At 74.7% G+C, this 54,844-nt stretch carries 50 protein-coding genes, 2 pseudogenes and 1 riboswitch (1 of these 53 only partly in view); of the genes and pseudogenes, 11 read left to right on the top strand and 41 right to left on the bottom strand.

Going from position 1 to position 54,844, the window contains the following annotated elements:
• Together ACWEPF_RS19545 and ACWEPF_RS19540 are read left to right on the top strand one after the other, a co-directional pair.
• Positions 1–610 (top strand): RICIN domain-containing protein (locus ACWEPF_RS19545; protein ID WP_452173580.1); only part of this gene is annotated, 610 nt, incomplete at its 5' end.
• A 51-nt stretch (positions 611–661) separates the two neighbouring features.
• Positions 662–1,987, top strand: a complete 1,326-nt coding sequence (locus tag ACWEPF_RS19540; protein WP_452173579.1) for a DUF2254 domain-containing protein — start codon at positions 662–664, stop codon at positions 1,985–1,987.
• A 36-nt stretch (positions 1,988–2,023) separates the two neighbouring features.
• Here ACWEPF_RS19540 and ACWEPF_RS19535 read toward each other — a convergent pair whose 3' ends face one another.
• The 18 genes and pseudogenes from ACWEPF_RS19535 to ACWEPF_RS19450 form a co-directional block, all read right to left on the bottom strand.
• Positions 2,024–2,923, bottom strand: coding sequence for a hypothetical protein (locus ACWEPF_RS19535; protein ID WP_452173578.1), 900 nt, complete (start codon positions 2,921–2,923; stop codon positions 2,024–2,026).
• Positions 2,924–3,264: 341 nt separating this feature from the next.
• On the bottom strand, positions 3,265–4,740 hold the full coding sequence (locus ACWEPF_RS19530; protein WP_452173577.1) for a peptide MFS transporter: 1,476 nt from the start codon (positions 4,738–4,740) through the stop codon (positions 3,265–3,267).
• The gene (locus ACWEPF_RS19525) at positions 4,737–5,540 is read right to left on the bottom strand and encodes an SAM-dependent methyltransferase (protein WP_452173576.1); all 804 of its coding nucleotides are present in this window, start codon (positions 5,538–5,540) and stop codon (positions 4,737–4,739) included. The genes ACWEPF_RS19530 and ACWEPF_RS19525 overlap by 4 nt, the downstream gene beginning before the upstream one ends.
• A gap of 44 nt (positions 5,541–5,584) precedes the next feature.
• Positions 5,585–6,838, bottom strand: coding sequence for a cytochrome P450 family protein (locus ACWEPF_RS19520; protein ID WP_452173575.1), 1,254 nt, complete (start codon positions 6,836–6,838; stop codon positions 5,585–5,587).
• Positions 6,835–7,182 carry an antibiotic biosynthesis monooxygenase family protein gene (locus tag ACWEPF_RS19515; RefSeq protein WP_380148450.1) on the bottom strand — a complete coding sequence of 116 codons (348 nt, stop codon included), beginning with the start codon at positions 7,180–7,182 and terminating at the stop codon, positions 6,835–6,837. The genes ACWEPF_RS19520 and ACWEPF_RS19515 overlap by 4 nt, the downstream gene beginning before the upstream one ends.
• On the bottom strand, positions 7,179–7,505 hold the full coding sequence (locus tag ACWEPF_RS19510) for an antibiotic biosynthesis monooxygenase family protein (protein ID WP_380148452.1): 327 nt from the start codon (positions 7,503–7,505) through the stop codon (positions 7,179–7,181). The genes ACWEPF_RS19515 and ACWEPF_RS19510 overlap by 4 nt, the downstream gene beginning before the upstream one ends.
• Complete coding sequence (locus ACWEPF_RS19505) at positions 7,505–8,254, bottom strand: SDR family NAD(P)-dependent oxidoreductase (protein ID WP_452173574.1); 750 nt, start codon at positions 8,252–8,254, stop codon at positions 7,505–7,507. The genes ACWEPF_RS19510 and ACWEPF_RS19505 overlap by 1 nt, the downstream gene beginning before the upstream one ends.
• A gap of 90 nt (positions 8,255–8,344) precedes the next feature.
• Positions 8,345–9,067: pseudogene (locus ACWEPF_RS19500) on the bottom strand (SDR family NAD(P)-dependent oxidoreductase); the annotation flags it as partial.
• Positions 9,068–9,091: 24 nt separating this feature from the next.
• Positions 9,092–9,541: pseudogene (locus ACWEPF_RS19495) on the bottom strand (SRPBCC family protein); the annotation flags it as partial.
• Positions 9,541–9,804 carry an acyl carrier protein gene (locus ACWEPF_RS19490; RefSeq protein WP_345280906.1) on the bottom strand — a complete coding sequence of 88 codons (264 nt, stop codon included), beginning with the start codon at positions 9,802–9,804 and terminating at the stop codon, positions 9,541–9,543. The pseudogene ACWEPF_RS19495 and the gene ACWEPF_RS19490, both read right to left, overlap by 1 nt.
• A gap of 26 nt (positions 9,805–9,830) precedes the next feature.
• Positions 9,831–11,093 (bottom strand): ketosynthase chain-length factor, encoded by a 1,263-nt coding sequence (locus tag ACWEPF_RS19485; protein WP_452173573.1) that lies wholly within the window; start codon positions 11,091–11,093, stop codon positions 9,831–9,833.
• Positions 11,090–12,361 carry a beta-ketoacyl-[acyl-carrier-protein] synthase family protein gene (locus ACWEPF_RS19480; protein WP_452173572.1) on the bottom strand — a complete coding sequence of 424 codons (1,272 nt, stop codon included), beginning with the start codon at positions 12,359–12,361 and terminating at the stop codon, positions 11,090–11,092. Before ACWEPF_RS19480 ends, ACWEPF_RS19485 begins: the two co-directional genes overlap by 4 nt.
• Positions 12,358–12,813, bottom strand: coding sequence for a cupin domain-containing protein (locus ACWEPF_RS19475; protein WP_452173571.1), 456 nt, complete (start codon positions 12,811–12,813; stop codon positions 12,358–12,360). Before ACWEPF_RS19475 ends, ACWEPF_RS19480 begins: the two co-directional genes overlap by 4 nt.
• Positions 12,810–13,181, bottom strand: a complete 372-nt coding sequence (locus tag ACWEPF_RS19470; protein ID WP_449795175.1) for a TcmI family type II polyketide cyclase — start codon at positions 13,179–13,181, stop codon at positions 12,810–12,812. The genes ACWEPF_RS19475 and ACWEPF_RS19470 overlap by 4 nt, the downstream gene beginning before the upstream one ends.
• A gap of 186 nt (positions 13,182–13,367) precedes the next feature.
• A complete protein-coding gene (locus ACWEPF_RS19465) occupies positions 13,368–15,308 on the bottom strand; it encodes a BTAD domain-containing putative transcriptional regulator (RefSeq protein WP_452173570.1) in 1,941 nt (646 codons plus the stop codon).
• A gap of 321 nt (positions 15,309–15,629) precedes the next feature.
• The gene (gene asnB, locus ACWEPF_RS19460) at positions 15,630–17,501 is read right to left on the bottom strand and encodes an asparagine synthase (glutamine-hydrolyzing) (protein WP_452173569.1); all 1,872 of its coding nucleotides are present in this window, start codon (positions 17,499–17,501) and stop codon (positions 15,630–15,632) included.
• Positions 17,502–17,538: 37 nt separating this feature from the next.
• Positions 17,539–18,042, bottom strand: coding sequence for a hypothetical protein (locus tag ACWEPF_RS19455; protein WP_452173568.1), 504 nt, complete (start codon positions 18,040–18,042; stop codon positions 17,539–17,541).
• Entirely contained in the window at positions 18,039–18,488 is a 450-nt protein-coding gene (locus tag ACWEPF_RS19450) for an anthrone oxygenase family protein (RefSeq protein WP_452173567.1), read from the bottom strand. Before ACWEPF_RS19450 ends, ACWEPF_RS19455 begins: the two co-directional genes overlap by 4 nt.
• A 199-nt stretch (positions 18,489–18,687) precedes the next feature.
• On the opposite strand from ACWEPF_RS19450, the gene ACWEPF_RS19445 reads away from it, so the two are divergent.
• Entirely contained in the window at positions 18,688–20,280 is a 1,593-nt protein-coding gene (locus ACWEPF_RS19445; RefSeq protein ID WP_452173566.1) for an FAD-dependent monooxygenase, read from the top strand.
• 178 nt (positions 20,281–20,458) lie between these two features.
• Here ACWEPF_RS19445 and ACWEPF_RS19440 read toward each other — a convergent pair whose 3' ends face one another.
• The 5 genes from ACWEPF_RS19440 to ACWEPF_RS19420 all read right to left on the bottom strand — a co-directional run bounded on the left by ACWEPF_RS19440 (position 20,459) and on the right by ACWEPF_RS19420 (position 27,652).
• The gene (locus ACWEPF_RS19440; RefSeq protein WP_452173565.1) at positions 20,459–22,063 is read right to left on the bottom strand and encodes an FAD-dependent oxidoreductase; all 1,605 of its coding nucleotides are present in this window, start codon (positions 22,061–22,063) and stop codon (positions 20,459–20,461) included.
• Positions 22,060–23,100: a methyltransferase gene (locus ACWEPF_RS19435; protein WP_452173564.1), complete on the bottom strand. Its 1,041-nt coding sequence runs from the start codon at positions 23,098–23,100 to the stop codon at positions 22,060–22,062. The genes ACWEPF_RS19440 and ACWEPF_RS19435 overlap by 4 nt, the downstream gene beginning before the upstream one ends.
• Before the next feature lie 175 nt (positions 23,101–23,275).
• Positions 23,276–24,886: an MDR family MFS transporter gene (locus ACWEPF_RS19430; protein ID WP_452173563.1), complete on the bottom strand. Its 1,611-nt coding sequence runs from the start codon at positions 24,884–24,886 to the stop codon at positions 23,276–23,278.
• A gap of 188 nt (positions 24,887–25,074) precedes the next feature.
• Positions 25,075–26,052, bottom strand: coding sequence for a quinone oxidoreductase family protein (locus ACWEPF_RS19425; RefSeq protein WP_452173562.1), 978 nt, complete (start codon positions 26,050–26,052; stop codon positions 25,075–25,077).
• Positions 26,053–26,146: 94 nt separating this feature from the next.
• Entirely contained in the window at positions 26,147–27,652 is a 1,506-nt protein-coding gene (locus ACWEPF_RS19420) for an FAD-dependent monooxygenase (RefSeq protein ID WP_452173561.1), read from the bottom strand.
• A gap of 127 nt (positions 27,653–27,779) precedes the next feature.
• Between ACWEPF_RS19420 and ACWEPF_RS19415 the strand changes: the two genes are divergently transcribed.
• Positions 27,780–28,256, top strand: coding sequence for a MarR family winged helix-turn-helix transcriptional regulator (locus ACWEPF_RS19415; protein ID WP_345280877.1), 477 nt, complete (start codon positions 27,780–27,782; stop codon positions 28,254–28,256).
• Positions 28,257–28,307: 51 nt separating this feature from the next.
• Here the strand turns inward: ACWEPF_RS19415 and ACWEPF_RS19410 are convergent, their stop codons facing one another.
• From ACWEPF_RS19410 to ACWEPF_RS19330, 17 genes are all read right to left on the bottom strand, one after another.
• A complete protein-coding gene (locus ACWEPF_RS19410; RefSeq protein ID WP_452173560.1) occupies positions 28,308–29,903 on the bottom strand; it encodes an FAD-dependent oxidoreductase in 1,596 nt (531 codons plus the stop codon).
• A gap of 29 nt (positions 29,904–29,932) precedes the next feature.
• Positions 29,933–30,784 carry an ester cyclase gene (locus tag ACWEPF_RS19405; RefSeq protein ID WP_452173559.1) on the bottom strand — a complete coding sequence of 284 codons (852 nt, stop codon included), beginning with the start codon at positions 30,782–30,784 and terminating at the stop codon, positions 29,933–29,935.
• 24 nt (positions 30,785–30,808) lie between these two features.
• Positions 30,809–31,771 (bottom strand): GNAT family N-acetyltransferase, encoded by a 963-nt coding sequence (locus ACWEPF_RS19400; RefSeq protein ID WP_452173558.1) that lies wholly within the window; start codon positions 31,769–31,771, stop codon positions 30,809–30,811.
• Between the two features lie 71 nt (positions 31,772–31,842).
• Complete coding sequence (locus ACWEPF_RS19395) at positions 31,843–32,031, bottom strand: ferredoxin (protein WP_452173557.1); 189 nt, start codon at positions 32,029–32,031, stop codon at positions 31,843–31,845.
• Positions 32,032–32,037: 6 nt separating this feature from the next.
• Positions 32,038–33,261, bottom strand: a complete 1,224-nt coding sequence (locus ACWEPF_RS19390; RefSeq protein WP_452173556.1) for a cytochrome P450 — start codon at positions 33,259–33,261, stop codon at positions 32,038–32,040.
• A gap of 129 nt (positions 33,262–33,390) precedes the next feature.
• On the bottom strand, positions 33,391–34,164 hold the full coding sequence (locus ACWEPF_RS19385; protein WP_452173555.1) for an SDR family NAD(P)-dependent oxidoreductase: 774 nt from the start codon (positions 34,162–34,164) through the stop codon (positions 33,391–33,393).
• A gap of 13 nt (positions 34,165–34,177) precedes the next feature.
• A complete protein-coding gene (locus ACWEPF_RS19380; protein WP_452173554.1) occupies positions 34,178–35,581 on the bottom strand; it encodes an FAD-binding oxidoreductase in 1,404 nt (467 codons plus the stop codon).
• A 95-nt stretch (positions 35,582–35,676) separates the two neighbouring features.
• A complete protein-coding gene (locus tag ACWEPF_RS19375) occupies positions 35,677–36,045 on the bottom strand; it encodes a hypothetical protein (RefSeq protein WP_452173553.1) in 369 nt (122 codons plus the stop codon).
• 56 nt (positions 36,046–36,101) lie between these two features.
• Positions 36,102–36,344 (bottom strand): acyl-CoA carboxylase epsilon subunit, encoded by a 243-nt coding sequence (locus ACWEPF_RS19370; RefSeq protein ID WP_452173552.1) that lies wholly within the window; start codon positions 36,342–36,344, stop codon positions 36,102–36,104.
• Positions 36,344–37,927, bottom strand: a complete 1,584-nt coding sequence (locus ACWEPF_RS19365; RefSeq protein WP_452173551.1) for an acyl-CoA carboxylase subunit beta — start codon at positions 37,925–37,927, stop codon at positions 36,344–36,346. The genes ACWEPF_RS19370 and ACWEPF_RS19365 overlap by 1 nt, the downstream gene beginning before the upstream one ends.
• A complete protein-coding gene (locus ACWEPF_RS19360; protein WP_452173550.1) occupies positions 37,924–38,148 on the bottom strand; it encodes a DUF6059 family protein in 225 nt (74 codons plus the stop codon). The genes ACWEPF_RS19365 and ACWEPF_RS19360 overlap by 4 nt, the downstream gene beginning before the upstream one ends.
• A gap of 193 nt (positions 38,149–38,341) precedes the next feature.
• The gene (locus tag ACWEPF_RS19355; protein ID WP_452173581.1) at positions 38,342–39,319 is read right to left on the bottom strand and encodes a cytochrome c oxidase assembly protein; all 978 of its coding nucleotides are present in this window, start codon (positions 39,317–39,319) and stop codon (positions 38,342–38,344) included.
• 136 nt (positions 39,320–39,455) lie between these two features.
• Positions 39,456–40,367: an amino acid ABC transporter permease gene (locus ACWEPF_RS19350; protein ID WP_452173549.1), complete on the bottom strand. Its 912-nt coding sequence runs from the start codon at positions 40,365–40,367 to the stop codon at positions 39,456–39,458.
• Positions 40,364–41,029: an amino acid ABC transporter permease gene (locus ACWEPF_RS19345; protein ID WP_345280854.1), complete on the bottom strand. Its 666-nt coding sequence runs from the start codon at positions 41,027–41,029 to the stop codon at positions 40,364–40,366. Before ACWEPF_RS19345 ends, ACWEPF_RS19350 begins: the two co-directional genes overlap by 4 nt.
• Positions 41,030–41,042: 13 nt before the next feature.
• A complete protein-coding gene (locus tag ACWEPF_RS19340; RefSeq protein WP_345280851.1) occupies positions 41,043–41,876 on the bottom strand; it encodes a glutamate ABC transporter substrate-binding protein in 834 nt (277 codons plus the stop codon).
• Positions 41,877–41,904: 28 nt separating this feature from the next.
• On the bottom strand, positions 41,905–42,669 hold the full coding sequence (locus tag ACWEPF_RS19335) for an amino acid ABC transporter ATP-binding protein (RefSeq protein WP_452173548.1): 765 nt from the start codon (positions 42,667–42,669) through the stop codon (positions 41,905–41,907).
• A 90-nt stretch (positions 42,670–42,759) separates the two neighbouring features.
• The gene (locus ACWEPF_RS19330) at positions 42,760–43,959 is read right to left on the bottom strand and encodes a cytochrome P450 family protein (protein WP_452173547.1); all 1,200 of its coding nucleotides are present in this window, start codon (positions 43,957–43,959) and stop codon (positions 42,760–42,762) included.
• Between the two features lie 303 nt (positions 43,960–44,262).
• On the opposite strand from ACWEPF_RS19330, the gene ACWEPF_RS19325 reads away from it, so the two are divergent.
• The 7 genes from ACWEPF_RS19325 (at position 44,263) to ACWEPF_RS19295 (ending at position 53,558) form a co-directional block, all read left to right on the top strand.
• The gene (locus ACWEPF_RS19325) at positions 44,263–45,444 is read left to right on the top strand and encodes an AAA family ATPase (RefSeq protein ID WP_452173546.1); all 1,182 of its coding nucleotides are present in this window, start codon (positions 44,263–44,265) and stop codon (positions 45,442–45,444) included.
• Positions 45,441–45,989, top strand: coding sequence for a bpX5 domain-containing protein (locus ACWEPF_RS19320; protein WP_452173545.1), 549 nt, complete (start codon positions 45,441–45,443; stop codon positions 45,987–45,989). The genes ACWEPF_RS19325 and ACWEPF_RS19320 overlap by 4 nt, the downstream gene beginning before the upstream one ends.
• Positions 45,990–46,041: 52 nt before the next feature.
• Positions 46,042–47,727, top strand: a complete 1,686-nt coding sequence (locus tag ACWEPF_RS19315) for a hypothetical protein (protein WP_452173544.1) — start codon at positions 46,042–46,044, stop codon at positions 47,725–47,727.
• Complete coding sequence (locus ACWEPF_RS19310; RefSeq protein ID WP_452173543.1) at positions 47,724–50,720, top strand: bpX6 domain-containing protein; 2,997 nt, start codon at positions 47,724–47,726, stop codon at positions 50,718–50,720. The genes ACWEPF_RS19315 and ACWEPF_RS19310 overlap by 4 nt, the downstream gene beginning before the upstream one ends.
• A gap of 62 nt (positions 50,721–50,782) precedes the next feature.
• Positions 50,783–51,199 (top strand): GNAT family N-acetyltransferase, encoded by a 417-nt coding sequence (locus tag ACWEPF_RS19305; protein WP_452173542.1) that lies wholly within the window; start codon positions 50,783–50,785, stop codon positions 51,197–51,199.
• 191 nt (positions 51,200–51,390) lie between these two features.
• A riboswitch (cyclic di-AMP (ydaO/yuaA leader) is annotated at positions 51,391–51,527 on the top strand.
• 3 nt (positions 51,528–51,530) lie between these two features.
• Positions 51,531–52,916 (top strand): hypothetical protein, encoded by a 1,386-nt coding sequence (locus ACWEPF_RS19300; protein WP_452173541.1) that lies wholly within the window; start codon positions 51,531–51,533, stop codon positions 52,914–52,916.
• Between the two features lie 117 nt (positions 52,917–53,033).
• A complete protein-coding gene (locus ACWEPF_RS19295; RefSeq protein WP_452173540.1) occupies positions 53,034–53,558 on the top strand; it encodes a cupredoxin domain-containing protein in 525 nt (174 codons plus the stop codon).
• Here the strand turns inward: ACWEPF_RS19295 and ACWEPF_RS19290 are convergent, their stop codons facing one another.
• Positions 53,559–54,844 carry the final stretch of a SpoIIE family protein phosphatase gene (locus ACWEPF_RS19290; RefSeq protein ID WP_452173539.1) on the bottom strand. 1,417 nt of this gene lie beyond the right edge of the window, so 1,286 of the gene's 2,703 nt are visible here — the last part of the coding sequence; its start codon lies beyond the right edge, outside the window — the gene reads right to left on this strand; its stop codon occupies positions 53,559–53,561. It abuts the gene before it with no gap.

Here is a 54,844-nt window from a genome sequence, read left to right as displayed (position 1 = left end):
GGCGGGCGGTGCCACCAAGGGCGGTGCGGCCGGGGGCGGCTCGGGCAGCGGCGGCGCCGCGAGCGGTGGGTCGGCCAGTGGCGGTGCGGCGGCCGGCGGCTCCGGCAACGGCGGCAACAACGGCGGCGGCGGCACGACCGCGCAGCCGCCCACCCAGACCACGCCGCCGCCCACACAGCCGGGCGGCCCGCCGCAGGGCTGCGGCGGCACCGGCTGGGGTGCCATCACCAACGGGCAGAGCGGCCGCAAACTCGGCCTGTCCACCGGCACCCCCGAGGGCGGCGCGGCCGTGGTCTCCGGCGGCACCACCTCGTACGGCTGGGTCCGCTCGGGCGCGGACTCGGGCGGCTGGTACGAGATCCACCCGTGCAGCCTGGACAAGCCGATGATGGTGCAGGACTTCAACCCGGGCGGCACGTACACCGTCTCGCTCAGCACGGGCTTCAGCTTCACCTACCGCTGGTCGATCGTCTCGGCCGGCTCCGGGCGGTACACCCTGCGGGACCACGGGGGCCAGACCTGCCTGACGGACAACGGCGCCGGGGTGCAGACCACCATGCTGACCTGCACCCCCGGCAACAAGGCGCAGGAGTGGTCGCTGCCCTGGTAGCCCGGGCGCGTTGAGCGGGGGCGGGGCCGCCGGGCGGGCTAGCGTGGGCGGATGACCGACCGTCAGCCGACCAAGCCGCCCGGCCGCCTGCGGCACCGGCCGCTCTCCCCGCTCCGCGAGCACCTGCGCGAGTCCTTCTGGGTGGTGCCGCTGGTGACCTGCGTCGGGGCGGTGCTGCTCGCGCTGGGCACCAACTGGGTCGACGCCGAGGTGGTGCACGAGGAGATCAGCCAGACCGGCAGCGCGGAGGGGCTGCTGAGCTTCGCCAGCGGGGCCAAGGCGGTGGTCTCCACGGTCAGTTCGGCGATGCTGACCTTCATCGGCGTGGTCTTCTCCATCTCGCTGGTGGCGCTCCAGATGGCGGCCAGTCAGATGAGCCCCCGGGTGCTGCGGCTGTACGTCCGCTCCCGGATCACCAAGGCCACCTTCTCCACCTGCCTGGCCACCTTCCTCTTCACCCTGCTGGTGCAGCTCGGCTACGACGACACCACCGACCCGACCAAGGTCACCACGGTGCCGGTGGTCTCCACCCTGGTCGCGATCCTGCTGGTGCTGCTGAGCCTGGGCCTGTTCGTGCTCTACGTGCAGTCCACCATGCGCCTGCTGCGGGTCCCGCACGTGATCGACCGGGTGACTCGGGAGTCGGTCGGGGTGCTCACCACCTACCGCTGGATGGCCCCCGAGACCGGGCCCCGGCTGGACCCGCCGTCGGACGCCGTCACGCTGCTGCACCAGGGCGACTCGGGGGTGCTGCGGGACGTCAGCCTCGGGCGGCTGGTGCGGATCGCCCGGCGGCACGGCGCGGTGCTCCACTTGGTGCCCCGGATCGGGGACTTCATCGCTCCTGGCACTCCCACGGTGGTGGTCTCCGGCGGCACCGCGCCGCGGCCGCGCCGGATCGCCGGGGCGCTGAACATCGGGGTGGACCGCACCATGCACCAGGACCTCAGCTTCGGGTTCCGGCAGCTGGTGGACATCGCGATCCGGGCGCTCTCCCCGGCGGTCAACGACCCGACCACGGCCGTGCAGGCGGTGGACCGGATCCACCAGCTGCTGGCCCTGCTGGCCGGGTACCCGTTCGGCGAGCTGCGCTACCGGGACAAGGAGGGCGCCGTCCGGCTGGTGCAGCCGATCCCGGACTGGCAGTGCACGGTGGACCTGGCCTTCACCGAGATCCGGATCTGCGGGGCCGGCCAGCCGCAGGTGACCCGCCGGCTGGCCGCCGCCCTGGACGACCTGCTGCGGATCACCCCGGACGGGCGCCGCCCGCCCCTGCTGGCCCAACGGGCGCTGCTGGAGCGGGCGGTGGCACAGCACGTGGCCGACGCGGACGACCGCGGGTTCGCCCTCACCCCGGATCGCCAGGGCATCGGCTGAGGCGGGTGCCGGGGCGGTCCGGGGGCTGACGGGAGGTCAGGACAGCACGACCACCTGGTGCATTCCGAGGAAGGCGTGCGGCAGACCGTTCTCGTGGTCCGGCACGAAGCAGAGCAGCACGTAGGTGCCGGGCGGCAGGCCCTCGGCGTGGTAGAGCGCGCTGCGGCCGGGGGAGATGGCGCCCAGGCCGATGATCGGCTGCTGGGGGCCGGGCGCCGGCGGGTTGCCGGAGAGGACGGCGTCGTAGACCGCCTGGAGCTGCTCGTCGGTGGTGCCGTCCGGCACCTGCTGCAGCGCCATCTCGTGGATCTCGTCGGAGGCGTTGCGGACCAGGTAGTGGCCGTCGGCGCGGGTGACGCCCTCGGTCAGGAAGCGCGGGCCGCCCGGGGTCTCGTGGGTGATGACGATGCCGTCCGGGTAGTGCGCCAGGGTGGCCGACGGTCCGTCACAGAGCTCCAGGGAGCGCAGCACGGGGTGCTGCGGGTCGCTCAGGAAGGAGGTGAAGTCCACCAGGTAGACGGTGCCCGGGGTGATCTCGGTGGTGGCGGTGCCGGGGACGGCCGGGGTGGCGTGGACGCCGCCGAGCGCCTCTCCGCGGTGCTGGGCGAGGGTGATGCCCTGGGCGGCGGCGGCCGGGTCCGCGGAGACCGCCTGGGCGAGGCCCGCCAGCAGCTCGTCGATGCCGGAGCCGTCCTTCGGGCGGAGCACCTGGAGGGAGCGGCCGGCCGGGTCGGCGGTGGTCAGGCGGAAGGCGACCAGGCCGCCCGGGGCGCTGTCCGGCGCCTGGATGCCGTCGGGGCCGATGGTGACCTCGACCGGGACCGGTGCGGTCTCGGGCGCGGCCGTGGACGCGGTGGCACCGGTCAGGGTGGTGGTGAGGGCGAGGGCGGCGACGGCCGCGGCTCTGAGTCCTCGGTGGAGCAGTGCGGTGGGCATGGATCTCCTTCGGGTACGGGTCGGGACGGACCCCCTCCGGCAGGTCACCACCCGCGGTGCGGGGACGTGCTCCGACGCGCGGACGGACTGGCCCGGCCGGACCAGTCCGTCCACCCGTCGGTCGGCGCGTCACGGGTGCTGCTGCTCGGGCCTGGCCCGTCGGGGGAGCAGGAAGGCCAGGGCGAAGGCGGCCGGCAGGGCCAGTGCGCCCAGGCCGAGGGCGCGGCCCGCGCCGGGGGTGGAGCCGTCGGCGGCGGCCCAGGGCCGCGACGGCGGAAGCCCCCGGCACGGGGGCTCCCTGACGGGGGCTCCGGCGGCGGGGGCCCGGGGCCGGCGGGGCGTCAGGTCCCGGCGGGAGGGCCGGAGCTGACGCGCAGGCGGGGCGTGGCGAGGGCGACCGCGGCGCCGACGCCGAGCACGGAGGTGCCGAGCAGGAGGAAGTAGAGCGGGAGCGGCAGCACGGCGGTGAGGCGGAACAGCTGGCCGCCGGCGACCACGCCGACGGCGGCGAACAGGCCGTTGAGGGCGAGGAAGCGGCCCGTGCTGCCGGGCGGGGCGACGGTGGCGGCCAGGGCCAACGCGGCCGGGGCGAGCGAGAGTTCGCCGAGCGAGTAAAGCAGGTAGACCAGCAGCAGCCACTGCGGGCCGACCGGCGCGCGCAGGGCGAGCAGTGCCGCGGCGGCCATCAGGAGGAAGCTGAGCCCGGCGGCCGCCAGGGCGGCGGCGAACTTCACCGGGGCGTCGGCCCGCTCCCCGGCCCGGCGCCACCAGCGCGCGACCAGGGGGGCGGCCAGCAGGACGAAGAGCGGGTGCGCGGACTGGAACCAGCTGGCCGGGACCTCGAAGCCGAGCACCTGACGGTCGGTGTGCCGCTCGGCGAACAGGCCGAGCACCGAGCCGCCCTGGGCGAACAGCATCCAGAACGCGGAGGAGGCGGCCATCAGCGCGGTGAACCCGCCGAGCCGCACCGCCGGGGAACGGCGGCGCAGTGCGCGCAGGTACCAGAACGGGAGCAGCACGGTGCCCAGGCCCAGCACGGCGAGCGCGCCGGGCACCGCCCCGGCCGCGGCGGCGGCCGCCGCCAGGCCGCCGGCGAGGCAGACGGCCGGCACCGTGCGGCGCAGCGTCCGCACCGCCTCGGCGCGGGGGAGCGGGCGCGCCGGGCGCAGCCCGTGCTCCCCCAACCCCGGTGACCCCAGGGCGAACTGGACCAGGCCCGCCAGCATGCCGACCGCGGCCGCGGCGAAGCCCAGGTGCCAGGCGACCTTCTCCGCGAGCAGCCCGGTGACCACCGGAGCGACCAGCGCGCTGGCCTGGATGCAGAGGTAGAACCGGGCGAAGGCGGCCTCCCGGCGGCCCGGGTCGGGGCCGCTGACCGAGGCGACCAGGGCGGCGATCGCGGGCTTGACCAGCCCGGTGCCGGCCACCACCAGCAGCAGGCCGCCGTACAGCGCGGCGCCCCAGGGCGCCGCGAGCACGGCGTGCCCGGCGGCGATCAGCACACCGCCGAGCAGGACGGCGCGGCGGCAGCCGAGCACCCGGTCGGCCAGCCAGCCGCCCGGCAGGCCGGCCAGGAAGCCGAGGGCCATGAACGCCGCGAACACGGCGGTGGCGTTCTGCGCGGTCATCCCGGCCCCGCCCCGGTCCTGACCGTCCGTCAGGTAGAGCACCAGGATCGCGGCCATGCCGAAGAAGCTGAACCGCTCCCAGAGGTCGACCGCGAGCAGGGTGCCGAGCCCGCGCGGCCGGCCGGCCGGGGCACCCGCCCCGGCGGCCGGCCGCGCCGGTCCGTGCAGCGAGGTGTCCACCCCGCTCACCCGGCGGCCTTGACCGCCACCCCCGCCAGCATCGGGAGCTCCGGATCCGGCAGTTCGCCGGGCTCGGGCCGCCAGAGCGGGGCCCGGACGACGCCGGGTTCGAGCAGCTGGTGCCCGGCGAACAGGGCGGCCAGCTCCTCCGTGCTGCGCCAGATCACCTGGCTGACCGCGCTGCGGTAGTTCTCGGCGGCCTGCGGCGCGGTCCGCGGCACCTGGTCCGCGCCGGCGTGCGAGAGCACCAGGTAACTGCCGGGCGCCAGCCGGTCGGTGTACTGCCGGATCAGCTTCAGCGGGTCGTCCCCGTCGGGGACGAAGTGCAGGACGGCGGCGAGCAGCAGCGCGACCGGCCGCTCGAAGTCGATCAGCTCCAGGGTCTCCGGGGCGGTCAGGATCCGCTCGGCCTCGTAGAGGTCGCCCTGGAAGACGGCGGCCCGCGGCTCCTCGGCCAGGATGGCCCGGCCGTGCGCGACCGCGACCGGGTCGATGTCCACGTAGACCACGGTGCTGTCCGGGTGGGCGGCCAGGGCGACGTCGTGGACGTTGCCCTCGGCCGGGATGCCGGAGCCGATGTCCAGGAACTGACGCACGCCCAGGGCGGACAGCTCGCGCACCGAGCGGCGCAGGAAGGCGCGGTTGGCCCGCAGGGTGCGGACCAGGTCGGGGTTGCCCGCAGAGACCCGCTCGGCGAGTTCGCGGTCGACCGGGAAGTTGTGGGTGCCCCCGATCCAGTAGTCGTAGACCCGGGCGATGCTCGGGGTGTCGATGTCCACCTCGGGCGGTGCCCAGCTGGGACGTGCCATGGGAGTCTCCTGGCTGTGAGTGCGGGCGAAGGGTCGGGGCGGGGTCAGGCGAGGTGGACGGGGAGCTCCTCCAGGCCGCGCATCATCAGGCTCTGACGGTGGCGCAGCTCGCCGGGCTCCCCGGCCAGCCGCAGGCCGGGGAAGCGCTCGAAGAGCCGGCCGATCACGATCTGCCCCTCCAGCCGGGCCAGCGGGGCGCCCAGGCAGTGGTGGATGCCGTGGCCGAAGGCCAGGCCGGCGGTGTTCGGCCGGTCGAGGTCGAAGCGGTCCGGGTCCTGGTGACGGGCCGGATCGCGGCCGGCCGCGGCCAGTGAGATGGTGACGAACTCGCCTTCCGGGATGAGCACGTCACCGACCTTCACCGGCTCGGTGGTGAACCGCCAGGTGGCGTGGGAGACCGGCCCGTCGTGGCGCAGGAACTCCTCGACCGCGGCGGGCCAGAGCGAGGCGTCGGCGGCCAGCCGGGCCCGGGCCGCGGGGTGGGTGAGCAGGGTCAGGGTGCCGTTGCCGATCAGGTTGACGGTGGTCTCGTGCCCGGCGACCAGCAGCAGGAAGGCCATCGGGACCAGCTCCTCGGCCGCCAGCCGCTCGCCCTCCTCCTCGGCGTGCACCAGATCGCTCAGCAGGTCGTCGGCGGGCGCCGCGCGCTTGGCCGCGATCAGCGCCCGGAGGTAGCCGATCATCGCCACGTTGGCGTCCCGGACCTCCTCGGTGCCGGCGCCGGAGACCAGCAGGTTGGACCAGCGGCGGAACTCGGCCCGGTCGTCCGGCGGCACCCCGAGCAGCCAGCAGATCACCGTGAACGGCACCGGGAAGGCCAGCGCCTCCATCAGCTCGACCCGCTCCTGCCCGGCGAGGCCGTCCAGCAGCTCGTCCACCAGGGCGGTGATCCGGGGCCGCAGCGACTCGACCCGGCGGGCGGTGAAGGCCCGGCCCACCAGGCGGCGCAGCCGGGTGTGGTCCGGCGGGTCGCTGTCCAGCATGTGCGCGCTCAACTCCTGCGGGAACTGGCTGCGTTCGCCCGCCTCCCGGAGGAACGCCTCCCGCGCGGCCGGGTCCGCGAAGTTCTTCGGGACCAGCTGGAAGCCGACCCGCATGTCCTTGCTCAGCCGCGGGTCGGCGAGCAGCGCCCGGGCGTCCTCGTAGCAGGTGACCAGCCAGGTGCGCAGTCCGTTGGGGGTGAGCACCGGGACGGCCCCCGCCGCCTCGCGCAGCTCGGCCAGCACGGCGTACGGGTCCTGGTGGAAGGCGGGCGTGAAGAGGTCGAGCGGCGCCGCCGGGGTGGCCGGGTGGGTCATGCGCTGGCTCCTGTCGGGTCCGGCTCGCGGCTGGCCGCGCCGTAGCTGGCGAGCTCTCGGTAGATCTCGAACGGCCGCTCGCGGGCGGTGTCGCGGAAGGGGCGCAGCGGGGCGGTCTGGTCACGGTGCCGGGCCCCGCCCTCCCAGCGCTCGAAGGCCTCCCAGTCGGCCCAGCGGCTGACCACCACGAAGCAGTCCGGGCGGCCGGGCGCGCCGAGCAGGCGGTTGCCGAGCAGGCCGGGGGTGCCGGCCATCCGGCGGCTGGACTCGTGGTACGCCGTCAGCACGGCCGCCGGGTCGTCGCTCAGGTGGTACAGCACCACCTCGACGGCGCCGGCCGTCACGGCGCGCCGCCGGCCGCGCCGGCCAGCGCGGCGACCACGTGCATCGTGGTCATCGACCCGGCGCTGCGGTACGGGTGCAGCTTCTGCCGGTGCGTCAGGTGCCGGTCGCTGGTCTCGAACTCGCGGAACCTGGGCTCGTCGGTCCAGTCGCTGACGATCCAGTAGACGCCGCTCTCCTCGGCGCTGCGGGACAGCCACTGGCCGAGGTTGGCCGGGTGGTCGGTGACCGAGTCGCCGACCTCGCGCCAGACCCGCTCGAAGTCGCCCTCCATGCCGGGGTTGATCTGCATCCGCAGCATCACCCGGAACACCTGCTCACCCATCAGATGCCCCCGTCCACGTTGAGGGTCTCACCGGTGACGTACCCGGACAGGTCGCTGAGCAGGAAGAGCACGGGGGCGGCCAGTTCGGCCACCGTGCCGAGCCGGGCCAGCGAGGTCTTCTGCGCGTAGGTGGCCCGCAGCGCCTCGGCGCGGTCGGCGGGCATGGCGTCGAAGGCCTCGGTCTCGATCACGCCGGGTGCCACCACGTTGACCCGGACGCCGCGCGGGCCGAGTTCCTTGGCGAGCGAGCGGGTCAGGCCGGTCATGGCCGCCTTGGCGGCGGTGTAGTGGGCCCGCAGCGGGATGCCGGCGGCGGCGCCGCGGGAGCCGATGTTGACGATCGAGGAGCCGGCCCCGAGCAGCGGCAGGGTCTGCTGGATCACCCGGTAGGCCGCGGTGAGGTTGGTGTCGATGATCCGGGACCACTCGTCGGCGGGCAGCTCGGCGAACGGGACGTGGCTGATCACGCCGGCGTTGTTCACCACCCCGTCCAGCCGGCCGAACCGCTGCTTCGCGAGCACGGCCAACCGGTCCACCTCCTCGATCAGGGCCACGTCGGCCCGGACCACGTGGTGCTCGCCGGGGGTCTCCTTGAGCTCCTGGACCAGGCTGTCCACCGCCTCGCCCTCCTGCCGGTAGCAGGTGAGCACGTCGGCGCCGGCCCGGGCGGCGGCCAGGACGATGCCGCGGCCGATGCCCCGGCTGCCGCCGGTGACCAGGATCTTCTTGCCGTGCAGTGCGAGTTCCATCGGGGTTCCCTCCTGGGGCCTGCCGGACGCTTCGGGCCGGAGCAGGCGGACGTGACGGGTACGGTGGGCGGGCGTGCCCGGGGGCCGGGGTCAGACGCAGCCGTCGGCGTGGATGTTCTGGCCGGTGATGTAGGCGGAGTGCTCGCTGCCGAGGAAGAGCACCAGGTGGGCGATGTCCGCCACGGTGCCGAGCCGGCCGAGCGCGGTGAACGAGGAGAACAGCCGGCGCTGCTGCTCGGCCGCCTCGGCGGGCAGCTCGTCCAGCGCCTCGGTGGCGATCCGGCCGGGGGAGACGGTGTTGACCCGGATGCCCTGCGGGCCGAGCTCCCGGGCCAGCGAGCGGGTCAGCCCGACCAGGCCGGCCTTGACCGCGGTGTAGTGGGCGCCGCCGGCCATGCCGATCCCCGCCACGGTGGAGCCGAGGTTGACGATCGAGGAGCCGGGGCCGAGCAGCGGCAGGGCGCGGTGGGTCACCAGGTGAGTGGCCGTCAGGTTGCCCTGCACGGTGGCCGCCCACTCGGCGGGGCCGAGGTCCCGGTAGGGCACCGGCCGGAAGGTCCCGGCGTTGTTGACCACCACGTCCAGCCCGCCGAGGCCGGCGTCGCACTCGTCCAGCAGCCGCTCCACGTCCCGCTCGTCGGCGGCGTCGGCGCGCAGCACCCGGTGCTTGCCGGGGGTGTCGGCCAGCTCCCGCTGGAGCGAGCCGACCGCCTCGCCCGGGGTGCGGTAGCAGGTCACCACGTCGGCGCCGGCCCGGGCGGCGGCCAGCACGATGCCGCGGCCGATGCCCCGGGTGCCGCCGGTGACCAGGAACCGTCGGCCGGAGAGCTGCCGGTCGGCCCGTGCGGCGGCCTCCACCTTGGCCTTGATCAGCCGCAGTTGGACCAGGGTGTTGCGGTTCAGCCGGTCGGTCATCCCGGCGTCGTCCAGCGGGGCGCCGGGCTTCATCGCGAAGTCCTGCAGCCAGCGCATCCGGACCCCGTCCGCCTGCTGGACGTACGACCAGCGGATGTCCATGTGCTGGAACGGGCCGGTCTCCACCCGGTGGGCCCGGACGGTCCGGGTGGCCGGGTCCGGGGTCCGTTCGGAGACCCAGCTCCACACCTGGCCGTTCTCGTCCGGGTGGAGCGCGAGCCGGAAGCGGACGGTGTCGCCGTCCCGCTCCAGGATCTCGGCGCTCGCGTACTCGCTGAACAGCCGCGGCCAGCCGGCCACGTCGTTGGTCATCTCCCAGACCAGCTCCATCGGGGCGTCGATGGTGATCGCGTTGTCGGTGTGCCCGGCCATCAGCGCACCGCCCCGGCGAGCCGTGCGTTGACGTAGTCGACCACCTGACGGGGCGTCTCCTTCTGCTCCACCTCGCCGTCCGGGATGCGGAAGCCGTACTCCCGCTCCACCCGGCCGGCCAGCTCCAGCAGGGCCAGCGAGTCGTAGCCCAGCTCGCTGAACGGCACGTCCGTCAGGTCCCTCCCGTCCGCAGCGCTCCGCTCGTCCGTGCCGGCACCCTCGCGCAGGATCCGCAGCAGGTCCTCCACCGTGAACTGGGCCATCAGCGGCCGCCTTTCGTCGTCTCGGGTCATGTCGTGGGGTGCGGGCCGTCACCGGCGCCGACCAGCAGCGCGGAGGTGAAGCCGCCGTGGCCGCGGGCCAGCACCAGGGCGGTGCGCGGTGCGGTCGGCCGGGGGCGGTCCAGCACCAGGTCGATCTCGTGGCCGGGGGCCGGGTGGAGCGGGCCCGCGGTGTGCGGGACCAGTCCGTGGCGCAGCGCCAGCAGGGCGGTGGCGGTGTCCAGCGCCGCGCCGCCGGCGTAGAGCCGGCCGGTCAGGGTCTTGGGCGCCGTCACCGGCACCCCGCCGGGGCCGAACACCTCGGTGATCGCCCGGGATTCGGCCAGGTCCTGCTCCGGCCGGCCGGAGGCGTCGGCGAACACCACGTCCACCGCCTCGGCGGCCAGCCCGGCGTCGGCCAGCGCGCGCCGGATCACGGCGGCCAGCACCGGCGGACGGGCGGAGCCCGGCGGCGGGTCGAACCCGGCCGCGTAGCCCAGCAGTTCGCCGTAGTGCGGGGCGCCGCGCCCGGCCGCCCCGGCGGCGCTCTCCACCACCAGGAAGGCGCCGCCCTCGCCGGGGACGAAGCCCGTCGCGGCCCGGTCGAAGGGTAGGTAGGCGCGGGCCGGGTCGTCCTCGGTGGAGAGCCCGCCGGCCGACAGCTGGGCCACCAGTCCGTACGGGCAGAGCGAGGCGTCCGTGCCGCCGCTGAGCACCAGTCGCGAGCCGGAGGAGAGCAGCCGCCGGGCCTGCCCGAGCGCGTCCAGGCCGCCGGCCTGCTCGCAGCAGAGCACCCCGCAGGGGCCGCGCATGCCGTGCCGGATGGAGACCTGGCCGGTGGTCGCCGCGTAGAACCAGGCGATCGACTGATAGGCCGTCACCCAGGACGGGCCGCGCTGGTACAGCCGCTCCATCTCGTGCTGTCCGAACTCGGTGCCGCCGGAGGAGCTCGCGCTCACCACCGCCATCTCGTACTCGGGCAGCGCGGCCGGATCGGCGCCGGCGTCCTCCAGCGCGGCCGCCGCGGCCGCCAGCGCGAAGTGGGTGAAGCGGTCGGTCTGCGGGACCAGCCGGCCAGGCACCTGCTCCGCGGTGGCGAAGCCGGGCACCTCGCCGGCCACGCGGACCGGGTAGCCGGTGGTGTCGAAGCGGGTGATCCGGCCGAGGCCGCTCTTGCCCGCGAGCACCGACTCCCAGTGCTGCCGGGCGCCGATCCCGGTCGGGGCCACCACGCCGATCCCGGTCACCACGGCCCGGCCGGGCCGCCCGGTGCCGAGCCCCGAGGCGCTCATCGGACCGCCCCCGTGCCCGGCCGGCCGAGCACCATCGCGGTCTGGAAGCCGCCGAACCCGCTGCCCACGCTGAGCACCCGGTCCATCCGGTGCTCGCGCGCGGTCACCGGCACGTAGTCCAGGTCGCACTCGGGATCGGCTACCGTGAGGTTGGCGGTCGGCGGCACCACCTGGTGGCGCAGCGCCAGCGCGCAGGCGGCGATCTCCAGGGAGCCGATGGCGCCCAGGGAGTGACCGATCATCGACTTGATCGAGCTCACCGGGACCTCGTGGGCCCGGGGCCCGAGGCTGCGCTTGAAGGCGGCGGTCTCGTGCCGGTCGTTCTGCTTGGTGCCGGAGCCGTGCGCGTTGACGTAGTCGACGGCGGACGGGTCGGTCCCGGCCCGGTCCAGCGCGACCCGGATCGCCTCGGCCATCTCCCGGCCGTCCGGCTTGAGCCCGGTCATGTGGAAGGCGTTGCTGCGCCCGGCGAAGCCGAGCACCTCCGCGTACACCTCGGCGCCGCGGCGGCGGGCCGCCGCCGCCTCCTCGATCACCAGCACCGCCGAGCCCTCGCCCAGCACGAACCCGTCGCGCCGGCCGTCGAAGGGCCGCGAGGCGTGCTCCGGGTCGGCGTTGCTCGGGGTGGTCGCCTTGATGGCGTCGAAGCAGGCGAGGGTGATCGGCGACAGCGGGGCGTCGGTCGCCCCGGCCAGCACCACGTCGGCGCTGCCCTCCTCGATCAGCTGCACGCCGTGGCCGATCGAGTCCAGGCCCGAGGTGCAGCCGGTGGAGACCAGAGCGACCGGGCCCTCGGCGCCGACCTGCCAGGCCACCTCGGCCGCCAGCGTGCTGGGCACCATGTAGCCGTACAGGTGCGGGACGCCGTAGCTGTGGTCCACCAGCCAGTCGCGGCCCTGGTCGGAGAGGACGGTGTACTCCTCCTCCAGGCCCATCGTGCAGCCGACCGCGCTGCCGACCGAGACGGCCAGCCGGGCCGGGTCCGCGCCGGACAGGTCGAGGCCGCTGTCGGCCACCGCCTCGCGGGCCGCCACCACGGCGAACTGGGCGGCCCGGTCCATCCGCCGGACCTCCCGGGCGGTGAGCCCGGCCGCGCGCGGGTCGAAGTCGCACTCGGCGGCCACCTGCGAGCGGAAGCCGGAGGGGTCGAACAGGCTGATCCTGCGGGTGGCCGTGCGCCCCGCCGCGAGCAGGTCCCAGTAGGCCTTGCGGCCGATGCCGCCCGGCGCGACCACCCCGACGCCGGTGATGACGGCCCGTCGGGTCACCGCGCGCCTCCGGCCTGCGCGCCGCCCACGCCCGCGCCGCCCACGTCCGGATTGCCGGCGGCGGCGTCCAGCGGCTGCTCGGTGTCGATGTGGCCGAGCTCGGGCCGGGGGGCCAGCGGCGAGAGGTGGAAGACCGCCTCGGCCGTCTCGGTGCCGGTGTTGACCAGCCGGTGCCGGACCCCGATCGGAACCAACAGCGAGTCGCCGACGGTGAGTTGCACCGGCTGGTCGTCCAGCGTCATCTCCAGCCGGCCCCGCACCACGTGCAGGAACTCCTCGGAGTACGGGTGCAGGTGCTCGGTGACGTACTCGCCGGGGGCCAGCGTGAGCCGCCCGCCGAAGCCCGAACGGCAGCCCACCGTCCGGGGACTGAGGGTGACCCGGATGTCGCCGCCGCGCTTGGTGTTCGCCTCGACGGCGTCGACGGCCACCTTGACCGCGGGGGCGCTCATGCGCCACCGCCCAGGTTGGCGCCGTTCGGCCGGGTGATCTCGGCGCCGCCGTCCGGGGTCCAGGAGTAGAACGGCACGGCCATCGCGTCCCTCGGCTCGCGCCAGTTCGGGTCGAAGGGGGTGATGAACTCGCCGAGCCGGGTGTTGATCTCCTGGTACCGCGGGTGGCTCCGGGCCCGGTAGAGATTGGGAGCGATGTCCTGCTCGGCCTCGACCAGGTGGAAGTACAGGTTGTGGAAGGCGAACAGGGTCCGCCTGGACACGCCCACCAGATGGGGGAGTTCGGTGCCGTCCGAGTCGGCGAAGACCTGCGCCACGCCCTCGGCGTCGGCGAGGTCCATCCTCGCCACGATCAGCGTTCGATGCACGGTGCCTCCTTGCTCGTCGCTACCCGACCCATGCTGGTGGGCGGTGATCGAGGCGCTCTCGAAGGCTCCTGGAAGGCCGCTGGGCGGGGCCGGAGCGGGCCGGGACGCACCGCGGCCCGTCGCGCCGGGGAGGCGTGACGGGCCGGGATCGGTCGGACGGGGAGGGGCGGGCCGGGTGGGCGGGGGTCAGCCGGCGAGGCCGGGGTGGGTCAGCAGGGCGGTGCCGGCGGGCTCGTGCCGCGGTGCCGGGGGCGGGGCCTCCTCGCCGCGGAGCAGCAGCAGGGCGTGCCGGGTGAGCCGCGGCACCGCGTACGCCGGGGCGGCCCCGGACTCCCGGTCCTCGGCGCTGACCGGCAGTTCGTCCACCAGGTGCACGTCCACCAGGTCCTCCAGCAGGGTCTCGGCGTCCTCCGCTCGCCGAGACAGCAGCTTGGCCGCGTCGTCCGCCCGCCAACACCGGCGGTTGCGCTCGGCCAGCAGGTGCAGCAACTTCCGGTGCGGCTCCGGCAGGTGACGGTAGCTCGACTCCACGGTGCCGGCCAGCGACTGGGTGCCGGCCGGCAGGCCGAGCAGCACCGACTGGTTGCTGCGCAGCCGTTCGGCCAGCCGCGCCGCCGACCAGCCGGGCCGGGCCGCGAGCCGGGCCGCGACCGCGCGGAGCACCAGCGGCAGCCCCTCGCACATCCGCAGCAGCTCGTGCGCGGCGGCCGGTTCGTCCTGCCAGTGCCGCCCGCCGGCCACCCGGTTGTACAGCCGCAGCGAGTCGTCGGTGGAGAGCGCCGACAGCACCACCTTGCGGCCCATGCCGAGGCTGTGCGCCCGGTACCGGTTGGTGGCGATCACCGCGCACCCGGAGCCGCCGGGGATCAGGGCGCGCAGCTGGGAGGCGGCCAGCACGTCGTCGACCACCACCAGCACCCTGCGGTCGGCGGTCCAGCTGCGCAGCAGCCGGCTGAGGTCGTCCAGCCCGGTCGGCAGCTCGTCGCGGCGCAGGCCCAGCGAGCCCAGGGCGGCGGCCAGCACCTCGGTGAGCTGGGCCGTGCCGTGGCCCACCGCCGTCAGGTCGACGTAGAGCTGGCCGTCGGGGAAGTACCGGCGCAGCCGGTGCGCGGCGCGGATCGCGAACGCGGTCTTGCCGACGCCGGGGGCGCCGTGCACCTCCACCACCCGGGTGCCCGACTCGGCCCGCCGGGTGTCGCCTAAGTAGCCCTCGAGTTCGGCGAGTTCCTCCTGCCGCCCGACGAAGTCCCCGACGTCGGCCGGGAGTTGGGCCGGGCTGAGCAGGGCGGTCCGCTGCGGGACCGGCCGCCCGGTACCGCTTCTGGGCGGGGCGGCGGGCCGGCCGCGGTCGGCCAGCACCTCCTGGTGCAGCTGCTGCAGCGCCGCCGAGGGCTCCAGTCCGAGGTCGTCCACCAGGCGGGTGCGCAGGGTGCGGAAGACGTCGAGCGCCTCCGGGCGGCGGCCGCCCCGGTGCAGGGCCCGCATCAGCTGGTCGGCGAAGGCCTCGTGGGTCGGATGGGCCCGGAAGGCCGTCGACAGCTCGTCCAGCACCGCGTGGTGGCGGCCGAGCTCCAGCTCGATCGCGAAGCGCCGCTCCATCGCGTTGCGGCGGTGCTCCTCCAGCTGGGTGGACCAGGCGGCCAGCCGCCGGCTGCCGGTCACGTCGACCAGGGCCTGGCCCTGCCAGATCCCCAGCGCCTCGGCCAGGGTGTCGGCCGCCTGCCGGCCCAGGCCGGCCCGGTGCTCGCCGCGGCCGCGCTCCACCAACTGCTCGAAGCGGTAGGCGTCGACGGCCTGTTTGTCCTCCAGCTGGAGCTCGTAGCCGCCGACCCTGGTGAGCAGGGCCGGGCGGCCGCTCGGCGGGCAGGAGGCGAACGGTGCCCCGGTCTGTCCGGTGGCCAGCCGCAGCCGCCGGCGCAGCTGGTAGATGTAGGTCTGAAGGGTGGTCAGGGCGCTCAGCGGGGGGCGGTCCTCCCAGAGCTCCTCGCACAGCTGGTCGACGCTGACCAGGGTGTTGGCGTTGAGCACCAGCAGTGCGAGCACCTGGCGCAGCTTGGGGGCGGAGGGGGTGACGTCCCCGCCGTCACGGTGTACGCGGAGCGAGCCCAGAATTCCGATCTCCAGCATGGCGAATCCTCATTTCGGCCACATTCACACCTGGCAATCCCGGTGGGGCTGAGTACAGCGGCAAAATGACCATTGCCCGTCTTTTGCCTTTTCTTTTCCTGGGCGGCAGTGGCCGCCTCGTCCCAGGCGCTGGGTGGCTACGGGACCGCTGGGGGGAGCGGCGGGCAATGGTGAAGAATTCACCTGCCCTGAACCCAATCTTTCCCAGTTCGCCCGCCACCATATTCGCCCGTGTGCATATATGGCAAGGACGGTCCGAATCAAGTCAGCCGGGGAATGCGATCCGGACGAATGCGGCGGCGGAGGTGTGACGCCGCCACGTCAGAGCCGCAGGTCCACCCGGTACTCGGTCAGCCAGGTGTCGAGCTGGATCATCATCTCCATGCTGGCCCGCTCGACCCAGGCGAACGCCCCGCTGGGCGCGCCGCCCGGAGCCAGCGCGGCCCTGGTCGCGGCGGTGTCCAGCAGCGGCGCGACGGCCGCCCCGCGGTCGGCCGCCAGCTCGGCGAACCGGGCCCGCAGCCGCTCCCCGTACTCGGCGTCCTGGGTGGTCGGGTAGGCGCTCTTGCGCCGGTTCAGCACCGGCTCCGGCAGCAGGTCGGCGACCGCCGCCCGCAGCAGGCTCTTCTCCTGGCCGCCCACCCGCTTGAGCTCGGCGGGCACGTTGTAGACGTACTCCACCAGGGCCCGGTCGCAGAACGGCGGCCGCAGCTGCACGCCGTGCGCCGCGCTCATCCGGTCCGCCCGGTCCAGGTGGGTCGGCGCCCAGCGGGTCAGCGCCAGGTAGCTCACCTCGCGGGCCCGGCGCTCGGCCGCGCTCTCGCCGGCCACGTGCGGGACCTCGGTCAGCGCGTCGCGGTAGTGCTGGTCGGCGTACTCCAGGAAGTCCAGCTCCTTGCGCAGCCCGAGGTCCACCAGCGAGCAGCCGAGCCCGCCGGCCGCCGCGTCGTGGCCGCGCTCGAACGAGACCCAGGGGAAGGTGCGGGAGTTGCTGTGGTCCGGGTCGTACGCCCAGAAGTAGCCGTTGAACACCTCGTCCGCGGTCTCGCCGGAGAGCACCGCCGTCACCCCCGCACGGCGCAGCGCCGCGAAGAACAGCAGCAGCGAGACGTCCATGTCGCCCAGCGGGGACGGCACGTCCTGGCTGCGCAGCGCGGCCGCGTGCACCTCGCGGTCGGCCAGCGCGGCGGTGTCCAACAGGATCTCGGTGTGCTCGGTGCCGATGTGACGGGCCGCCAGCTCGGCGAACGGGGCGTCGGGGGTGGCCCGCATGGTCGGGTGCGGCTGGAAGTTCTCGGTGTAGCCGGTGAAGTTGACCGAGAAGGTGCGCAGCGGCCCGCCCCCGGCCTCCCGCAGGGTCCGCTGCGCCAGCGCCGTCAGCGCGCTGGAGTCGATCCCGCCGGAGAGCATCGCACCGACCGGGACGTCCGCCCGCAGGTGCCGCGCCACCGAACCGGCCAGCAGCTCCCGCACCGTGGCGACGGTGGTCGCGGTGTCGTCGGTGTGCGGCCGGGCCGGCAGCGACCAGTAGCGCTGCTCGGTGACGCCGCCCCGACGGACCGTCAGCCGGTGCCCGGGAAGCACTTCGCGCATCCCCCGGAACACGCCGGTGCCCGGCTTGCGGCTGTGCGCGAACAGCTCGCGCAGCCCGTCCGCGTCCACCACCGGGCTGACCTCCGGATGGGCCAGCAGCGCCTTCGGCTCGGAGCCGAACAGCGCCCCGTCGGCGGTGGTCACGTAGCACAGCGGCTTGACGCCCAGCCGGTCCCTGGCCAGCAGCAGCTCCTGCCGGCGGACGTCCCAGACCGCCAGCGCGAACAGGCCCTCCAGTCGCGGGAGGAACCCCTCGCCCCACTCCAGGTAGGCGTGCAGCGCCGCCTCGGCGTCCGAACGGTCCGTCAACCGGTGTCCCCGGGACGCCAGTTCGGCGGCCAGCTCGTCCCGGTTGGTGAGCGCCCCGTCCAGGGCCAGCACCGCCACCGGACGGCCGCCGTCGGCGAACACCGCGGGCTGCGCGCCCCGTTCGAGCTCCAGCAGCGCCAGCCGCCGGTGCGCCAGCGCGGCCGGCCCCTCGGCCCACTCGCCCGCGCCGTCCGGCCCGCGGTGGGCCAGCGCCGCAGACATCGCCCGCAGGGTGCCGGCCTGCCCGGCCGCGTCCCGCCCGAAGTCCACCCAGCCCGTGATCCCGCTCATCCTGCAGTCCTCTCGTCCGGTCCGATTCGCTTGCGGTTCACGGCAGTTCGCCGTCCGGCCCGCCCCAGGTGCCGGCCTGCGGCGCCACGTCCACCAGCGCCAGGCCCTCGGCCGCCACGGCGGCCCGGAACGCGGCCAGGTCCGGGGCCGCCGTCACCGCGATGCCCAGCCGCCGCCCGGCCGCCTCGCCGTAGCGGTGGTACAGCTCCAGATAGCCGCGGGCGGTCCGCTCGGCGTCCTCCGCCAGCCGGTAGCGGACCGGGCCGCGCAGGCCCCGCCAGGTCAGCTCGCCCGCCGCGCCGCCCGCGAAGTTGTGCCGCCAGCCGCTGCCGGTGGCCACCACCAGAGCACCGCCCAGCCGGTGCACCCCGGCCGGCACGGTGTACGGGCGGCCGCTGCGCCGCCCCGTGAAGTGCAGCAGCGCGAGGTGCAGCGCCACCGGCCCCGGGTCGGCCCGGGAGAGCAGCTCGCGCATCCGCTCGTCCGCCCCCGCCCGGTCCGGGCCCTCGGGCAGCGCCCGCCGGACGGTGCCGCCGGTCACGACAGCACCACCGCGGCCGCCGTCAGCGTGCAGCCGGCCGCCGCGCAGCAGGTGCGCACCAGGTGCCAGTCGCGCCACTGCGGCCGGGGGTCCTGCCAGTCGGGGCCCAGGTCGGCCGGCCCGGTGGCCTTGACCCGCCGGTTGATCGGCACGTTCCTGGTCTGCGACACCACCGCCACCCCCGCCATGCACAGCACCGCCGCACCGAACAGCAGCCGCGTCGGGCCCTCGGCCCGGACCGCCAGCACCAGGTCGGCCAGGGTGGACCCGGCCACCACGAACGGCATGATCCGGTCGTAGTGGCGCCCGAGCAGCTTGTGGGTGGCCACGTAGTGCTCCGGCGTCATCGCGATCAGCGCGGGCACCACGCTGATCGCCACCGCGAACAGCACCCCCGCCACCAGACCGGTGCCCACCAGCACCGCCACGCTCAAGGTCTCCACCACGCTCCCCGCCACCCCTCTCCGTCCGTCGGCCGGTACCTGACGAAGCATCGCCAGACCGGCTGGGACAGCGCTCGAATCCGCCTGGGACGTGGTAGTGCCCCGCGTCCCGCGGCTCGCCCGTCCCACCAGCCTTGCCCCAGCGGCCCGGTGTTCGCTTCGCCCGGCAGGGATCCGACACAGGCAACCGAAGGGAGCGGACATGGCCGTGGAGACGACCGACGTCCTGATCGTGGGCGGCAGCATGGTGGGTCTGGCCCAGGCCCTCTTCCTGGCCCGGCAGGGCATCCGGCCGGTGCTGGTGGAGCGGCACACCGAGGTCTCGGCGCACCCCCGGGCGCAGGCGGCCAGCCCGCGCACCATGGAGCTGCTGCGGGCGCTCGGCCTGGAGCAGCGGGTGCGCGAGCGCGAGACGCCCGGCGCCCAGTACGGCGACATCCTCCAGGTCACCTCGCTGACCGGGACCGAACTCGGCCGCTTCGACGGCCCGTTCCGGCACGACCCGAACGAGGTCGGCACCACCGGCTGGACGCTGATCGGGCAGGACCGCCTGGAGCCGGTGCTGCTGGAGCGGGCCCGCGAGCTGGGCGCCGACCTCCGCTTCGGCACCGAGCTGGTGAGCCACCGTCAGGACGCCGACGGCGTCACCGCGGTGCTGCGCGACCTGCGCGACGGCACCGAACGGACGGTGCGCAGCCGCTACCTGGTGGCCGCCGACGGCTTCCGCGCCGAGATCCGGGAGGGCCTCGGCATCGGCGCGCACGGCCGGGGCGTGCTCGGGCAGCAGATGAGCGTCATCTTCCACGCCGACCTCGACCCGTACGTCGCCGGGCGGAGCTTCTTCCTCTGCTTCGTCAGCAACGAGCGGGTCAAGGGCGTGCTGGGGCGGATCGGCGGGCCGGAGTCGGACCGCTGGGTGCTGGCGCCGAGCCTGCCGCCGGGGGCCAGCCACCGGGAGTACTCCGCCGAGGAGTGCGTCGAGCTGGTGCGGGCCGCCGTCGGGGTGCCGGAGCTGGCGGTCGAGGTGGAGTCGGCGAGCAGCTGGGAGGTGGCGGCCCAGGTCGCCGACCGGTTCCGCGACCGGCGGGTGCTGCTGGCCGGGGACTGCGTGCACGTGATGCCGCCCACCGGCGGCTTCGGCGGCAACATGGGCGTCCAGGACGCGCACAACCTGGCCTGGAAGCTGGCCCTGGTGCTGCGCGGCCAGGCCGGCCCCGAACTGCTGGACAGCTACGAGCAGGAGCGGGCGCCGGTCGCCGAGTTCACCGTGGAGCAGGGCGTCATCCGCTACCTCCAGCGCAGCGGACTGGACGCCGAGGCGGCCGCCCGGCACCGCCCGGAGACCACCGTGCTGTTCGGCCAGGTCTACCGCTCCGGCGCGGTGCTCACCGAGGACGGCCCGGACGACGGCGCCCCGGTCGAGGACCCGGTGGTGCCCTCCGGCCGCCCCGGCACCCGGGCCGCCCACCTCCCGCTGGTCGTCGACGGCCGCACCACGCCGCTCCACGATCTGCTGACCGGCGGCTTCCTGCTGTTGACCGGCCCGGCCGGGGCCGCCTGGGAGCCCGCCGCAGCGGCCGTCCGGGCCGCCACCGGGCTGGACCTGACGGCCCGTCGGGTCGGTGCGGGGGAGCCGCCGGAGACGGTCGAGCGCTTCCTCAAGGCCTACGGCGTGGGCCCGGACGGAGCCGCACTGATCCGGCCGGACGGCTTCATCGCCTGGCGGACCGCCGCACTCCCGGCCGACCCGGCCGAGGCCCTGGGCAGCACCCTGGCCCGGCTGCTGCGCCCCTGACGGCACGACAGCGCGGCGGCCCGAGCACGGTGGTCCGACGGCTCGGTGGTCCGACGACCCGACGCCGTCCGCGCGGCGGCCTGGCTGCACCGAGGCTCGGCGATCCGACGGCAGGACAGAGCGGCATGACGGAAGGGGCGCCCGGCAAGGCCGGGCGCCCCTTCCTGGTGTCGTCCGCTCAGTCGCGGTCCAGCAGCGTGCGCAGCGCCGCGGCCACCGCCTCGGCGGGAGCGGGGTCCTCGCCCGTGGAGCGCCAGGCGACGAAGCCGTCCGGCCGGACCAAGGAAGCACCGCCGAGCGGCAGCCCGTACCGGGCCCGGAACACCCCCTCCGGATCAGTGAACTCCCCGTCCGGGCCGATCCGGTGGACCGCGAGCGGCAGGCCGAGCCGGCCGGCCTCGGCCACCGCCCGCTCCGTCCAGTCGCCCGCCGCGCCGTCGGCCAGCAGCACGAAGCCCGCGCCGAACAGGTCCAGGCAGGAGAGCGGGCCGTGCGGTCCGCCCAGCACCAGGTGCGGTGCCCGGGCCCCGGGCCGGCCGGTCGGCCGCGCCGGGTCCTCGAAGGGTTCGTCGCCGCCGTCGGGCCCGGCGGCGAACGCCCCCGCCGGGTAGCGGTAGCCGAAGGTCACCGTGGTCTCGTCCAGCAGCTCCGGCGCCACCTCCTGGAACTGCTTGCCCTCCCGCACCGCGAACCGCAGCATCGCCTGACGCACCGTCTGCTCCGCGACCGGGCGGCGCTCGGCCCGGTAGCTCTCCAGCAGGCCGGGCCCGGCCGTGCCGGCCAGCACCAGGGCGAGCTTCCAGGCCAGGTTGTACGCGTCCTGGATGCCGGTGCTGGCCCCGAACGCGCCGGTCGGCGGCATCACGTGGGCGGCGTCGCCGGCCACCAGCACCCGGCCCGCGGTGAACGCGTCCGCGACCCGGGCCGAGATGTCCCAGGAGGGCAGGTGGGTGGACTCCACCTTCAGCGCCAGCTCCGGCACCCCGACCGCGGCCCGGATCACCGCCGCGCAGCGCTCCTCGGTGAAGTCCTCGGCCCGCTGCCCGCGGTCGGGGAAGTAGGAGACGTTCAGCACCCAGCGCCGGTCGTTGTCGATCGGGATGAGGGTGCCCCGCACCTCCGGGTTGTTGACGTAGGCGGCGATGATCCGGCGGCCGCGCAGCGCCTCGGTCAGGTCCGCCTCGAAGAAGACCGAGACCAGGTTGGTGATGGTGCCGGGGCCGGCCGCGCCGATCCCGAGCAGTTCGCGGACGGGGCTGCGGCTGCCGTCCGCCGCGATCAGGTAGGCGGCCCGCAGCTCCTCCCGGCGGCCGGTGGCCAGGTCGGTGACGGTGGCCAGCACCCCGTCCTGATCCTGCGTCACCCCGTCCAGCCGGGTGTGGAAGCGGACGTCGGCGCCGACCTCGACGGCCCGCGCCCGCAGGATCGGCTCCAGCTGGTTCTGGTCGATCAGGGTCCACTGGGTCGGGCTGATCCGGCCGATGTCCTCGGGCGTCGCGTTGGGCATCCGCACCCGCTCCGCCCCGGCCAGCGTCTCCACGTGCACCAGGTCGGTGTTGCCGGAGATCGGCGAGCGCCCGGCCCGGACCAGCTCCTCGATGCCGACCGCGCGGTAGAGCTCCATGGTGCGTGGGTTGATGGCCCGGGCCTTGGGGTGGGTGGAGGTGTCGGGGTGGCGCTCGACCAGGGTGGCCCGGACGCCGTGGTGGGCGAGGAACACCGCCGCCGACAGACCGGTCAGCCCGCCGCCGACGATCAGGACCGGGAGCTGCTCCGCGTTCACGCCGCCTCCTTGCGGGCCGTCACCAGGGTGTGGGTGCCGAGCAGCGGCTCGGCTGTGTCGTCCGTGAAGCCGGCCTCCCGCAGCCAGGTCCGGCAGTCGCCGACCCGGTACTCGGAGCCGTCCGGGCTGACCAGCCGCATGTGCAGGCTGCTCAACAGCCGCTCCGGGTCCCGCCGTTCGTCGTCGATCATCCGGTCGTAGACCAGCACCGCACCGCCCGGCCGGACGGCGGCGAAGACCCGGCGCAGCAGCTCCCGCCGCCGCTCGTCCGAGAATCCGTGCAGGATGTGGCCGAGCACCACCACGTCGGCGGGCGGCAGTTCGTCGGTGAAGAAGTCGCCGCCGACGAAGGAGACCCGGTCGGCCAGGCCGAGCCGGCCGATGTGCTCGGTGAACAGCGGCCTGGTCCGCTCCAGGTCGAAGCAGACCGCCGCCAGGTGCGGGTGGGCCCCGGCCAGGACGGCGGCCAGGTTGCCCCGGGCCCCGCCCAGGTCCACGAAGGAGCCGTACCGGGCCCAGTCGAGCCGGCCGGCCAGCTCGGTGCCCATCCGGTCGCTGTACGCGTCGAGCCCGGCCAGGAAGCGCTTCATCTTCGCCGGATCCTGGTGCCGGTCGCCGACGAAGCCGCCCTTGTCCGGGTCCAGGTGCTGCGGCTCGCCGGTGCGCAGCGCCTCGCTGAGCCGGCCCCAGGTCCCGTACAGGGTCTCGTTGGTGAGCTCCACGAAGCCGCCCAGGTAGGAGCCGGAGCCCGGCACCAGGTAGGCCTCGGCGAGCGGGCCGTTGCGGTACCGGTCGCCGGTGCGCTCCAGCAGGCCGAGGCCGGTCAGCGCGTCGAGGAAGTCGTCCGCCATCCGCGGGTGCAGGCCGGTGCTCCCGGCCACCTGGGCGGCCGCGGCGGGCCCGGCGGCCAGCGCGTCGAACACGCCGAGCGTGACGGCGCTGTGCAGCACCTTGGCCGCGCAGTCGGCGATGGTCAGCCGGATCAGCGGGCCCGGGTCCACCCGGCCGGCCGTCCTCGGGTCCTCGGTCGTCGTCACGCACGCCTCCTGGTCTCGGTGCCGTCTGGTCCTGCCCCGACCATCGCGGGCCGCCGTCGAGGCGGGCTCGAAGCCCGCTGTAACTCCGGCGGGCCGCGGGCGGGGTGCCGCAACGCCGACGGGCCGCCCGCCGGAGGTGTCCGGCGGGCGGCCCGTGGTGCGGGTCGACGGTGCGTCAGGAGTGCTGCTCGGCGGGTTGTTCGTGGCCGTGACCGTGGCCGCCCTCGCCCTCGCCGTGGCCGCCCTCACCGCCGCCGCCCCAGGTGCGCAGCGGCAGGTCCTTCATCAGCAGGGCGCAGACCAGGCCGACCGCCAGCACCGGGACGGTGGCCAGGAAGACCGGGCTGAGCGCCGCGGCGTAGGCCTGCTCGACCGCCTGGCGGGTGGTGTCGGCGAGCCGGTCCAGCACCTCGTGCGAGGCGAGCGAGTCGGTGCTCACCCCGTTGAGCCCGCCGGCCGGCACCCGGGCGGTGAGCTCCTCGGTGAGCCGGTTGTAGAAGATCGCGGCGAACACCGAGATGCCCAGCGTGCTGCCCAGCTGGCGGGAGAAGGCGACGGTGGCGTGCACGGCGCCGATGTCGTCGCGCGGCGCGGTGTTCTGCGCGGCCATGGTGAGCACCTGCATGTTGAGGCCGGCCGCGACGCCGAAGACCAGCATGTAGACGATCACCACCGCCCGCGGCGTCCCGGTGTCCATGGTGGAGAACAGCAGCGCGCCGACGATGCCGACGGCCATGCTGGCCACCGGGTACCACTTGTAGCGGCCGCTCTTGGTGATCAGCTTGGTGGAGACCACCGAGGCGGCGACCAGGCCGGCCATCATCGGCAGCAGCACCAGGCCGGACATGGTCGGGGTGGCACCGGTGGCGACCTGGACGTACAGCGCGAGGAAGACCACCGCGCCGAGGAAGACCACCCCGGCGGCGGCGCTGACCAGCACGCTGACCGAGAAGGTCGAGTCGCGGAACAGGTGCAGCGGGATCACCGGCTCGGCGGCCCGCCGCTCGGCGGCCACGAACAGCGCGCCGAGCACCACCGCGACGGCCCCGAGGCCGAGGATCTGCGGCGAGGTCCAGTCGTACTTGCCGCCTCCCCAACTGGCCACCAGGGTGAGCGCGACGATGGCGCCGCTGAGGGTGAGGAACCCGGCGTAGTCGATCTTCGCCTGCCTGGTCTTCGGCGGCAGGTGCAGGAAGGCGGCGAGCATGCCGAGCACCAGCAGGCCGAGCGGCAGGTTGACCAGGAACACCCAGTGCCAGCTGAGCAGGTCGGTGAGCACCCCGCCGACGGCGGGGCCGGCCACCGCGGCGCCCGCGAAGACCATGCCGAACATGCCGTAGTACTTGGCGCCCTCGCGCGGGCTGAACAGCTCGCCGATGATCGCCAGCACGGAGACGAACAGGCCGCCGGCGCCCAGGCCCTGGACGACCCGGAAGGCGATCAGCTGCTCCATCGACTGGGCCGCGCCGCTGAGCAGCGAGCCCAGGATGAAGACCGCGACGGCGACCAGGAAGACGGTCTTGCGGCCGAACAGGTCACCGAGCTTGCCGTAGACCGGCGTGGTGACGCTGCTGGTGATGATGTAGGCGGTGGTGACCCAGGCGAAGAGCTCGAGGCCGCCCAGGTCGCCGACGATCCTGGGCAGGGCGGTGGCCACCACCTGGGAGTCGAGCATGGCCAGGAAGATCGCGAGCATGCAGGCGAAGATCACCGGCTTGATCCGGGTGCCGGGCGGCGGGCCCGCGGTGGGCGGCCCTTCCTCGGGACGGGTGGTCGGAGCTGACACGGGTCTACCTTTCGAGCGGTGTGATCAGGGTGGTGCGGCGGCCTGTGCCGCCGCGGACGGTGCTCGTCCCCGACCTGCCGGCCGCGGTGCGACCGGTGTCATTTCGGATGTGTCCGACCAGGGGAGTGGGGCTGGGGGTGGCCGGTCGCGTACGGGGGCGCCGCGACCGGCCACCGGCTGAGGGGGTGTCAGGGGACCAGGACGACCTTGCCGAGCTGGGCCCGGGCCTCCATCAACTCGTGGGACTTGACGGCGTCCTCGAGCGGCAGGCGCTCGTGGACCACCGGCTTGACCCGGCCGGTGCGGATCATCTCCAGCAGGTCGCGCTGGCCCGCGGCGATGGCCTCCGGCCGGTTGTAGAGCATGGCGTACAGCGCGAAGCCCGCCACGGTCTTCATCCGGCTCAGCATCAGCGGGTTGACCGGCTGGATGTCGCCGCTGGCCGAGCCGTAGAAGACCAGCCGGCCGAACTGGGCGGTCAGCGCGACGCTCTTGGTGAGGATGTCGCCGCCGACGGTCTCCAGCACCACGTCCGCGCCGCGGCCGTCGGTGGCGGCCCGGACCTGGTCGTCCCAGTCGGCGTCGGTGTAGTTGATCGCGACGTCGGCACCGAGCGAGCGGACGAAGTCCAGCTTGGCCGCGGTGCTGGCGGTGGCGATCACCTTGCCGGCGCCCATCGCCTTGGCGATCTGCACCGCGAGGTGGCCGACCCCGCCGGAGGCGGCGTCGATCAGCACCGTCTCGCCGGGCTTGAGCTGGCCCGCCTCCTTGAGCGCGTGGTACGCGGTCTGGGCGGGGCTGGGCAGCAGGGTGGCCTCGGCGGCGTCCATGTCCTGCGGGATGGTGATCAGCCAGGCGGCGTCGGCGGTGACGTAGTCGGCGTAGGCGCTGTGGTCCACGTCCACCACCACCCGGTCGCCGACCTTGACGTTGGTGACGCCCTCGCCGAGCGCCTCGACGGTGCCGGCGACGTCGCCGCCGGGGGCGCCGGGCAGACCGGCGTGGCCGCCGATCGGGATGCCCTGGCGGCGCTGGACCTCGGCGAAGGTGACGCCGATGGCCTCGGAACGGATCAGCACGTGGCCCGGCCCGGGCTGCGGCTTCTCCGCCTCCTCGACACGCAGCACCGACGGAGCTCCGTGCTCGTAGTGGCGGACGATTCGCATGTGGTTCTCCTTTGATGACGTATGCACTTGTATGTTGGCATGCATGCGTTTGCGAGTCTACATATTTCAGGGGGCCGCGCAAGACCGGCCGGGGTCAGACGGTGCCGAACCAGCGCGTGAGCGCCTCGCGCAGTCCGTCGCGGAGCTCCTCGGCCGAGGCGTCCCGGTCGGCGGCCCAGGCCACGTAGCCGTCGGGGCGCACCAGCAGGCCGGCCAGGCCGGGCTCCTGGTCGCACTCGGCCACCACGTGCCGCACCCGGCCGCCCCAGGAGACGCCCTCGGCCCACTCCTCGTAGGCCCCGGCCAGCTCGGGCCGGGCCGCCAGGTCGAGCAGCAGACCGGTGCCGCGCTTGAGGTACTCGGGCAGGGTGCTCTTGCCGTCGGCGGTGCGCAGCTCCAGGTCGCGGGCGAAGTCGCCGAGCAACCGGTGCTCCGGGCCCGGGAGTTGGTACCGCACGGTGACGCCGCTGAGCATCTCGGCCAGGTGCCGGTTGACCTGGTCCTTGCGCATCAGGTCGGTGAACAGCTCGCGCAGCTCGGTCACGTACGGGTCCGGGTTCATCAGTGCGATCTGGGCCCGGGTGTTGGCCAGCACCCGGCGGGCCGGCTCCTGCCGCTCCCGGTCGTAGCTGTCGAGCAGGCCCTCGGAGGCCCAGCCGTGCACGGTGGCGGCCAGCTTCCAGCCGAGGTTGAGCGCGTCCTGCAGGCCGAGGTTGAGGCCCTGGCCGCCGACCGGGAAGTGGGTGTGAGCGGCGTCGCCGGCCAGCAGGATCCGGCCCTCCCGGTAGCGGTCGGCCTGGCAGGCCGAGTCGGTGAACCAGGACAGCCAGCGGGCGTCGCGGGCGCCGAGGTCGTCGCCCCAGATCTCCCGCAGGCTGGCGGTGAGTTCGTCGAGGGTGAGCTCCGAGCCCGGCTCCTTGCCCTGCTCGAAGTCGAAGGTGGCGACCCGGTGGTAGGTGTCGTCCAGCGGGACGCAGAACAGCAGGCCGCGTGCGGTCCGCTCCATGCCCATCGGCGCGTTCTCCGGGTCGGCCAGCCGGACGTCGCCGAGCCGGGCGGTGACCCGGCCGCCGGTGCCGGGGAAGCCGATGCCGGCCACCTTGCGGACCTGGCTGCGCGCGCCGTCGCAGCCGACCAGGTACTTGGCGCGCAGGGTGTACGGGCCGTCCGGGCCGGTGACGTCCAGCTCCACGCCGTCCGCGTCCTGCCGGGCGGCGGTCACCTCGTGCCCGCGCCGGATCTCGGCGCCGACCTCGATCGCGCGCTCCTCCAGCAGCCGCTCGGTGCGGGCCTGTTCGGAGAGCAGCGCGTAGCCGTGGGCGCTGTCCAGGGTGGAGAAGTCCACCCAGACGTCCAGGCCGGCGAAGTGGCCGTTGTTCCAGGAGCGGGCCCCCTCCTTGAAGCGCTTGAGCAGACCGCGCCGGTCGAGCGACTCCAGCGAGCGGGCGTGCAGCCCGAAGGCCTTGGAGTGCGGCGAGCGCTCGGGCAGCCGCTCCAGTACGAGGGCCCGGACGCGGGCGATCCGCAGTTCCGCGGCGAGCAGCAGGCCGACCGGCCCGCCGCCCACCACGAGGACGTCGTAGTCCTGATCCGATGACATGACCCCTCCTTCAGTCGTCGGGAGAGCATCTAGATGCATGCTCTCAGATATATGCTTTCTGTCATGCAGTCATTTGCGAGCATACAGATGCTCGCTTGCTGTAATCAAGTCGCTTAGGATGTGACGCATGGAGACTTCGACCGAGAGCACACGGCGGACGGCCGTCCTCGACGCCGTGGGCCCGGCGTTCTCGCGCCTGCGCCGAACGGCGGCGCTGAACGTCGAGGAGGGGGTGTCCCGCAAGGACATGACCCGGACCCTGGTGCTCAACGTGGTCCAGGACGGCCCCGAGCACGACGGCCAGGAGATCACCGTCGGCGTGGTCGCCGAGCGGCTCGCGGTCGACCCGTCGGTGGCCAGCCGGATGGTCTCCGACTGCATCACGGCCGGTTACCTGGTGCGCGCCGCCTCGCAGGCGGACGGCCGCCGCACCATCCTGCGGCTCACCGACGAGGGCGACCGGATGCTGGACCGCTTCCGCGCCCACCAGCGCTCCGCGTTCGAGCGGATCACCCGGGACTGGCCGGACGGCGAGCGGGTCGAGTTCGCCCGGCTGCTGATCAAGTACGTCGACTCCATCAGCGAGCTGCAGAACGGCAGTTGACGGAGGAGGTCCGCGCACCGACCCGGCCGCGGGTCGGTGCGCGGACCTCGTTCAGCGAGCCAGCACCTGCCGCAGGACGCGCTCCAGCGCACCGGCCGGATCGCCGTCCGGGGCCGCCCCGACGGCCCGCCAGGCGACGAAGCCGTCCGGGCGGACCAGCACCGCCCCCGCCGGCCCGATCCCGTACGCCGGGCCGAACCCGCCCTCCGGGTCGGCCGGTTCGGCACCGATCAGGTGCGCCGTCAGGCCGACGCCGAGCCGTTCGGCCACCCCGGCCGCGGCGGCGGCCCAGGCGGCGCCCCGCTCGCCCGCCAGCAGGACGAAGCCCCGCCCGAACAGGCCGAGCGTGCCGGCCGGCCCGTCCGCACCCGCCGGCACCAGGTACGGTGCCCGGGTGCCGGGCCGCCCGCCGAGGGCCCGTGGGTCGGAGGTCACCGGAAGCGGCTCCGCCCCGTCCTCGGCGACCACCGCCGCCGAGCGGTAGGACTGACCCATCGTCACCGTGAGCGCGTCCTCGACCAGCGCCCGCTGCTCCTCGGTGGCGCTGCCGGAGCGCACCGCGAGCTGCAGGGACCCCTGGGCGGCGGTGTGTTCGCCGACCGGGCGGCGCTCCGCGTCGTAGCTGTCCAGCAGCTCGGGGCCGGCCTCGCCGCGCACCACCAGGGCCAGCTTCCAGGCCAGGTCGCGCGCGTCGGCGATCCCGGTGTTGGCGCCGTAGCCGCCGGTCGGCGGGATCACGTGGGCGGCGTCCCCGGCGAGCAGCACCCGGCCGTGCCGGAAGCCCTCGGCGACCTGCTCGGCCATGTCCCAGGGGAAGCGCGAGCGGATGGTCACCTCGACCCCCGGGTCGCCGATCGCCGCGCTCACCAGCTCGCGGCAGCGCTCGTCGGTGAAGTCCGCCAGGCCCTCGCCGTCCTGCGGCGACCAGCCGACGATCAGGGTGCCCTCGGTGAGCGTGTCGTCGTGCACCAGGATGCCGGTGACCTGAGGGTTCTTCACGTGGACGACGCTGTACCGGCGTTCGCCGAGGACGGGCGCCAGATCGGCCCCGAACGCGATGCTGACGTGCCGGGAGAGCACGCCGCGCCCGTGCCGGGGCACCTTGAGCGCCTCCCGCACGGTCGAGCGGGGCCCGTCGCAGGCCACCAGCCAGCGGCTGCGCAGGGTGGAGGTGGAGCCGTCCGAACCGAGCACGGCGGTGACCCCGTCCGGGGTCTCGTCGAAGGAGAGCAGCTCGGTGCCGAACCGCAGGTCCGCCCCGAGCTCCTCGGCCCGGGCCCGCAGCAGCGGCTCCAACCGGTCCTGCGGGAGCAGCAGCAGCCGGTGCGGGGTCAGCCCCGCGAGCTCGTCCGCGCCCTCCAACTCCTCGCGGGCGAACAGCACTTCGCCGGCCAGCGAGACCACGCCGGCCCTGGTCCGGTGCCGCTCGAAGCCGGCCGCCGCCCGCTCGGCGGCCTCCGCCACCCCGGCCTGCGCCAGCAGTTCGACGGTCCGCGGGTAGTAGCCGACGGCGCGGGGGTGCACCGAGGTGGAGGGGTGGCGCTCCACCAGGGTGGCCCGTACGCCGTGGTGGGCCAGGAACAGCGCGGTCGACAGGCCCACCAGGCTGCCGCCGACGATCAGTACGGGTGCGTCCGTCGAACTCATCGAAGTCCCTCTCGTGGTGCGGGTGGTGGTCAGGGGGTGGGGAGGCCGGCCTCCTGGAGGGCCAGGTAGTCGACCACCTCCCAGTGCTCGGCGACCTTGCCGCGCTCGATCCGGAACTGGTCGCAGGTGCGCATCTCCAACCGGGCGTCGGACGGTCCGCCGCCGCTCCAGGCGCCGGTGAGGGTGCCCCGCCAGGTGACGAAGACCATCACCCGGTCGCCGGAGGCCACCACGTGGTCGACGTCGGTCACCAGGTCGGGGAAGGCGGCGATGTTGTCGGCGAAGAAGGCCTTGAACGCCTCCAGGCCGTCCGGCACCGCGTCGGTCCGCACGTTGTGGTGCTTGTAGTCCGGGTGGTAGTACTGCTCGGCCAGCTCCAGCCGGTGCTCGCTGAACACCTCCCGGTAGGCGTCCAGGACCAGCTGGGCGTTGGCCCGCTCGGCCTCGGTGTGCGGGCCGTGCAGGCCGGGCGAGGCCGGCTGGCCGGGCTCCGCCGGGCCGGTGCCCTGAGCGGCCAGCGCGGCCCGGTCCACCACGTTCCAGTGCTCGGCCACCCGGCCGTCCGCCAGCCGGTACAGCTCGGCGGTGTGCAGCAGGAAGCCGCCCGGGCTGCGCCAGGTGGCGAACAGCATCACCCGGTCCGGGCCGGCCACCAGGTGGTCGACGGTGGCGGCCAAGCCCGGGTGACGGGTGGTCAGGTCCTTCCAGTGGCGGCGGAAGTTCTCGGTGCCGCCGCCGAGCAGCGCGTCGTGGTCGGTGTAGCCGGAGTGGAAGAACTCCTCGGTCCGGTCGAGCTGGTGCTCGCCGTGCAGCACCCGGTACAGCTCGCGGACGGTGCGCTCGTTCCCGGCGGGGGCGTCGGTGCGTCTCTCGGTGGTCATCGGTCCTCCGGTGGGTTCGGGTGGTCAGGCCTTGAGCGCGTACGTGGCCCAGGTGGAGTCGGTGGTGAAGCCGAGCCGGCGGTTGAGCGCCACCACGGCCTCGTTGCGGACGTCGTTGAAGACCTGGACCAGGGCGAGTCGCGGTTCGCGCGCGGCCGCGTCGAGCAGCAGCCCGGCCTTCAGCCAGGAGGCCAGTCCGCGGCGCCGGTGGCCGGGCAGGACGAGGGTCTCGCCCGCGTCGGCCATCGGGCTGTCCCGGACGAACAGCGTGCTGTAGCCGACCAGTTCACCGTCGGCCTCGGTCACCGCGGCCACCGCGTGCAGGCGGTGGCCGGCCCGCTCGGCCTCGGCCTCCCGGGCCCGGACGTCGGCCACGCCGGGGGCGGACATCCGGGCCTGCCCGTTGACCGGGGCGTCCAGTGCGGCCCAGGCCCGGGCGTATCCGGCCACCAGCGGATCGGGGCAGCGGCCGGTCCAGCGGACCAGCCGGTAGCCGGGCACCGGCCGTCCGGCGGCCTCCTCCAGCGCGGGCCGGGCCGGGCCGGCCGGCAGCAGCCGGCTGCGCAGCGTGGTGGCGGTGCACTCGGCGCCCAGCACCTCGGCGAAGGCCCGGGAGGCCGGTCCGGCCGGGGCGTCCACCAGGAGCGACGACCGTCCCAGCGACCGGAGTTCGGCCCGGGCCCGGTCGGCCAGGGCGGTGCCGGCGCCGCGCCGGCGGAAGGCCGGGAAGACCCAGAGCGAGCCGTGGCCCGGGCCGGCCGGATCGGCCAGGTCGAGGCCGAGCTTGACGCATCCGGCCGGCTCGCCGTCCGCGTAGGCGGCCAGCAGCAGGCGGTCGGCGCCGTGGCGGCGTTGGAACAGCCGGGCCAGCAGCTGCTCGGACACCGGGGGGTCGTGGGGCAGTTCGAGGCCCATGGTGGCCCGGAAGCCGGGCAGCAGGGCGGCGATGGTGGCCGGATCGTCTCCGTCCAGACGGCGAATCTCCATGGCCGCCACCCTGGCGGTCGGCCCTCGAAGCGCCGTCCAGGAGTGCTGGACGGCGCCCCGCGGACCCCGGCTCAGCGCAGTTCGATGGCCTGCACCGGGCAGGCCTGGGCGGCCTCCTCGACCTCCGGCTCCTCCTCGCGGACCGCGCCGCCGGGCAGCAGCGCGACCACCCCGCCCTCGTCCTGGGTGAACACGGCGGGCGCGTGCAGCACGCACATCGCCGCCCCGATGCACCGGCCGGTGTCCAGCTCGATGGCCACCGCGGGCTACCAGGCGACCGGCAGGGCGGCCACGCCCTGGAGCACGTACGGGGCGTTCAGCGGCACCTGGTCGCCGGGCACGGCCATCCGCAGGGTGGGGATCCGCCGGAACAGCGTGGCCAGTGCGATCTCCATCTCGGCCCGGGCCAGGTTCTGCCCGATGCACTGGTGGATGCCGTAGCCGAAGGCGACGTGCCGGCCCGCCCTGCGGGTGACGTCCAGCTCGTCCGGCCGCTCCCAGGCCCGCGGGTCACGGTTCATCAGCATGGTGGACATCATCACGCCCTCGCCGGCCCGGATGGTGGTGCCGGCGATCTCGATGTCCTCCGCCGCCACCCGGGGCAGCACGTCGCCGATCGAGGTGAAGCGCATCAACTCGTCCACGGCGCCCGGCCACAGGGACTCGTCGGCCCGCAGCCGGGCGAGCTGCTCGGGGTGGTCGAGCAGGGTCAGGGTGGAGAGCGCGATCATGTTCGAGGTGGTCTCGTGCCCGGAGACCAGCAGCAGCGAGCAGATCATCGCCAGTTCGTCGCGGTCGAGCGCGCCCTCGGCCAGCTGATGGGCGATCAGCTGGTCGATCAGGCCCTCGCCCGGCTCCCGCTCCTTGCGGGCGATCAGCCCGTACAGGTAGTGCAGGATCTCGGTGAACGACTTCCGGGCCAGCTCCGCCTCGTCCTCGCCCGCGGAGGAGAGCACGTGCCGCGAGCGTTCGTCGAAGAAGGAGCGGTCCTCGTAGGGCACCCCGAGCAGGGCGCAGATCACCGCCGAGGGCAGCGTCAGCGCGTAGGAGGCCAGCAGTTCGGCCTCGGAGCCGGCGGCCAGCATGGCGTCGATCAGCTCGTCGGCGATCCGCTGGATCTCGGGCCGCAGCTCGGCGACCCGGCGGATACCGAAGCCGGGGATCACCATCCGGCGCTGCCGGCCGTGGTCCGGGTCGTCCACCCCGACCAGCGGCGGCGCGGCGTGCTGCTGGGTCTGCGCGGCGATCCGGGGGGCCAGGAACGGGAAGGCCGGGTCCAGCACGTACGAGGAGAGCCGGTGGTCAGGGAAGAGCGCCCGGCCCTCGGCGTTCCCGGACACCAGCCAGACCTGCCGGCCGTCGTAGAGCGTCACCCGGGACAGCGGCTCGCCGTCGCGCAGTTGCTCGTAGCCGACGGGCATCCGGTACGGGCAGGTGCGCTCCATCGGGTAGGCGGGTGCCGCGGTGGGCTGGGCGGGGGTCTCCGACACGGTTGTCCTCCTGGGTGAGCGGTCCGCCGGTGAGCTCGGCGAACGCCATTGAGCCCCGTGGCCCTCAAGGAGTCCTGGAAGGACCCTCGAGGGCCGCGGGGCCCGGTTCGGACGGGAGCCGACGGGGCGTCAGGCGCCGCCGGTGACCCGCAGGGTCTCGCCGTTGACGTTGCCGTTGGCCGCCGAGCCGAGGAAGACCACCGCCCGGGCCACGTCCTCCGGCACCGACATCCGGCCGGAGGGCAGGGTGCGGCCCTTCTCCTCCAGGACGGCGGCCGGGACGTGCGCGCGGACCGTCTCGGTCAGGGTCTGCCCCGGCACCACCATGTTCACCAGGATCCCCTCCGGGCCCAACTCCCAGGCCAGGCTGCGCATCAGGCCGTACAGGCCGGACTTGCCCGCCCCGTAGGCGCCCGCCCCGGGCTTGCCGGTGTCGGCCAGTCCGGCGCCGATCAGCACCACCCGGCCCCACTCCCGCCCGCGCATCGCGGGCAGCGCCGCCTGCAGGGTGTGGAAGGTCGCGTCCAGCGAGTTGTGCAGCACCTCCTGCCACTGCTTGGCCGGCACGTCCTCGAACCGGGGCACCGGCCGGCCGGGCCTGGGGATGGCCTCGCTCCACACCACCGCACTGGCCACCAGGACGTCGATGCCGCCCCACTCCTCGGCGACCCGCCCGACCGCCTGCCGGATCGACTCCTCGTCCGTCAGGTCGTAGCGGACCACCAGCGCGGTGCCTCCCGCCCCGGCCACCTGGGCCGCCGTCAGCTCGGCGCCCTCCCGGTCGGTGTGGTAGGTGACCGCCACCCTGGCGCCCTCCGCGCCGTAGGCCACCGCCGTCGCCCGGCCGATGCCCGAGGAGGCGCCGGTGACCAGGACGACCTTGTCCCGCAGAGCTGTGATCACGGTGCTGCCTCCGTCATGAGCCGGGCCGGACGCTCTGTCCGTGCCGGAAGAAGTCCTCGGGGTCGTAGGCCCGCTTCACGGCGCGCAGCCGGGCCGCGTTCGCGCCGAAGTGGGCCTCCTCCCAGTCCGGGGCGACCCGGGAGCTGGGGAAGTTGACGTACGAGCCGCAGGCCAGCGGGGCCAGCGCCAGCTCGGCCCGGTCGGCCCAGGCGGTGAGCTCGGCGGCGGTGTCCGGGCCGGGCTCCCGGCAGGCGATCTGGTAGCCCGTCAGGAACCGCGCGGTGCGGTGCGGGTAGGCGGTCTCGCCGACCGGGACCCGGTTGGCCGCGCCACCGAGCGCGATGCACAGCAGGTAGCGCTCCCGGTCGATCGACGGGTCCCAGGCGGCCAGCAGCGCGGCCGCCTCGGCCCGGGTGGCGGGCCGGTCGGTGAGCCGGTAGCTCTGCCGGGTGTACGGGTGCCGGTGCCCCTCCGCCTCCGGGTTGTGGCCGGTGCGGTGGCACTGCTGCACCGTCTTGGAGTCGCACAGCGCCTCGTGCATCACCCGGGAGTACCCGGCCCGCTCGCCGACCGTGCGGACCATCGGCTTGCGCCCGGCCCGCTCGGCCAACTCGTCCAGCAGCAGCTCCAGTTCGGCCGTGGAGCCGAGGTGGACGCCCCAGATCTTCAGCACCGGCTCGCCGGCCGGCCCGAACATCCCGGGCAGAACCACCAGCGAGCAGCCCAGCCCGTCCGGGGCGTCGGTGCACCACTCCTGCCAGGCCGTCAGCAGCCCGGCCGCGTCCCCGTACTCCCAGAGCGTCTCGAACCCGGTCAGCTCCGGCGCGTCCACCGGCCGCACCTCGAACTCGGTGACCACCCCGAAGGTGCCGCCCCCGCCGCCGCGCAGCGCCCAGAACAGGTCCGGCTCCTCCCGCGCCGAGCAGCGGACGGTCCGGCCGTCGGCCAGCACCACGGTGGCGGCCGTCATCCGGTCGCTGCCGACGCCGAACGCGCGGGTCTGCCAGCCGAGGCCGCCGCCGGTCAGGAAGCCGGCCGCCCCGACGGTCGGGAAGGTGCCGGTGACGATCTGCCGGCCGAGCCGCCCCAGCGCGTCCAGCGCCTCCAGGGACTGGGTCCCGGCCCCCAGCCGGACGGTGCCGGGGCCGAGCGAGACCCGGTTCATCCGGGAGACGTCCACCACCAGCCCGGGCCCGGTCGACCAGCCGTTGAAACTGTGTCCGCCGCTGCGCAGGTGGACCGCGAGGCCCTGGTCCCGGGCGTGCCGCAGGCACTGCCGGACATCATCGGCGCTCTCGCAGTACGCGATCCCGTACGGGGTGACGGTGTCGTACTCGGTGTTCTGCAGTTGGCGGGCGTACGGGTAGCCCGGGTCGGACGGCAGGACGAGTTCGCCCTGGAGCCGGTCGCGCAGCATGGTCCCTCCAGTGGAGCCGGGCCGGCACCCGGTCGGGTACCGGCCCGGCGGCGCGGTGTGCGGGTGACGGTGTGCGGGTGGCGGTGCGAGGGCGGCTACTTGTCGATGCCGAACTTGCGGGCGGTCACCTTGGCGCCGTCGTGGCCGCGCAGCAGCTCGCCCCGCGGGTCGTAGAAGTTGGCACCGCCGGTGCCCTCCCAACTGCCGTCCCCGGTGAGCTTGCCCTCGACGTGCACGCGGGCCTCGCCGACGTGCACGCCCTCCTCGTTCACGGCCAGGATGTGGAAGTTGTAGCTGAAGGTCCCGTCGCCGGTGCTCTCCCAGTTGCCCAGTCCGATGTTCTTGGTGTTCACCTGGGTCGAGGTCACCCGCCCGTCCGCGCTGAAGGCGACCAGCCCGGGCACGGACTTCCCGCCGTCGTCCAACGCGGTGGTCCAGGTCCCCACCAGCCGTGCGTCGGTCATGAGAGCTCTCCTTCTGGGTCATCGGATCCGTCGTCGGACAGGCTGCTCCGCGCTTCTCAAACGGGGCTCGAAGGGGCCTGGAGCCCGCCACCGCCGGCGGTCCGCCAGGACCGTGCCGCGCGGTGTCCGGCCGCCCAGCCGGGGACCCCGGCCCGCGCGCGGCGCGGCTCCCCGGCGGCCCGGCGCGCCACGGCGGCCAGCACCGCCGCGAGCACCGCCAGCTCCCGCGGGTCGGGCCGCCCCCTGACGACCCGCCAGGTGCCTTGGTCCGCCGCGCGGTCCTGCTCCGCCCCGGCCATCAGAGCGGCGGGTTGCCGTGCTTGCGGCTGGGCAGCTCCGCGTGCTTGGCCCGCAGCATGGCCAGCGCCCGGATCAGCACCGACCGGGTCTCGGCCGGGTCGATCACGTCGTCCACGAGGCCGCGCTCAGCCGCGTAGTAGGGGTGCATCAGCTCGGTCCGGTACTCCTTGATCCGCTGCGCCCGGACCGCCTCCGGGTCCGCCGCCTCCGCGATCTCCCGGCGGAAGACCACGTTGGCCGCGCCCTCGGCGCCCATCACGGCGATCTCGTTGGTCGGCCAGGCCAGCGAGAGGTCCGCGCCGATCGAGCGGGAGTCCATCACGATGTAGGCGCCGCCGTAGGCCTTGCGCAGGATCAGCTGGATCCGCGGCACGGTGGCGTTGCAGTACGCGTACAGCAGCTTGGCGCCGTGCCGGATGATCCCGCCGTGCTCCTGGGCGACCCCGGGAAGGAATCCGGGCACGTCCACCAGGGTCACCAGCGGGATGTTGAAGGCGTCGCAGAACTGGACGAAGCGGGCCGCCTTCTCGCTCGCCCCGATGTCCAGCACCCCGGCCAGCGCGGTCGGTTGATTGGCCACCAGACCGGTCACCTTGCCGTCCATCCGGGCCAGCGCGCAGATGATGTTGGGCGCCCACCCGGGCTGGAGCTCCAGCACCTCCCCGTGGTCGACGAGCTCCTCGATCACCTCGCGCATGTCGTACGCCTGGTGGGGGCCGGCCGGGACGAGGTCGAGCAGCGCCTCCGTCCGGCGGTCGGCCGGGTCGGTGCAGGGCTCGTCCGGCGGCAGTTCGCGGTTGTTGGAGGGCAGCAGCGAGAGCAGGTACCGGACCTCGGCCAGGCAGCTCGCCTCGTCGTCGTGGGCGAAGGTGGCCACCCCCGAGACGTCGGCGTGCACGTCGGCGCCGCCCAGCCCGTTCTGGCTGATCCTCTCGCCGGTGACCGCCTGGACCACGTCCGGGCCGGTGATGAACATCTGCGAGGTCTCGCGGACCATGAAGACGAAGTCGGTCAGCGCAGGGGAGTAGGCCGCCCCGCCGGCGCACGGGCCGAGCATCACCGAGATCTGCGGGATCACCCCGGAGGCCCGGGTGTTGCGCCGGAAGATGCCGCCGTAGCCGGCCAGCGCGGACACCCCCTCCTGGATCCGGGCGCCCGCCCCGTCGTTGAGCGAGACCAGCGGGGCACCGGCCGCCTCGGCCAGGTCCATCACCTTGTGGATCTTCTCGGCGTGGGCCTCGCCGAGCGCGCCGCCGAAGATCCGGAAGTCGTGGGCGTAGACGAACACCGTCCGGCCGTGCACGGTGCCCCAGCCGGTCACCACCCCGTCGGTGTACGGCCGCCGGTCCTCCAGGCCGAAGCCGGTGGCCCGGTGCCGGCGCAGCGCCTCGACCTCCTGGAAGGAGCCCTCGTCCAGCAGGAGGGCGATCCGCTCGTGCGCCGTCAGCTTGCCCCGGGCGTGCTGCCGTCGGGTGGCGCGCTCGTCCGGGCCGGCGACGGCCGACTCCTTGATCCCGGCCAGCTCGACCAGCCGCTCCCGCAGGTGCGGCACCGCCTCGGTGGCGTCCGTCCGCGGCGTCACCCCCGCTCCTCGGACAGCTGCCGCTGGAGCCGCGCCTCCACCTCGGTGAGCGGGACGCCCGGGCACATCCGCTCCGGGTGCAGCGGCGGCGGCCCGGCCGGGTACTGGTCGGTGGGCGGCCAGGGCGGTGGCAGCGGAGCGAAGAACCAGACACTGCCCAGCACGGCCAGGGCTCTGGCCGCCCAGCGCAGGACGTCTCCGGTCGTCAGGTGGTGGGGCATGGGCGCTCCTCTGCCGTTCGGGCCCTCTTGACGGGCCCTACGGTCGCCCCGGACTCTCGACCGGCGGTCGAGACCTACTCGAACCACCCGCCGTCCCGTTCCCGCTCCCCGTCCCCGTTTCCCGCGCACGCGAAGGGCCCCCGCCGCGGAAGGTCCGTGACGGGGGCTCTGGGCCCTGGAGGGTGACGCGGCGTCAGCCGGCCTCGGCCGCGCGCTGCCCGCGCTTGTCGAGCGAGGCCAGGTAGGCGTTGTACGCCGCCAGCTCGGCGTCGCCGTCGCGGTCCGCCTTGCGGTCGCGGCGGCGGGCCTGGCGCTCCTCGGACTTGGCCCACTGGAGGGTGAGCGCGATCAGCACGATCGCGGTCGGGATCTCGCCGAACGCCCAGGTGATGCCGCCGGCGATCTTCTGGTCGTTCAGCAGGTCGGTGCCGGGCGGGGCCATCGCGCCGTCGAAGGTCTTCACCAGCGGGTGGGTGGCCATCATCACGGCCACGCCGAAGAAGGCGTGGAACGGCATCCCCATGAACAGCTCGATGATCCGCATCACGTACCCCGGCCGGTTCGGGCCCGGGTCCACGCCCATGATCGGCCAGAAGAACAGCATGCCGACCGCGAGGAAGTGCACCATCATCCCGATGTGCCCGATCCGGTACTGCATCAGGAAGTCGAACAGCGGGGTGAAGTAGAGCGCGTACAGGCTGGCCACGAAGAGCGGGATGGTGGCCGCCGGGTGCGAGACGATCCGCACGTACCGGCTGTGCAGCACCGCGACCAGCAGCTCGCGCGGGCCGCGGCCGCTGCCCTTGGGGGCCGGGCGCAGCGAGCGCAGCGCCAGCGTGATCGGGGCGCCGAGCAGCAGCAGGATCGGCGAGAGCATGGAGAGCACCATGTGCTGGATCATGTGGGCGCTGAACAGGGCCATGCCGTAGTCGTTCAGTCCGGTGTTGGTCACCAGCAGCACGGTGCCGATGCCCAGCACCCAGGCCAGCGTGCGGCCGACCGGCCAGCGGTCGCCGCGCCGCGCCAGGCGGACCACGCCCGCGCCGTACAGGGCGAGCGCCAGCAGGGAGCCGATCAGGAACGGCCAGTCGGTGGACCAGACCAGCGCCGAGCCGGGGGTGAAGGGGCCGAGCGGCTCCATCCCGCCGTGGTGCATCCCGGAGTGGTCCATCCCGGTCATACCGTCGCCCATCGGCGGGTCCTGCTTTCCCTCGTCACTGCCGGACGGCCCGTCAGGTCCGGTTCGTCCGATTTTGCTTCGAGGGTCAGCCTAGGCGCCGCTTATCCGCCCGCCGCACCCGGGGGCGTCACGGCCTGTCGAGGTGGTCGCCCGGGACGGCCAGTTCATCCACGGCTCCGGCGGCGACCACCGCGCCGGTGGAGCGGCGGCCCCGGCGCAGCCGGCGCTCCAGCCAGGCGGCGAAGGTGGTGAGGGCGAAGTTGAGGATCACGAAGAGGACGGCGACGACGGTGAAGCTGGCGATGGTGTTGGCCCCGTAGTTGGCGCTCATCGGGCGGACGGAGGCGAGCAGCTCGGAGAAGCCGAGCAGGGCGCCGCCGAGCGCGGTGTCCTTCACGATCACCACCAGCTGGCTGACGATGGCCGGCAGCATCGCCGTCACCGACTGCGGTAGCAGCACCGAGCGCATGACCTGGCCCTTGCGCAGCCCGATCGCCATCGCCGCCTCGCTCTGGCCCTTGGGCAGGGCGAGGATGCCGGCCCGGACGATCTCGGCCAGCACCGAGGCGTTGTAGAGGACCAGGCCGGTGACCACCGCGTACAGCGGGCGGCTGTCCGGGCTCACGTCGGTGAACTCGGAGTAGGCGGCGTTGGCGAAGAGCATCAGGATCAGCACCGGCACCGCGCGGAAGAACTCCACCACCACCCCGGCGGGCAGCCGCACCCACCGGTGGTCGGAGAGCCGGGCGATGCCGAACACCGCGCCCAGCGGCAGGGCGATCGCCATCGCCAGCGCGGCGGCGATCAGGGTGTTCTCCAGCCCGGGCAGCAGGTAGGTCTCCCAGGCCCGGCCGTCGGCGAAGAACGGCCGCCACTTCTCCCACTCCAGCTGGTTCTTGGCGGCCAGGGAGCTGACGACCCACCAGAGGAGCCCGCCGAGCGCCAGCAGGAAGGCCACCGCCAGCAGCCGGTTGTGCCGCCGGGCCCGGGGGCCCGGTACGTCGTAGAGGGTCGAGGGGGACTCGGAGGGGGACTTCACCGCTTCACCGAGACCTTCCGGCCCACCCAGCCCAGGAACAGCCCGGCGGGCAGGGTGAGGCAGACGAAGCCGAAGGCGAAGACCGCGGAGATCAGGATCAGCTGGGCCTCGTTCTCGATCATCTCCCGCATCAGCGCGGCCGCCTCGGCGACCCCGATCGCGGCGGCCACCGTGGTGTTCTTGGTGAGCGCGATCAGCACGTTGGCCAGCGGGCCGACCACCGAGCGGAAGGCCTGCGGCAGCACCACCAGCCGCAGCACCTGGGGGAAGGTCAGGCCGAGCGCGCGGGCCGCCTCGACCTGGCCGGCCGGCACCGTGTTGATCCCGGCCCGCACCGCCTCGCAGACGAAGGCCGAGGTGTAGGCGGTCAGGCCGAGCACCGCCAGCCGGAAGTTGACGGAGGTGAAGTCGTCGGCGCCGAGCGAGACGCCCAGGGTCTGGAACAGGCCCAGCGAGGTGAAGACGATGATCACGGTGAGCGGGATGTTGCGGACCACGTTCACGTACGCCGTGCCGAAGCCGCGCATCAGGGGCAGCGGGCTGACCCGCAGCGCGGCCAGCACCGTGCCCCAGACCAGGGAGCCGAGGGCGGCGTACAGCGTCAGCTGCACCGTCACCCAGAAGGCGCCGAGCAGGTCGTAGCCGTCGAGGAAGTCGAACACCGGAGCCGCCGCCTCAGCGGACGACCACGCCGATCTGCGGCGCGGGCTCGTTCTTGTAGTTCGCCGGGCCGAAGTTCTTCTGCACGGCCTTGTCCCAGGAGCCGTCGGAGACCATCTTCTGCAGCGCGGTGTCGATCTGGCCCTTGAGCGCGCTGCCCTTCTGGACGCCGATGCCGTAGTTCTCGTTGCTCATCTTGAAGCCGCCGAGCTTGAACTTGCCCTTGAACTGGGCCTGCGAGGCGTAGCCGGCCAGGATCGAGTCGTCGGTGGTCAGCGCGTCCACCACCTTGTTCTCCAGCCCGGTCAGGCACTCCGAGTACCCGCCGTACTCCTGGAGCTGGGCCTGCGGGGCGAGCTTGGTCTTGACGTTCTGCGCCGAGGTGGAGCCGGTGACGGAGCAGAGCTTCTTGCTGTTCAGGTCGGCGGGCTGGGTGATGGAGGTGTCGTCCGCGCGCAGCAGCACGTCCTGATGGGCCAGCAGGTAGGGGCCGGCGAAGTCCACCTTCTCGGAGCGGGCCGGGGTGATGGAGTAGGAGGCGGCGATGAAGTCCACGTCCCCGCGCTGGAGCAGGCTCTCGCGGTCGGCGCTCTTGGCCTCCTTCCAGACGATGTCCTTCGGGTCGTGGCCCAGCTGCTTGGCGACGTAGGTGGCGACGTCCACGTCGAAGCCGGTGTAGGTGCCGTCCGGGGTCTTCAGGCCGATGCCGGGCTGGTCGAACTTGATGCCGACGGTGATCTTGTGACTGCCGCCGCCGGCGTCGTCCTTGGTGTCGTCCCCGCAGCCGGCCAGCGCGAGGGGGAGGAGGAGCGCGGCCGCCGCCGCGAGGGCTGTCTTGCGGTGCGTCATGGTGATCATCCCTGCCGGTCGGGGTCCGTCAGTGGTGCAGGATCTTGGAGAGGAAGTCCTTGGCCCGTTCGCTGCGCGGGTCGGTGAAGAACTGTTCGGGCTCGGCGCGCTCGACGACGGAGCCGTCGGCCATGAAGACCACGCGGTTGGCCGCAGTCCGCGCGAAGCCCATCTCGTGGGTGACCACGACCATCGTCATGCCGTCCCGGGCGAGTTGGCGCATCACCTCCAGCACCTCGTTGATCATCTCCGGGTCGAGGGCGGAGGTCGGCTCGTCGAAGAGCATCACCTTCGGGTCCATCGCCAGCGCCCGGGCGATCGCCACCCGCTGCTGCTGGCCGCCGGAGAGCTGGGCCGGGTACTTCTCCGCCTGGGCCGCCACGCCCACCCGCTCCAACAGCTCCCGCGCCCGGGCCTCCGCGCTCTGCCGGTCCTTCTTGCGGACCTTCACCTGACCGAGCGTCACGTTGCCCAGCACGGTCTTGTGGGCGAAGAGGTTGAAGGACTGGAAGACCATCCCGACGTCGGCCCGCAGGGCGGCCAGCGCCCGGCCCTCGGCCGGCAGCGGCTTCCCGTCGATGGTGATGGTGCCGGAGTCGATGGTCTCCAGGCGGTTGACCGTGCGGCAGAGCGTCGACTTCCCGCCGCCGGAGGGGCCGATCACGACCACGACCTCCCCCCGGGCGATCGTCAGGTCGATGTCCCGCAGGACGTGGAGCTCGCCGAAGTGCTTGTCGACTCCGCTCAGCACGACCAGGTCGTCCGCGGCCGCAGGGGGTGCTTCGTTCGTCATGGCCACCGCGCTCCTCGGCTTTCATGGTCCGTCCGCGCGAAGGCGCCCGCACCCGGGAAGGGGTGCGGGCGCCTGACGGGCGGAGGCGGATCAGGCCAGCAGGACGGGGCGGCTCAGCCGGTCGGTGGTGATGAAGGAGGGCTGGGTGGGGCCCGACTCCCCGCCCGGGGCCGCGCGCAGCCCGGGGAAGCGGGCGAACAGCGCGGGCAGCGCGACCTTGGCCTCCAGGCGGGCCAGCGGGGCGCCCAGGCAGTAGTGGACGCCGTGACCGAAGGCCAGGTGCTGCTTGTCGGCCCGGTCGATGTCGAACTCGCCCGGGCGCTCGTGCACCTCGGGGTCCCGGCCGTGCGCGCCGAACGCCAGGATCAGCAGGTCCCCGGCCCGGACGGTCTCGCCCTCCAGGTCGATGTCGGCGGTGGCGTAGCGCAGCGGCAGGTGCATCACGGGGGAGTGCAGGCGCAGGGTCTCCTCGATCACGTCGTCCCAGCGGGTCGGGTCGGCCAGCACGGCGGCCAGCTGCGCCGGGTGCGCGAGCAGGGCCTGCGCGGCGTGGCCGATCAGCGAGACGGTGGTCTCCGAGCCGGCCCCGATCAGCAGGATCAGGGTGGAGACCAACTCCTGTTCGCCGAGCCGGTCGCCGTCCTCGCCGTGCACCGCCAGCAGCACGCTGGTCAGGTCGTCGCCGGGCCGCTCGCGCTTGGCCGCGATCAGCCGGTCCATCGCGGCGAAGAGCTCGTACCCGATCCGCTCGGCCTCCTCGGGCGTGACGGTGGTGTCCAGCACCCGGTCGATCACCCGGAGCATGGCGGGGCGCTGCTCCTGGGGCACGCCGAACAGGTCGCAGATCACCCTGGTCGGCAGCGGGTAGGCGAACAGGGCCCGCAGGTCCGCCTCCTGACCCTGCGGCAGACCGGCCATGGCGTCCAGCAGTTCGGTGGTGATCCGCTCGACGGCGGGGCGCAGCGCGTTGATCCGGCGCGGGGTGAAGGCCTGGCCGACCAGCGAGCGCAGGCGGTGGTGGTCGGGGCCGTCGCTGGTGAACATCGAGACCAGGTCCACCCAGACCGTCAGCCACGGGACGGCGCCCGGCCGGTAGCCGGGCCAGCTCTTGCGGGCGTCCTTGGAGACGTCCGGGTGCACCAGCAGCCGGCGCACCAGCTCGCCCCGGCTGACCGACCAGGCGGTCAGGCCGCCGGGCAGCGAGACCCGGACCGCGGGGCCGGCGGCCCGCAACTCCTCGGCCTGCTCGAAGAGTCGGGCTCCGGTGGTGTCCAGTACGGTCGGTCTCACGTGATCCCCCCGGGTCAGGTCCGTCGCACGGGGCGGTGGCTGCCCCGTGAACGGAGGGTCGCCGAGCGGGCCCGGCCGGTCCAGGTGGGCGGGACGGCTCACGGAAGCGCTGGGGGCTCAGCGGACGGCGCTCGCTCCCCGCCCCGGCTGCTCCGCTCGCCGGCCCGGGAGGCTCGCTCCGCCCGCGCGCTCGCCGGGCCGGCGGCCGGCCGCGGCCACCACCCCAAGGGTGGTGGGTATGCGGAGGGTGTGACGAAAACGTGCTGGTGGGTACTGCGGATGCCCCCGTAGACTCCCGTGCTCGTGACCGAGATCAACACCGACCAGACCTTCCCCGCCGAACCCGGAGCCGTACCGACGGCCGCCGACGCCGAACTGATCGCGGCCGCCGTCCGCGCCGCGGGCCGGGGGCTGCTCGGCCGTGAGTCGGTGGCCGAGGTCGTCGTGCTCTGCGCCGTCGCGGGGGAGCACCTGCTGGTGGTCGGTGCGCCGGGCACCGCGAAGTCCGAGGCCGTCCGCCGGATGGCCGGTCAGCTCGGCGGCCGCTACTTCGAGTACCTGCTCGGCCGGTTCACCGAACCGAACGAGCTGTTCGGGCCGGTGGACCTGCGCGGGCTGCGCGAGGGCCGGGTCGAGTACGAGACCGAGGGGATGCTCCCCGAGGCCGAGATCGCCTTCCTGGACGAGGTCTTCCTCGGATCCACCGCGGTGCTGAACACCCTGCTCGGCCTGCTCAACGAGCGGGTGTTCCGCCGCGGCCGGACCGTGCTCGCCAGCCCGCTGCGGATCTGCGTGGGCGCGGCCAACCACCTCCCGCAGGACCCGGCGCTGGCCGCCTTCGCGGACCGCTTCCTGGCCCGGGTGTTCGTCGAGCCGGTGGCCGACTCCCGGCTGGAGGAGCTGCTGGAGGCCGGACGCCGCCCCGCCGTGCCGGCTCCGCGGGACGGCGGACCGGGCCTGCTCGCCGCCGTCGACCGGCTGGCCGCCGCGGCCCGGGCCTGTGACCTCGACGAGGCCACCCCGCTGGTCGCGACGGCGCTGCGGCGGCTCCGCGCCGCCGGGGTGCCGATCAGCGACCGGCGGGCGGTGCGCTCGCAGAAGCTGGTCGCGGCCGCCGCGGTGCTGGACGGCCGGACGGTGGCCTCCGCGCGCGACCTCTGGGTGCTGCCCCTGGTCGCCCCGACCGCCGACACCCAGGCGCTGGCCCGGGACGTCCTCGCGGACCTGGTGGAGAAGTCGGCCAACGGCAGCCTGGTGCACGCCGCCGAGGAGCTCTCCCGCAGCACGGCCGCCCGCGCGGAGCGGCTGGCCCACACCGGTGCCGCCCTGCTCGCCGAGCACCGCGACCTGCCCGAGGGGCGGGACTCACGGCTGCGGCTGGAGGCCGCCCTGCGGGAGATCGACGCGGGCTTCGACCCGGCCGCCCTGCCCGCCGCGCTGGCCGGCATACGCGCCGAGCTGGTCGCGGCGGTCTCGCCCTCGTGACTCCCGAGCAGTCGTCAGTACCCGCCCCGCGGACGGCGCCCGCCTCGCCCGCGCCGCCCGCCGGGCCGCCCGGGCCGTCGTCCCGTCAGGCCTTCGCGCTGCGCTGGGAGCGCCGCGAGCCGCCGCTGCCGTCCGTCGCCGTCCTCGCGCTCGGGGCCGCCGTGCCCGGCCTGGCGCTCGCGGCCCGGGAGCGGATCCGGGCCGGGGCGCGGCTCGCCGTGCTCGCCGATGACGGCCCCGGCCTGCCGGCCGCCGAGCACTCGCTGCTGGTGCTCGGCGCCGAGGCGGACCTGCCGTGGGCGGACGGCGTGCGCTACCTCGCCCAGGACGAGGGCCTGCTGACCCCCACCACCGCCCGCCCCGCCCCGGCCGCCGCACTCTGGCGACGGGCCCTCGGCGCGGCGGAGGGGCAGCTGTGCGTCCTGGTCCCCGGCCGTGCGCTGATCGCCGACCCGCCGGTGCCGCTCGGCTCCGCCGAGGTGCTCGACCCGTACGCCGTGTCGACGGGCACCGGGCCCGACGGCGGAGCGGACGGCAGCCCGTGACCCGCCGCCGATGTGCCCAGCGGTACGTCGAGCCCGCCCGGAGGGCCGCCCGGTGACCGACTCCCGACTGCCTGCCGCCCTCGCCCCGTGGGCCGGCGCCCTCTCCGCGCTCTCGCCCGAACTCGCCCTCGCCCTGGGCCCGTTGCTGCGCCGCCTGGACTCCCTGATCGCCGACCACGCGCCGGTGGCCGACCACCACGGAGACCCCGACGGTCTCGGCGGGCTGGCCCGCGCGGGACACCCCGAGCGGCTGCTGCCGTCCGAATGGCTGCTCGCCGAGGAGTGTCCGGAGGAGTTCCTGCGCCGCCTGGTGGACGGTGAACTCCTCTACACCGCACTGGAGTTCACCACCCCTGCGGTGCGTGGCCGGACGGTCGTCCTGGTCGACGCCGGGCCCGCCCAGGCGGGTGCCGGGCGGCTGGTGCAGCTCGCCGCCCTGCTCGTCCTGCACCGCCGGGCGGCCGCGCACGGTGCCGACCTGGTCGTCCGGGTGCTCGGCGATCCGTCCGGCCGCGGGCTGACGGGCGAGCCCGCCGACCTGCTCCCCGCCTGGCTGGCCGCGCGCCGCTCCGAGGACCCGACGCCCGAGGACGTGGCCGAGGCCCTGGCGACCCTGGACGCCGCCGACCGCGCATGGCTGCTGACCTCGCCCCGGCTGGCCGAGCGGATCCCGCCGCGCCCCGGTGTGCTCACCAGCGAGCCCGCTGCCTGGACTGCCGACGGTGCGGGCCGCGTGCTGGTCGGGATCGACGGCACGACGGCCGAACTTCCGCTGCCCGCAGGCCCGATCGCGGTCCGAGCGCTGCGCGGGGCCGAGTTCCGCCGGGGCCCGGCTCCAGCCGCCCCGGTGGACGCCGCCCGTCCGGCCGGGCACGCGACCCACCCCGTCTTCACCACCGACGCCCGGACCCTGCTCGCCAGGGGAGCCCGGCCCGGCACCCTGCTCGCCGTCAACCTGCCCAACCACGGCGGCGGAACCGCGACACCGCTGCGGATGCGTCGCCACGACTTCCCCGGCCCGGTGCTCGCCGCCGGGCGGACCGGCCGCCGCCTCTTCGCCCTGTGCGTCGAGGGCGAGCGGCTCACCACCCATGTGATCGGCCGTCAGCTCGCCGACGCCGGCGGCTACTCCACCGAGCTCGCCACCTTCGGCCTCGATCCCGACCGGCTGGACGAGCTGCTCGCCGGGCCGGTGCTGCCGGTGCTGTTCCGGAGCGGGGATCTGGAGTTCCCGCTCGGCGGCCGGTGGTGGCGGCTCGGCCCGGACAGCGGGGCCACTGACCACGGCCCGATCGGCCATGGCAACCGCGACCGCACGCCCTTCCTCCTGTGCCGCGACCCGCGGCTCTTCGAGGGCCAGGTGCACGACGAGGCGCGCGGCCGGTTCCACTTCCTGCACAGCGCCGGAACCCAGGCGTGGTCGCGGGACAGCCGGACCTGGACGGTGCGCGCCGCCGACGGCGCCGTCGACCACGTCGCCTTCCGCGAGCAGGCCGAGGTGATCGGCCTGGTCCCCGGGCAGCGGCCCGCGCTGGTCACCGTCAGCCGCAACGGTCACCTCGTGCGGAGCGTGCGGTCGGACGGCGTGCGGACGCTGACCCGCTTCTCCGGCGGCACCGGGGAGCCCACCGTCCACCCGACCCGGCCGCTGATCGCCGCCGAGGTCCGACCCGGCCGGATCGTGGTCGGTGACGTGACCACCGGGCGCGTCCAGTTCCTGATCGGAGGCGTCGAATGACCGCCACCCCCGAGGCGGCGTTCCGCGCCGTCGTCACGGCCACCGGTTACGTCCTCGACGTGCCCGTGATCGGTGAGGACGAGGCCACCGCGCGCGTGCTCGAACTCTGGACCGACGGGGCCGACCTGCGCCGACTGCTGGACGGCCGCTGGCTGTTCACCCTGGCGGCCCCGGCGGAGGTCCGGGCCGACCGAGCTCCCGGGCTGCCCGTCCTGCGCACCGCCGCCGGCGGCTCCGCCACCCTCGGGGCGGACGCCCCTGACCTGACCGCCGGACAACTCGCCCTCGCCGCAGGCGGGTCGACGACCACCCTCGCGGTCGCGGCACTCGCCCCGCTGGACCCGGCGGAACGCCTGGACCTCACCGGGCTCACAGTGCACCGCCCGCGGCCGCTCGGCCCCGCCGTACCCGAGGCCGCGCCGGTGGCGGAGGCCCTCCCCGAACGGCCGCGCCCCGACCTGCGCGCGGCGGCCCGCATCGCACCCCCGACCGCACGGGCCCGGCGGCTGACGGCGGAGCGACCGGAGCGACCGGAGCGCCGGCCGCGGTCGGCACGGCAGCCGCGGCAGCCACGGCGGGGCGGTCACCGGCGGGCGCGGGTAGTGGCAGCCATCCCCGTCATCCTCCTGCTGCTGCCGCTCCTCTGGGTGGTCCTCACCTCGGCGGCCTCCGCCCAGCGCCTTCCCAGCTGGGGGCTGGGCCTGCTGGTCGCTTTCGCCGTGGTGTGCGTGCGCTCCTGGCGCGCCGCTCGGGCCGCGGAGGTGGCCGGGACGGTTCCGACGGCGGCTGACGGAGCGTCGGCTCCGGTCGGGGTGCGGCCCGGCCGACCGCGCTTCGCCTCCCTCCGGGCGTGGCTGCGTTCCGGGTGGGTCCTGCCGGCAGCCGGCTCCGCCCAGGCCGTGTCCGGCGCGGCGGCGGCTGACGGAGCGTCGGCTGCGGCCCGGGCGAAGCCGCGCCGGCCGCTGTTCGCGCCGCTGCTGGCGCGCCTGACGATGCGCACGGCGGGCGGACTGGTCCGCGGCCGCCAGGCCCGTTACCTGCGTGAGCTGACCAGGGCGTTCGAGCAGCACCAGTTCGAGGACGCGCTGCGCGACGCGATCCGGCTCTCCGGCGGGAGGGCGGCGGGCGAGGAGTCCTGGCTCACCCTCGGTCTGCCCCGGCGCCATGCCGGCGAGCTGCGTGCCACGCCCCGGGCCCACGGGCCGGGCGGCACCTCCGTGCTCTCCGGTCCTGACGTGCACCAGCACCTTGCCGCGCTCTACCGCGGCGCCGCCGAGCAGTTGGAGCGCTCGGGCCGGATCGACGAAGCGGCCTACGTCCTGGCTGACCTGCTGGACGCCCCCGCTGAGGCGGTCGGGCTGCTGGCCCGGCACGGGCGGCTGACGGCGGCCGCCGAACTGGCCGAGGGCCGCGGGCTCGCCGCCGATCTGGTGGTCCGCCTCTGGTGGCGAGCGGGCGAACGCACCCGCGCCGTCCGGACGGCCCACCGGACCGGCGTCTTCGCCCGCGCCGTGGAGCTTCTCTCGGCCGAAGACCCGGACGCGGCACGGGAGTTGCGCTCTGCCTGGGCGGAGGACCGTCGCGCGTCCGGCGACCGGCTGGGAGCGGCCGAGGCACTCTGGCCGGACCCGGCCCTGCGCCCCTCGGCCGCCGCCGACCTCAGCGCGGCGGTCGCCCTCGGCGGCCCGACCCGCAGCCGCGCCCTGCCCTACCTACTGGCGCTCGGCGCCGGCGACGCCACCCGGGCACTCGCGCTGGCCGTGCTCGACAGTACGGGGGACCCGGCCCTCACCGGCCGCTCGGTGCTGGCCGCCGGGCTGGCCCAACTGCCCGCCGCCGACCCGGCGGTGGACCGCGAGCTGGCCACGGCGGCGGCCCGCGCGGTGGTCCGCGACGGCGGGCTCGGAGGGAGCCTTCCCGAGCGGGAGGAGCGGGCCCGTCACCAACGGCTGCTCGGCCGGGCCGACCCGCTGGTGGCGGCCGACCTCGCCAAGCCACGCCGCCGACCGGCCACGCGCGGCGCCTCGGGGGCCGTCGGGCACACCGCCGCCGACCGCCCCGGCACGCTGCCGGTGCTGGACGCCGCCCTGCTGGGCTCCGGCTCCGTCCTGGTCGCCTGCGGCCAGGCGGGCGTGCGGCTGCTCACCCCGGACGGTCGTACCAAGGCCCAGTGGGACGTGCCCGCCGACCAGTTGGTGCTCGCCGACCACGGCGGGTCCGCCCTGCTGGTGGCCTCCTACGGGCAGACCCGCGAGGTCTCGCGGCTGGACCTCGCGACCCGCACCGTCCGGCCCTGGACGACCCTGCGCGCCTCCTGGCTGGCCCGCTCCTACGACGGACGCCACCTGATCACCGCTGACGGCGACGGCATCGTGGTGCTGGACGCCCTCGCCTCCGGACCGACCGCGGTCTGGCGCGAACTCGGGCGCGAGGAGAGGCTGGTGAGCGGCGTGGCCCGCTCGGCCGACGGCTGCGCGGCGGTCGTGGCCTCGGCGCTGCCCGACGGCTCACCCCTGCTCGAACTCTGGCACTGGGAGCTGCCGGGCTGGCAACTGCGCTCCCGGCAGCGGCTGGAGGGGTACCAGCCGGGGCAGTCCGTCCCCTTGGCGGCCGGGGGGTTGCTCGCCGCCGAGCAGCCCGAGGCCGACGGACCGTCGGACGACGACAGCACCGTCCTGCGGCTGGTGACCGGCACCGGCCCCGGCCACCGGCTCGCGGCCGCCGAGCCGGACGGCCCGATCGGCGACGGCGACCACTGGGCCCTCCCGGCCCTCGACGCTGCGGGCACCGGCATCCTGCTCCACGCGGGCAGCGGTCCGAGCGCCGTCCCGGCTGCGACCGTCCACTTCCCCGGGGCCGACCTCCGGCACGCCCCGGGGCTGCGGCAGCACGCGGACGCGGTCACCTACTGGCACCGCTCCGGCCGCATCCTGGCCACCAGCACGGACGGCACCACCCTCCGGGCCTCCCTCCGCGTCACGGGCACCCACTGACCGCCCCTAGGCTGGTCGCCGACGCCCGACGGGCGTCGAGCGAGAGGACGGGTGAAATCGGCGTGGCCGTAGTCGAGTTGAGGGTTCGGTTCGGAGTCGACGACCGGGAGCTGTCCGAGCTGCACGCGCGGGCCTTCGGCGCGGACGCCGGGCCGGCCGTCACGCCGTGGGCGAGCCGGCTGGAGCGGCACAGCCTCACCTGGGTCGGTGCCTTCGAGGCCGAGCGGCTGGTCGGCTTCGTCCACGCGGTCTGGGACGGCGGAAGGCACGCCTTCGTGCTGGACACCGCCGTCCACCCCGACCACCAACGCCTCGGCATCGGAAAGCGGTTGGTCGACGCGGTGGCCGAGGAGGCCTTCCGCGCCGGTTGCGACTGGGTGCACGTGGACTACGAGCCCGAGAACGCCGACTTCTACGAGGGGGCCTGCGGCTTCCGCCCGACCCCGGCCGGCCTGCGCTCCCGGCACCGGACGGCCTGAACCGGCGCGTCCGGTCTGTGAGCTGCGCTACAGCACCGCTCACCGACTCGTACGCGTCGGAACGGCTGCTAGCCTGCTCCGAGTCGCCCGCTCCGCGCGGGCCCCTCCGGTGGGACGCCGAATCCCGTCCACCCGCCGGTGGCCTTTCGAGCACGGACACGGACGGGAGCGGGGGAACCAGGTCAGCCGCCTGCTGCCCCCCGCCAGCGCCCGTGCGTCCGCGGTGGCCGCCGCAGGCTCGGGGTGAAGCCGCTCCCACAGCCGCGGCCGGGCCGTACCTCCGGTCCGAACCCGACAGCTCACCTCGCAGGCGTCGCAGAGGAACCTGTCCATGCGCTTTTCTGCCACCCCTGTACGGGTCGGCGCGGTGGCCGCAGCCGGCCTGCTCGCCCTGCCCCTCCTGGTCAGCACCCAGGCGTCCGCCAGCGGTCCGACCGTCGTCGAGGACCGGATCACCCCGGCCCCGGCGGTCGCCGGACCCTCGGTCACGGCCTCGCTCGCCGTGCACTCCTCGCGCTGCTTCACCGCGGACAGCGTCGGGGTCGCCGTCCGCGACGCGGCCGGCCGCCGGACCGACTTCCCCGGCGCGGCCCGGAACGTCCGGATCTGCCCGAGCGGAACCACCGTCACCACCGGCGCACTCGACCTGCCGGCCGGCACCTACACGGAGTTCGGCCGCTGGCGGGGCCTCGACGGCCGCTGGCACAACCTGCCCACCCACACCCTGACCGTGGGCACGGCGCCGACTCCCACCCCGACGCCCACCCCCACCCCGACGCCCACCCCCACCCCGACGCCCTCGCCGACGCCGACGCCCTCGCCGAGTCCGAGTCCGACGCCCACCCCCACCCCCACCCCGAGCCCGACCCCGACGGCGGCGCCCAGCACGCCCGCAGGCATGCGCGCGCTGCCGGACCCGCTCTACGGCGTCACCGTCGACGACGTCTCCAAGCTCTCCGCCATCGTGGACTCCTCGCGCCACCTGGCGCGCACCCCGACCACCCGCCTGGTCTTCGACGAGACCGAGGGCCCGAGCTCCTACACCGCGGCGGTCGACCAACTCCAGCCCGTCAGCTACCTCATGGGCGAGATCCTGGACTCCGAGTTCGTCAAGAACTTCTCGCCCCAGGCCTACCACGACCGCGTCGCCCAGTACCTGAACGCCTTCGGCGGCAAGGTGGACGTCTGGGAGATCGGCAACGAGGTCAACGGCAACTGGCTCGGCAGCTACGCCGACGTCTCCACCAAGATCACCGACGCCTACCGCCAGGTCGAGGCGGCCGGCAAGCGCAGCGCGCTGACCCTCTACTACGACATCGGCTGCGGCAACGGCCCCTCCGAGCTCGACCCGCTGGCCTTCACCAAGCAGTACGTCCCGGAGGACATGCGCAACGGCCTGGACTACGTGACCCTCAGCTACTACGAGGGCCAGTGCAACAACATCCGCCCCAGCGCGGCGACTTGGACCTCCTACTTCCAGCAGCTGCACGCCCTCTACCCGAACGCCAAGCTCGGCTTCGGCGAGATCGGCCTCCCCGACGCCGCCACCTCCTCCACCCAGGCGGCGGCCCAGGCCATGCTGACGTACTACTACGGCCTGAAGATCGACCTGCCCTACTACGTGGGCGGCCACTTCTGGTGGTACTACGCCGAGGACATGATCCCCTACGCCACCAAGCCGCTCTGGCAGACCCTGAACACGGCCCTCCAGCGCTGACCCCACCCGCCGGTCGGGTGAACCTCGGCCGCGGTCGGAGGGGCGGCGGCGTGACGGCACGTCGGGTGTGCGCTGATGGTGCGGCCCGACCCAGGCCGCACCCCGGAGGATGATCCGATGCCGATCCGCCCTACCACCGGCCGTGCCCGTCGGTGCACCGCGACCGTGGCCGTGGCCGTGCTGCTGCTCGGGGCGGCGGGCTGCTCGGACGACAAGGACGGCGGGGGCGGGCCCAGTACGACGCCCACCCCCGCCGCCACGGCCTCGGCCAGCCCGTCGGCTTCCCGCTCCGCCACGGCCTCCGCCTCCGCCACCGCCTCCGCCTCCGCAACGGCCTCGGCCTCGGCTTCGGCGAGCCCGTCGGCCGGCGCCTCCACGGCGGCGACCGCCACCACCGTCGTCATCCGCGACTTCACCTTCACCCCGGCCGAGCTCACCGTCGCGCCGGGGGCCAGGATCACCGTGACCAACGAGGACGGCACCGCACACACGCTCACCGCGACCGGCAGCGGCGGCTTCGACACCGGCACCCTCTCCCGGGGGCAGTCCAAGACCATCACCGCCCCGTCCACGCCCGGGAGTTACCCCTTCTTCTGCACGCTGCACCCGACCACCATGAAGGGCACCCTGACGGTCCGCTGATCAGGGCAGCCGCTGCTCGGCCCAGATGACCTTGCCGCTGCCGGTGTACCGGGTGCCCCAGCGGTCGGAGCACTGGGCGACCAGGAAGAGCCCGCGCCCGCCCTCGTCGGTGGTGGCCGCGTACCGCAGGTGGGGGGAGGTGCCGCTGCCGTCCCAGACCTCGCAGACCAGGGTGCGGGTGCGGAGCAGACGGACCTTGATCGGGGCGCGGCCGTAGCGGATGGCGTTGGTGACCAGCTCGCTGAGGATCAGTTCGGTGGTGAAGGCGAGCTCGTCCAGGCCCCAGTCGGTCAGCAGCCGCGCCACCTCCGCGCGGACCGCGCGCACGGCGGTGGGCTCCGCGGGCACGTCCCAGACCCGGACCTGACGGTCGGTCAGGGCGCGCGTGCGGGCGACCAGCAGGGCGACGTCGTCGGTCGGGGCGGTGGACGGCAGGGCGCCGAGCACGTCCTCGCAGGTCTGCTCCGGGTCGCGGTCCGGGCGGGCGAGGGCGGCGGCCAGCTGGTCGAGCCCGCGGTCGATGTCGTGGCCGCGGACCTCGACCAGGCCGTCGGTGTAGAGGACCAGCTTGGAGCCCTCGGGCAGGTCCAGCTCCGCCGTCTCGAAGGGCAGGCCGACCAGGCCGAGCGGGGGGCCGGCGGGGACGTCCGGGAACTCCACCGTGCCGTCGGGGTGGACCACCGCCGGCGGCAGGTGCCCGGCCCGCGCCACGGTGCAGCGCCGCGAGACCGGGTCGTAGACCGCGTACAGGCAGGTGGCTCCGGTGATCGGCGCCTTGTCGTGGTCGGCGGCCTGCTCCTGGTCGATCCGGTTGACCAGGTCGTCCATCAGGCCGAGGAGTTCGTCCGGCGGCAGGTCGAGGGAGGAGAAGTTGTGCACCGCGGTGCGCAGCCGTCCCATGGTGGCGGCGGCGTGCAGCCCGTGCCCGACCACGTCGCCGACCACCAGCGCGACCCGGGCCCCGGGCAGCGGGATGACGTCGAACCAGTCGCCGCCGACACCGGCCTGCGCGGGCAGGTAACGGCGGGCCACCTCCAGGGCGTCCTGCTCGGGCAGCCCGCCCGGCAGCAGGCTGCGCTGGAGGGTGACGGCCATGGTGTGCTCGCGGGTGTAGCGGCGGGCGTTGTCGATGGCGACGGCCGCCCGGGCCACCAGCCCCTCGCCGAGCGCCGCGTCCTCCGGGTCGAAGGCCTCCCGCGGCCCGGCCCGCCAGAAGGTGGCGATCCCCAGCACCACGCCCCGGGCCCGCAGCGGCACCGCGAGCATGGCGTGGACGCCGTGCTCGC

It is taken from the genome of Kitasatospora sp. NPDC004289 (genome assembly GCF_053602875.1).
Note: the sequence above shows the minus strand (reverse complement) of the source record. Positions and strands in the feature narration are given on the sequence as shown.

Bases quoted from the DNA above. Each gene is read 5' to 3' on its own strand.
- ACWEPF_RS19540 (WP_452173579.1), top strand. From the start codon at position 662: ATGACCGACCGTCAGCCGACCAAGCCGCCCGGCCGCCTGCGGCACCGG.
- ACWEPF_RS19535 (WP_452173578.1), bottom strand. From the start codon at position 2,923: ATGCCCACCGCACTGCTCCACCGAGGACTCAGAGCCGCGGCCGTCGCC.
- ACWEPF_RS19525 (WP_452173576.1), bottom strand. From the start codon at position 5,540: ATGGCACGTCCCAGCTGGGCACCGCCCGAGGTGGACATCGACACCCCG.
- ACWEPF_RS19520 (WP_452173575.1), bottom strand. From the start codon at position 6,838: ATGACCCACCCGGCCACCCCGGCGGCGCCGCTCGACCTCTTCACGCCC.
- ACWEPF_RS19510 (WP_380148452.1), bottom strand. From the start codon at position 7,505: ATGGGTGAGCAGGTGTTCCGGGTGATGCTGCGGATGCAGATCAACCCC.
- ACWEPF_RS19505 (WP_452173574.1), bottom strand. From the start codon at position 8,254: ATGGAACTCGCACTGCACGGCAAGAAGATCCTGGTCACCGGCGGCAGC.
- ACWEPF_RS19490 (WP_345280906.1), bottom strand. From the start codon at position 9,804: ATGGCCCAGTTCACGGTGGAGGACCTGCTGCGGATCCTGCGCGAGGGT.
- ACWEPF_RS19485 (WP_452173573.1), bottom strand. From the start codon at position 11,093: ATGAGCGCCTCGGGGCTCGGCACCGGGCGGCCCGGCCGGGCCGTGGTG.
- ACWEPF_RS19475 (WP_452173571.1), bottom strand. From the start codon at position 12,813: ATGAGCGCCCCCGCGGTCAAGGTGGCCGTCGACGCCGTCGAGGCGAAC.
- ACWEPF_RS19465 (WP_452173570.1), bottom strand. From the start codon at position 15,308: ATGCTGGAGATCGGAATTCTGGGCTCGCTCCGCGTACACCGTGACGGC.
- asnB (WP_452173569.1), bottom strand. From the start codon at position 17,501: ATGAGCGGGATCACGGGCTGGGTGGACTTCGGGCGGGACGCGGCCGGG.
- ACWEPF_RS19445 (WP_452173566.1), top strand. From the start codon at position 18,688: ATGGCCGTGGAGACGACCGACGTCCTGATCGTGGGCGGCAGCATGGTG.
- ACWEPF_RS19425 (WP_452173562.1), bottom strand. From the start codon at position 26,052: ATGCGAATCGTCCGCCACTACGAGCACGGAGCTCCGTCGGTGCTGCGT.
- ACWEPF_RS19420 (WP_452173561.1), bottom strand. From the start codon at position 27,652: ATGTCATCGGATCAGGACTACGACGTCCTCGTGGTGGGCGGCGGGCCG.
- ACWEPF_RS19415 (WP_345280877.1), top strand. From the start codon at position 27,780: ATGGAGACTTCGACCGAGAGCACACGGCGGACGGCCGTCCTCGACGCC.
- ACWEPF_RS19410 (WP_452173560.1), bottom strand. From the start codon at position 29,903: ATGAGTTCGACGGACGCACCCGTACTGATCGTCGGCGGCAGCCTGGTG.
- ACWEPF_RS19405 (WP_452173559.1), bottom strand. From the start codon at position 30,784: ATGACCACCGAGAGACGCACCGACGCCCCCGCCGGGAACGAGCGCACC.
- ACWEPF_RS19400 (WP_452173558.1), bottom strand. From the start codon at position 31,771: ATGGAGATTCGCCGTCTGGACGGAGACGATCCGGCCACCATCGCCGCC.
- ACWEPF_RS19380 (WP_452173554.1), bottom strand. From the start codon at position 35,581: ATGCTGCGCGACCGGCTCCAGGGCGAACTCGTCCTGCCGTCCGACCCG.
- ACWEPF_RS19375 (WP_452173553.1), bottom strand. From the start codon at position 36,045: ATGACCGACGCACGGCTGGTGGGGACCTGGACCACCGCGTTGGACGAC.
- ACWEPF_RS19370 (WP_452173552.1), bottom strand. From the start codon at position 36,344: ATGGCCGGGGCGGAGCAGGACCGCGCGGCGGACCAAGGCACCTGGCGG.
- ACWEPF_RS19360 (WP_452173550.1), bottom strand. From the start codon at position 38,148: ATGCCCCACCACCTGACGACCGGAGACGTCCTGCGCTGGGCGGCCAGA.
- ACWEPF_RS19355 (WP_452173581.1), bottom strand. From the start codon at position 39,319: ATGGACCACTCCGGGATGCACCACGGCGGGATGGAGCCGCTCGGCCCC.
- ACWEPF_RS19340 (WP_345280851.1), bottom strand. From the start codon at position 41,876: ATGACGCACCGCAAGACAGCCCTCGCGGCGGCGGCCGCGCTCCTCCTC.
- ACWEPF_RS19335 (WP_452173548.1), bottom strand. From the start codon at position 42,669: ATGACGAACGAAGCACCCCCTGCGGCCGCGGACGACCTGGTCGTGCTG.
- ACWEPF_RS19310 (WP_452173543.1), top strand. From the start codon at position 47,724: ATGACCGCCACCCCCGAGGCGGCGTTCCGCGCCGTCGTCACGGCCACC.
- ACWEPF_RS19300 (WP_452173541.1), top strand. From the start codon at position 51,531: ATGCGCTTTTCTGCCACCCCTGTACGGGTCGGCGCGGTGGCCGCAGCC.
- ACWEPF_RS19295 (WP_452173540.1), top strand. From the start codon at position 53,034: ATGCCGATCCGCCCTACCACCGGCCGTGCCCGTCGGTGCACCGCGACC.